Source organism: Reyranella soli (assembly GCF_007992495.1).
Classification (GTDB): Bacteria; Pseudomonadota; Alphaproteobacteria; order Reyranellales; family Reyranellaceae; genus Reyranella; species Reyranella soli.
In genome coordinates this window covers 1-55,296 of record NZ_BKAJ01000094.1, presented here as the reverse complement: position 1 = coordinate 55,296, position 55,296 = coordinate 1, and the positions used below count along the sequence as shown (strand labels likewise).

57 protein-coding genes and 1 pseudogene (1 of these 58 only partly in view) are annotated in these 55,296 nt (G+C 65.7%); 33 read left to right on the top strand and 25 right to left on the bottom strand.

Translation table 11 applies throughout. From position 1 onward, the window contains the following. From cobF to trmFO, 5 genes are all read right to left on the bottom strand, one after another. A protein-coding gene (cobF, locus tag RSO01_RS26460) for a precorrin-6A synthase (deacetylating) (protein ID WP_147153098.1) crosses the window boundary here: on the bottom strand, positions 1-94 show its 5' end (the start). It extends 686 nt beyond the left edge of the window; the window shows 94 of its 780 coding nt (coding positions 1-94); the start codon lies at positions 92-94; its stop codon lies off the left edge, out of view. A gap of 45 nt (positions 95-139) precedes the next feature. Further along, positions 140-1,489 (bottom strand): MATE family efflux transporter, encoded by a 1,350-nt coding sequence (locus RSO01_RS26455; protein ID WP_147153096.1) that lies wholly within the window; start codon positions 1,487-1,489, stop codon positions 140-142. Further along, the gene (locus tag RSO01_RS26450; RefSeq protein ID WP_147153094.1) at positions 1,486-2,835 is read right to left on the bottom strand and encodes an MATE family efflux transporter; all 1,350 of its coding nucleotides are present in this window, start codon (positions 2,833-2,835) and stop codon (positions 1,486-1,488) included. Before RSO01_RS26450 ends, RSO01_RS26455 begins: the two co-directional genes overlap by 4 nt. Positions 2,836-2,930: 95 nt before the next feature. Next, positions 2,931-3,179: an acyl carrier protein gene (locus RSO01_RS26445; protein ID WP_147153092.1), complete on the bottom strand. Its 249-nt coding sequence runs from the start codon at positions 3,177-3,179 to the stop codon at positions 2,931-2,933. 131 nt (positions 3,180-3,310) lie between these two features. Beyond that, positions 3,311-4,669, bottom strand: coding sequence for a methylenetetrahydrofolate--tRNA-(uracil(54)-C(5))-methyltransferase (FADH(2)-oxidizing) TrmFO (trmFO, locus tag RSO01_RS26440; RefSeq protein ID WP_147153091.1), 1,359 nt, complete (start codon positions 4,667-4,669; stop codon positions 3,311-3,313). A 120-nt stretch (positions 4,670-4,789) separates the two neighbouring features. Here trmFO and RSO01_RS26435 point away from each other — a divergent pair, with 120 nt between their 5' ends. The 3 genes from RSO01_RS26435 (at position 4,790) to RSO01_RS26425 (ending at position 7,508) form a co-directional block, all read left to right on the top strand. Next, positions 4,790-5,173, top strand: coding sequence for a RidA family protein (locus RSO01_RS26435; protein WP_170303375.1), 384 nt, complete (start codon positions 4,790-4,792; stop codon positions 5,171-5,173). Between the two features lie 101 nt (positions 5,174-5,274). After that, a complete protein-coding gene (locus RSO01_RS26430; protein WP_147153087.1) occupies positions 5,275-5,775 on the top strand; it encodes a DUF3455 domain-containing protein in 501 nt (166 codons plus the stop codon). Between the two features lie 77 nt (positions 5,776-5,852). Then, the gene (locus RSO01_RS26425; RefSeq protein ID WP_147153085.1) at positions 5,853-7,508 is read left to right on the top strand and encodes an NAD+ synthase; all 1,656 of its coding nucleotides are present in this window, start codon (positions 5,853-5,855) and stop codon (positions 7,506-7,508) included. Positions 7,509-7,549: 41 nt separating this feature from the next. Here the strand turns inward: RSO01_RS26425 and RSO01_RS26420 are convergent, their stop codons facing one another. The 3 genes from RSO01_RS26420 to mdoH all read right to left on the bottom strand — a co-directional run bounded on the left by RSO01_RS26420 (position 7,550) and on the right by mdoH (position 10,943). After that, positions 7,550-8,503 carry a hypothetical protein gene (locus RSO01_RS26420; RefSeq protein WP_147153084.1) on the bottom strand — a complete coding sequence of 318 codons (954 nt, stop codon included), beginning with the start codon at positions 8,501-8,503 and terminating at the stop codon, positions 7,550-7,552. Continuing rightward, positions 8,487-9,146 carry an FkbM family methyltransferase gene (locus tag RSO01_RS26415; protein WP_246158818.1) on the bottom strand — a complete coding sequence of 220 codons (660 nt, stop codon included), beginning with the start codon at positions 9,144-9,146 and terminating at the stop codon, positions 8,487-8,489. The genes RSO01_RS26420 and RSO01_RS26415 overlap by 17 nt, the downstream gene beginning before the upstream one ends. 84 nt (positions 9,147-9,230) lie before the next feature. After that, a complete protein-coding gene (mdoH, locus tag RSO01_RS26410; protein WP_246158820.1) occupies positions 9,231-10,943 on the bottom strand; it encodes a glucans biosynthesis glucosyltransferase MdoH in 1,713 nt (570 codons plus the stop codon). Positions 10,944-11,107: 164 nt separating this feature from the next. Here mdoH and RSO01_RS26405 point away from each other — a divergent pair, with 164 nt between their 5' ends. Genes RSO01_RS26405 through RSO01_RS26390 form a run of 4 tightly spaced genes read left to right on the top strand, consistent with a single transcriptional unit; the run spans position 11,108 to position 14,344 of the window. Next, the gene (locus RSO01_RS26405) at positions 11,108-12,097 is read left to right on the top strand and encodes a zinc-dependent alcohol dehydrogenase (protein ID WP_174825957.1); all 990 of its coding nucleotides are present in this window, start codon (positions 11,108-11,110) and stop codon (positions 12,095-12,097) included. Positions 12,098-12,108: 11 nt separating this feature from the next. Continuing rightward, the gene (locus RSO01_RS26400) at positions 12,109-12,519 is read left to right on the top strand and encodes a 6-pyruvoyl trahydropterin synthase family protein (protein WP_147153078.1); all 411 of its coding nucleotides are present in this window, start codon (positions 12,109-12,111) and stop codon (positions 12,517-12,519) included. Further along, positions 12,504-13,556: a glycosyltransferase family 4 protein gene (locus RSO01_RS26395; RefSeq protein ID WP_246158815.1), complete on the top strand. Its 1,053-nt coding sequence runs from the start codon at positions 12,504-12,506 to the stop codon at positions 13,554-13,556. The genes RSO01_RS26400 and RSO01_RS26395 overlap by 16 nt, the downstream gene beginning before the upstream one ends. Continuing rightward, on the top strand, positions 13,553-14,344 hold the full coding sequence (locus tag RSO01_RS26390; protein WP_147153074.1) for a class I SAM-dependent methyltransferase: 792 nt from the start codon (positions 13,553-13,555) through the stop codon (positions 14,342-14,344). Before RSO01_RS26395 ends, RSO01_RS26390 begins: the two co-directional genes overlap by 4 nt. Here RSO01_RS26390 and RSO01_RS26385 read toward each other — a convergent pair. After that, positions 14,308-15,096 (bottom strand): RibD family protein, encoded by a 789-nt coding sequence (locus RSO01_RS26385; protein ID WP_147153072.1) that lies wholly within the window; start codon positions 15,094-15,096, stop codon positions 14,308-14,310. The genes RSO01_RS26390 and RSO01_RS26385 overlap by 37 nt on opposite strands. A 179-nt stretch (positions 15,097-15,275) precedes the next feature. On the opposite strand from RSO01_RS26385, the gene RSO01_RS26380 reads away from it, so the two are divergent. From RSO01_RS26380 to RSO01_RS26365, 4 genes are all read left to right on the top strand, one after another. Next, the gene (locus RSO01_RS26380) at positions 15,276-15,827 is read left to right on the top strand and encodes a cytochrome b (RefSeq protein WP_147153070.1); all 552 of its coding nucleotides are present in this window, start codon (positions 15,276-15,278) and stop codon (positions 15,825-15,827) included. Positions 15,828-15,922: 95 nt separating this feature from the next. After that, complete coding sequence (locus RSO01_RS26375) at positions 15,923-16,726, top strand: phosphodiesterase (protein WP_147153068.1); 804 nt, start codon at positions 15,923-15,925, stop codon at positions 16,724-16,726. After that, positions 16,723-18,006, top strand: coding sequence for an NRAMP family divalent metal transporter (locus RSO01_RS26370; protein WP_147153066.1), 1,284 nt, complete (start codon positions 16,723-16,725; stop codon positions 18,004-18,006). Before RSO01_RS26375 ends, RSO01_RS26370 begins: the two co-directional genes overlap by 4 nt. Before the next feature lie 43 nt (positions 18,007-18,049). Next, the gene (locus RSO01_RS26365) at positions 18,050-18,544 is read left to right on the top strand and encodes a GNAT family N-acetyltransferase (RefSeq protein WP_147153064.1); all 495 of its coding nucleotides are present in this window, start codon (positions 18,050-18,052) and stop codon (positions 18,542-18,544) included. A gap of 124 nt (positions 18,545-18,668) precedes the next feature. On the opposite strand, the gene RSO01_RS26360 is transcribed toward RSO01_RS26365, so the two are convergent. After that, positions 18,669-19,517 carry a M91 family zinc metallopeptidase gene (locus RSO01_RS26360; protein WP_170303373.1) on the bottom strand — a complete coding sequence of 283 codons (849 nt, stop codon included), beginning with the start codon at positions 19,515-19,517 and terminating at the stop codon, positions 18,669-18,671. A gap of 447 nt (positions 19,518-19,964) precedes the next feature. Between RSO01_RS26360 and RSO01_RS26355 the strand changes: the two genes are divergently transcribed. Then, positions 19,965-20,639, top strand: coding sequence for a glutathione S-transferase family protein (locus RSO01_RS26355; RefSeq protein ID WP_147153060.1), 675 nt, complete (start codon positions 19,965-19,967; stop codon positions 20,637-20,639). Between the two features lie 109 nt (positions 20,640-20,748). Beyond that, the gene (locus tag RSO01_RS26350) at positions 20,749-21,345 is read left to right on the top strand and encodes an alpha/beta fold hydrolase (RefSeq protein ID WP_147153058.1); all 597 of its coding nucleotides are present in this window, start codon (positions 20,749-20,751) and stop codon (positions 21,343-21,345) included. Here RSO01_RS26350 and RSO01_RS26345 read toward each other — a convergent pair whose 3' ends face one another. From RSO01_RS26345 to RSO01_RS26335, 3 genes are read right to left on the bottom strand one after another with little or no spacing between them, the layout of a single operon-like run. Then, positions 21,346-21,921, bottom strand: a complete 576-nt coding sequence (locus RSO01_RS26345) for a histidine phosphatase family protein (RefSeq protein ID WP_147153056.1) — start codon at positions 21,919-21,921, stop codon at positions 21,346-21,348. It lies immediately after the preceding gene. 7 nt (positions 21,922-21,928) lie between these two features. Further along, positions 21,929-23,194, bottom strand: a complete 1,266-nt coding sequence (locus RSO01_RS26340; RefSeq protein ID WP_147153054.1) for a hypothetical protein — start codon at positions 23,192-23,194, stop codon at positions 21,929-21,931. Continuing rightward, the gene (locus RSO01_RS26335) at positions 23,191-24,078 is read right to left on the bottom strand and encodes an NAD(P)-dependent oxidoreductase (RefSeq protein WP_147153051.1); all 888 of its coding nucleotides are present in this window, start codon (positions 24,076-24,078) and stop codon (positions 23,191-23,193) included. Before RSO01_RS26335 ends, RSO01_RS26340 begins: the two co-directional genes overlap by 4 nt. 116 nt (positions 24,079-24,194) lie before the next feature. Here RSO01_RS26335 and RSO01_RS26330 point away from each other — a divergent pair, with 116 nt between their 5' ends. The 3 genes from RSO01_RS26330 to RSO01_RS26320 are packed head-to-tail and all read left to right on the top strand — an operon-like array spanning position 24,195 to position 29,079. Continuing rightward, positions 24,195-27,380 carry a bifunctional cytochrome P450/NADPH--P450 reductase gene (locus RSO01_RS26330; RefSeq protein ID WP_147153049.1) on the top strand — a complete coding sequence of 1,062 codons (3,186 nt, stop codon included), beginning with the start codon at positions 24,195-24,197 and terminating at the stop codon, positions 27,378-27,380. Further along, positions 27,365-28,636, top strand: coding sequence for a DUF445 domain-containing protein (locus tag RSO01_RS26325; RefSeq protein ID WP_147153047.1), 1,272 nt, complete (start codon positions 27,365-27,367; stop codon positions 28,634-28,636). Before RSO01_RS26330 ends, RSO01_RS26325 begins: the two co-directional genes overlap by 16 nt. A gap of 17 nt (positions 28,637-28,653) precedes the next feature. Continuing rightward, positions 28,654-29,079, top strand: a complete 426-nt coding sequence (locus RSO01_RS26320) for a phasin family protein (protein WP_147153046.1) — start codon at positions 28,654-28,656, stop codon at positions 29,077-29,079. 120 nt (positions 29,080-29,199) lie between these two features. Here RSO01_RS26320 and RSO01_RS26315 read toward each other — a convergent pair whose 3' ends face one another. Further along, complete coding sequence (locus tag RSO01_RS26315) at positions 29,200-29,973, bottom strand: esterase/lipase family protein (protein WP_147153044.1); 774 nt, start codon at positions 29,971-29,973, stop codon at positions 29,200-29,202. A gap of 58 nt (positions 29,974-30,031) precedes the next feature. Next, positions 30,032-31,489, bottom strand: coding sequence for a WS/DGAT/MGAT family O-acyltransferase (locus RSO01_RS26310; protein ID WP_147153041.1), 1,458 nt, complete (start codon positions 31,487-31,489; stop codon positions 30,032-30,034). A 200-nt stretch (positions 31,490-31,689) separates the two neighbouring features. Between RSO01_RS26310 and RSO01_RS26305 the strand changes: the two genes are divergently transcribed. Continuing rightward, the gene (locus RSO01_RS26305; RefSeq protein ID WP_170303372.1) at positions 31,690-32,133 is read left to right on the top strand and encodes a phasin family protein; all 444 of its coding nucleotides are present in this window, start codon (positions 31,690-31,692) and stop codon (positions 32,131-32,133) included. Positions 32,134-32,182: 49 nt separating this feature from the next. Here the strand turns inward: RSO01_RS26305 and RSO01_RS26300 are convergent, their stop codons facing one another. Next, on the bottom strand, positions 32,183-32,728 hold the full coding sequence (locus tag RSO01_RS26300) for an AAA family ATPase (protein WP_218037463.1): 546 nt from the start codon (positions 32,726-32,728) through the stop codon (positions 32,183-32,185). A gap of 34 nt (positions 32,729-32,762) precedes the next feature. On the opposite strand from RSO01_RS26300, the gene RSO01_RS26295 reads away from it, so the two are divergent. The 3 genes from RSO01_RS26295 to RSO01_RS26285 all read left to right on the top strand — a co-directional run bounded on the left by RSO01_RS26295 (position 32,763) and on the right by RSO01_RS26285 (position 35,584). Further along, positions 32,763-34,451 carry a long-chain-fatty-acid--CoA ligase gene (locus RSO01_RS26295; RefSeq protein WP_147153035.1) on the top strand — a complete coding sequence of 563 codons (1,689 nt, stop codon included), beginning with the start codon at positions 32,763-32,765 and terminating at the stop codon, positions 34,449-34,451. A 73-nt stretch (positions 34,452-34,524) separates the two neighbouring features. Next, positions 34,525-35,151 carry a hypothetical protein gene (locus RSO01_RS26290; protein WP_147153033.1) on the top strand — a complete coding sequence of 209 codons (627 nt, stop codon included), beginning with the start codon at positions 34,525-34,527 and terminating at the stop codon, positions 35,149-35,151. 13 nt (positions 35,152-35,164) lie between these two features. Beyond that, a complete protein-coding gene (locus RSO01_RS26285; RefSeq protein ID WP_147153031.1) occupies positions 35,165-35,584 on the top strand; it encodes a hypothetical protein in 420 nt (139 codons plus the stop codon). A 161-nt stretch (positions 35,585-35,745) separates the two neighbouring features. Here the strand turns inward: RSO01_RS26285 and RSO01_RS26280 are convergent, their stop codons facing one another. After that, on the bottom strand, positions 35,746-36,720 hold the full coding sequence (locus RSO01_RS26280) for a Bug family tripartite tricarboxylate transporter substrate binding protein (protein ID WP_147153029.1): 975 nt from the start codon (positions 36,718-36,720) through the stop codon (positions 35,746-35,748). Between the two features lie 111 nt (positions 36,721-36,831). Here RSO01_RS26280 and RSO01_RS26275 point away from each other — a divergent pair. Continuing rightward, positions 36,832-37,008, top strand: a pseudogene (locus RSO01_RS26275) (glutamate--tRNA ligase family protein); the annotation flags it as partial. A gap of 44 nt (positions 37,009-37,052) precedes the next feature. Then, positions 37,053-37,295 carry a hypothetical protein gene (locus RSO01_RS47540; RefSeq protein ID WP_170303368.1) on the top strand — a complete coding sequence of 81 codons (243 nt, stop codon included), beginning with the start codon at positions 37,053-37,055 and terminating at the stop codon, positions 37,293-37,295. Here RSO01_RS47540 and RSO01_RS26270 read toward each other — a convergent pair. After that, positions 37,276-37,842, bottom strand: coding sequence for a TMEM165/GDT1 family protein (locus tag RSO01_RS26270; RefSeq protein ID WP_147153027.1), 567 nt, complete (start codon positions 37,840-37,842; stop codon positions 37,276-37,278). The genes RSO01_RS47540 and RSO01_RS26270 overlap by 20 nt on opposite strands. Before the next feature lie 166 nt (positions 37,843-38,008). Here RSO01_RS26270 and cysS point away from each other — a divergent pair, with 166 nt between their 5' ends. Beyond that, the gene (gene cysS, locus RSO01_RS26265) at positions 38,009-39,340 is read left to right on the top strand and encodes a cysteine--tRNA ligase (RefSeq protein ID WP_147153024.1); all 1,332 of its coding nucleotides are present in this window, start codon (positions 38,009-38,011) and stop codon (positions 39,338-39,340) included. 69 nt (positions 39,341-39,409) lie between these two features. Here the strand turns inward: cysS and RSO01_RS26260 are convergent, their stop codons facing one another. Together RSO01_RS26260 and RSO01_RS26255 are read right to left on the bottom strand one after the other, a co-directional pair. Beyond that, entirely contained in the window at positions 39,410-39,724 is a 315-nt protein-coding gene (locus RSO01_RS26260) for a putative quinol monooxygenase (protein WP_147153022.1), read from the bottom strand. An 11-nt stretch (positions 39,725-39,735) separates the two neighbouring features. Then, a complete protein-coding gene (locus RSO01_RS26255; protein ID WP_147153020.1) occupies positions 39,736-40,512 on the bottom strand; it encodes a thioesterase family protein in 777 nt (258 codons plus the stop codon). A gap of 118 nt (positions 40,513-40,630) precedes the next feature. Between RSO01_RS26255 and RSO01_RS26250 the strand changes: the two genes are divergently transcribed. The 7 genes from RSO01_RS26250 (at position 40,631) to RSO01_RS26220 (ending at position 44,780) form a co-directional block, all read left to right on the top strand. Next, positions 40,631-40,987: an ArsR/SmtB family transcription factor gene (locus RSO01_RS26250; protein WP_147153018.1), complete on the top strand. Its 357-nt coding sequence runs from the start codon at positions 40,631-40,633 to the stop codon at positions 40,985-40,987. Next, positions 40,965-41,432: an SRPBCC family protein gene (locus RSO01_RS26245; RefSeq protein ID WP_147153016.1), complete on the top strand. Its 468-nt coding sequence runs from the start codon at positions 40,965-40,967 to the stop codon at positions 41,430-41,432. Before RSO01_RS26250 ends, RSO01_RS26245 begins: the two co-directional genes overlap by 23 nt. A gap of 17 nt (positions 41,433-41,449) precedes the next feature. Then, positions 41,450-42,151 (top strand): DUF899 domain-containing protein, encoded by a 702-nt coding sequence (locus RSO01_RS26240; protein ID WP_147153014.1) that lies wholly within the window; start codon positions 41,450-41,452, stop codon positions 42,149-42,151. 17 nt (positions 42,152-42,168) lie between these two features. Beyond that, positions 42,169-42,789: a glutathione S-transferase family protein gene (locus RSO01_RS26235; RefSeq protein WP_147153012.1), complete on the top strand. Its 621-nt coding sequence runs from the start codon at positions 42,169-42,171 to the stop codon at positions 42,787-42,789. Positions 42,790-42,903: 114 nt separating this feature from the next. After that, complete coding sequence (locus RSO01_RS26230) at positions 42,904-43,188, top strand: DUF427 domain-containing protein (protein ID WP_147153010.1); 285 nt, start codon at positions 42,904-42,906, stop codon at positions 43,186-43,188. Positions 43,189-43,241: 53 nt separating this feature from the next. After that, complete coding sequence (locus tag RSO01_RS26225) at positions 43,242-43,958, top strand: glutathione S-transferase family protein (RefSeq protein WP_218037462.1); 717 nt, start codon at positions 43,242-43,244, stop codon at positions 43,956-43,958. Positions 43,959-44,147: 189 nt separating this feature from the next. Then, positions 44,148-44,780, top strand: coding sequence for an MlaC/ttg2D family ABC transporter substrate-binding protein (locus RSO01_RS26220; RefSeq protein WP_170303371.1), 633 nt, complete (start codon positions 44,148-44,150; stop codon positions 44,778-44,780). Between the two features lie 3 nt (positions 44,781-44,783). Here RSO01_RS26220 and RSO01_RS26215 read toward each other — a convergent pair whose 3' ends face one another. Further along, positions 44,784-47,387: an MMPL family transporter gene (locus RSO01_RS26215; RefSeq protein ID WP_147153108.1), complete on the bottom strand. Its 2,604-nt coding sequence runs from the start codon at positions 47,385-47,387 to the stop codon at positions 44,784-44,786. 119 nt (positions 47,388-47,506) lie between these two features. On the opposite strand from RSO01_RS26215, the gene RSO01_RS26210 reads away from it, so the two are divergent. Then, positions 47,507-48,454: a DUF459 domain-containing protein gene (locus RSO01_RS26210; RefSeq protein WP_174825956.1), complete on the top strand. Its 948-nt coding sequence runs from the start codon at positions 47,507-47,509 to the stop codon at positions 48,452-48,454. A gap of 156 nt (positions 48,455-48,610) precedes the next feature. Here RSO01_RS26210 and RSO01_RS26205 read toward each other — a convergent pair whose 3' ends face one another. From RSO01_RS26205 to RSO01_RS26195, 3 genes are all read right to left on the bottom strand, one after another. Beyond that, positions 48,611-49,174 (bottom strand): hypothetical protein, encoded by a 564-nt coding sequence (locus RSO01_RS26205; protein WP_170303370.1) that lies wholly within the window; start codon positions 49,172-49,174, stop codon positions 48,611-48,613. A 106-nt stretch (positions 49,175-49,280) separates the two neighbouring features. After that, the gene (locus RSO01_RS26200) at positions 49,281-50,060 is read right to left on the bottom strand and encodes an alpha/beta fold hydrolase (protein ID WP_170303369.1); all 780 of its coding nucleotides are present in this window, start codon (positions 50,058-50,060) and stop codon (positions 49,281-49,283) included. Between the two features lie 5 nt (positions 50,061-50,065). After that, the gene (locus RSO01_RS26195) at positions 50,066-51,337 is read right to left on the bottom strand and encodes an LLM class flavin-dependent oxidoreductase (protein ID WP_147153001.1); all 1,272 of its coding nucleotides are present in this window, start codon (positions 51,335-51,337) and stop codon (positions 50,066-50,068) included. 213 nt (positions 51,338-51,550) lie between these two features. Here RSO01_RS26195 and ccrA point away from each other — a divergent pair, with 213 nt between their 5' ends. Then, the gene (gene ccrA / locus RSO01_RS26190) at positions 51,551-52,840 is read left to right on the top strand and encodes a crotonyl-CoA carboxylase/reductase (RefSeq protein ID WP_147152999.1); all 1,290 of its coding nucleotides are present in this window, start codon (positions 51,551-51,553) and stop codon (positions 52,838-52,840) included. Beyond that, entirely contained in the window at positions 52,840-54,474 is a 1,635-nt protein-coding gene (locus RSO01_RS26185; protein ID WP_147152997.1) for an acyl-CoA dehydrogenase family protein, read from the top strand. Before ccrA ends, RSO01_RS26185 begins: the two co-directional genes overlap by 1 nt. 87 nt (positions 54,475-54,561) lie before the next feature. Here the strand turns inward: RSO01_RS26185 and RSO01_RS26180 are convergent, their stop codons facing one another. Continuing rightward, positions 54,562-55,212, bottom strand: a complete 651-nt coding sequence (locus RSO01_RS26180) for a glutathione S-transferase family protein (RefSeq protein ID WP_147152995.1) — start codon at positions 55,210-55,212, stop codon at positions 54,562-54,564. Positions 55,213-55,296 lie beyond the last annotated feature (84 nt).

Sequence of the window (55,296 nt, the reverse complement as noted above, 5' to 3'; positions counted from 1 at the left end):
AGAAGACGTCGACGCGGTTCAGCGCCTGCACGGCCCGGACCGTGAGCTGGTCGGGATCGCCGACGCCGATGCCGATGACGAAGATTTTCCTCATGGCGGGCCTTGTCGCACGTCCAGCCGGTTGCGCGCGACCCCCGTCTCAGACGTGCCAGGCTCGGCGCGTCGTCGAGACGGCGAGCAGGAGCGCGTAGGCCACCACCCCCGCGGCGACACAGGCATAAAGCCCGGGCGCCGCCCATCCCAGGACGTCGAGAGCGAGCAAGCCGCCGCCGATCACGACCACGATGCGCGTGGCGGTGGCCAGCGTCGGCCAGATCATGTCGCCCGCGCCCATGGCGGCGAAGTTCAGCGCCATCGCCAGGCCGAACAGGCCATAGGTCGGCCCGACGATCCGGAAATAAAGGCGTCCGGCTTCGAGCGCCGCCGGGTCGTCGGTGAACAGCCGCAGCCACAGGTCGGGGAACAACGCCACGGTGAGGCCGATGGCCATCGTGACGGCACCGGCGATCAGCGCGCCGGTCCAGGCGGCTTGGCGGGCCCTCGCGAACTGGCGGGCGCCCTTGTTGGTGCCGACCATGGCGGTCAGCGCCGCGCCGATGCCGAAGGTCAGCGGGCTCAGGAGGTATTCCAGGCGGCTGCCGACGCCGTAACCGGCGATCGCCGCATCGCCGGCGCGACCGATCAGCCCGATGACGACCAGCACGGCGGCATTGATCAGGATGACCACGACGCAGGAGGTGGCGCCGATCTTCAGGATGTCGACGAAGATCGGCCAACGGAAACCGCGCGCCGGCCAGCGCAGGCGCACGGCGGCGCGGCCCTGGAGGATCGGCAGCAGAATCCAGACGGCAGCGACGGCGTAGGAGATCACGGCGGCGAGGGCGGGGCTGGCGACACCGAGCCGCGGCATGCCCAGCCAGCCCAGCGTGAGGGCGCCGCTCAGCGGGATCTGCAGGATGGCGAGGGTGATCAGCGCATAGCCCGGCGTCTTCATGTCGCCGCTGCCGCGCAGGATGGACGCGAGCGTGTTGGCCAGCCAATGCGCGCCGCAGCCCAGGAACATCACCGTCGAGAAGGCGATGGCGCCCTCGAGCGCCACACCGCTGCCGCCCAGCGCGCCGAACAACGGCCGGCCGAAGCCCACGAACACGACCGCAAACAGCAGGGTCATGACCGCGGCGATGACGAGCGCATGCGCGGCGGTGGCATCGGCGCGGTCGCGATCGCCGGAGCCCAGCGCGCGGGCCACGGATGAGGAGACGCCGCCGCCCATGGCGCCGGCTGACATCATCTGCAGCGTGGTCTGGGCGGGGAAGACCAGCGCCAGCGCGGCGAGCTCCGCCGTGCCGAGTCGGCCCACGAACCAGCCGTCGGCGATCAGCACCAGGCTCTGCACCGAGACATTGACGACATTGGGTGCGGCCAGCGTGAGGATGGTGGGAAGCAGCGGCCCCACCAGCATCGACTGACGGCGCTGCTCGGGACTCATCCCGTCCAGGCCCGCCGCGTCGTCGAGAAGGCGAGCAGAGCCGAGAAGGCGATGATGCCGACCGCGACGCAGGCGTAGAGGCCCGACACGCCCCAGCCGAACTGGTCGAGGGCGAGAAGGCTGCCGCCGCCGGCGATGGTGATGCGCGTGAGGTTGGCCGCCACCGGCCAGTACATCTCGCCGGTGCCCTGCGAGGCGAAGTAGAGCGCCATGGCGACGCCGAAGAAGCCGTAGGCCGGCCCGACGATGCTGAGATAGTGGCTACCCGAGGCCAGCGCCCTGGGGTCGGCGGTGAACAGGCCAAGCCAGAGTTCGGGCCAGATCGCCACGACGATGCCGATCACGGCGGCGATGCCGCCCGCCATTGCCGCACCCGTCCAGGCGAGTCGCTGGGCGCGGGCATACTGACGGGCGCCGATATTGGTGCCGACCAGGGCGGTCAGCGTGGCGCCGATGCCGAAGCTGATGGGGATCAGCATGTATTCCAGGCGGCTGCCGATGCCGTAGCCCGCGATGGCGCCGTCGCCTTCGCGACCGATCAGGCCGGTGACGACCAGCACCGTGCCGTTGGTCAGGATGACGACCAGGCAGGCGATCAGGCCGACCTTCAGGATGTCGCGGAAGGCCGCCCACTTGAAGCCGCCGGCCGGCCAGTGCAGGCGCAACGCGGCCTTGGGGCCCAGAAGCCTGCTCAGCATCCAGACGGCGGCGAGGGCGAAGGAGATCACGGCGGCCAGGGCCGGCCCGCGGATGCCGAGCGCCGGCAGGCCGAACCAGCCCAAGGTCAGCGCGCCGGTCAGCGGGATCTGCAGCAAGGCGGTAGCGACCAGGGCATAACCCGGAGTCTTCATATCGCCGGTGCCGCGCAGCACCGAGGCCATCGAGTTGGCGACCCAGTGGGCGGCGCAGCCCAGGAACAGGACGGTGGCGAAGGCCTCGGCGCGATCGAGCGCGGCGCCGCTGCCGCCCAGCGCGCCGTAGATCGCGCGGCCGAAGCCCACGAACAGGACGGCAAACAGCACCGACATGCCGAGCGCGATGACGAGGGCATGCGCGGCCGCTGCCTCGGCGGCGGCGCGGTTGCCGGCGCCGAGCGCGCGCGCCACCGAGGAGGAGATGCCGCCGCCCATTGCGCCGGCCGACATCATGCCGAGCGTCATCTGGGTCGGGAACACGAGCGCCAGCGCGGCGAGGTCGACGATGCCGAGCTGGCCCACGAACCAGCCGTCGGAAATGCTGACCAGGCTCTGCATGGCCACGTTCAGCACATTGGGCATGGCGAGGGCGAGAATGGTGGGCACGATCGGCCCAGCCAGCATCATCTGCCGGCGCTCGGCGGGACTCATGGATTACTCGTGTAGATACACCTACCGAGCAACATGCCCATGCCCGCGCGGTTCTGCGCGCGAGGTTATCTCATGGGGATATCAGATGGAGCCCGTCAGGCCCGGCCGCACAGCGTCAGGACCATGTCGGCGAGCTGGTCCACGGTGCGGACTTCGGCGATGAGATTGATGGGGAGGGAGACGTCGAACCGGTCCTCGAGCGCCATGATCATGTCCATGAGCGTCAGCGAATCGATGGTCGAACCATCGGAGATGACCGTGGCCCCCGTGATCGGTCTGTCGCCGACCTGGTAGGGCAGAAGCTGGTGGCGAATCTCGCGCATCACGTCAAGCTGAAGGGCCACGCGCTCCGCATTGTTGGCAATAAGGTCAACCGTGCTCTGCAAATCACTCTCCGCCGAATGACGCTGATGGCATCAAACAGCAATCGTGAGTCCCATGGAAATAACGTTTGGTTACCAAACGTTGCGAAGGTCTATTCGGCTGCGAGCGGAGTCGGCGACAGCCATCGATCGAAATCGCGCAGGGCGCGTGCACTAAGCGCCTGCTTGCGCTCCTTGCCGCGCAGAGTTCCCTCGATCGGCGGGAACAGGCCGAAGTTGACGTTCATCGGTTGGAAGGTCGTGGCGTCCGCACCACCCGTGATGTGGCCGAGCAAGGCGCCCATCGCCGTCGTTGCAGGCGGTGTGGTCGATGCCAGGCCAAGCCGCTCAGCGGCCGCGAACCGGCCGGTCATCAGCCCGACGGCCGCGCTTTCGACATAGCCCTCACAGCCCGTGATCTGGCCGGCGAAGCGCAGGCGCGGCATGGCCTTCAGCCTCAAAGAGGCGTCGAGCAGACGCGGGCTGTTGAGGAAGGTGTTGCGATGCAGGCCGCCCAGGCGCGCGAACTCGGCGTTTTGCAGGCCGGGGATGGTGCGGAACAGGCGCGTCTGCTCACCATGCTTCAGCTTGGTCTGGAAGCCCACGATGTTCCACAGCGTGCTAAGCGCATTGTCCTGGCGAAGCTGCACGACGGCCCAGGGGCGATGGCCGGTGCGCGGGTCGCGCAGGCCGACCGGCTTCATCGGCCCGAAGCGAAGCGTCTGCGGGCCGCTGGCGGCGATCACCTCGATCGGCTGGCAGCCGTTGAAGTAGGGCGTGTTGTGCTCCCACTCCTTGAATTCGGTCTTGTCGCCCGCCAGCAGGGCCGCGACGAAGGCCTCGTACTCCGGCTTGGTGAGCGGGCAGTTGAGATAGTCGGCGCCGTCGCCGGCCGGGCCGCCTTTGTCGTAGCGCGACTGCTTCCAGGCGATCGACAGATCGATGCTTTCGTGGTGCACGATGGGCGCGATGGCGTCGAAGAAGGCGAGCGCTTCCTCGCCGCTCAGCGAGCGAATTGCCTCGGCCAGCGCCGGCGAGGTGAGGGGGCCGGTGGCCACGATCACGCTGTCCCAGTCGGCGGGCGGCAGGCCGGCCACCTCCTCGCGTCGGAGGTCGACCAGCGGATGGGTGAGCAGCGCCTGCTGCACGGCGGCCGAGAAGCCATGGCGGTCGACCGCGAGCGCGCCGCCAGCCGGCAGCTTGTGGGCATCGGCCGCGCGCATGATCAGCGAGCCGGCGCGCCGCATTTCCTCGTGCAGCAGCCCGACGGCGTTGTTTGCGGCGTCGTCGGAGCGGAAGGAATTGGAACAGACAAGCTCGGCCAGGCTGTCGGTGAGATGCGCCTCGGTGCCACGCACCGGCCGCATCTCGTGCAGCACCACGGGCACGCCGGCCGACGCGATCTGCCACGCCGCCTCGGAGCCGGCGAGGCCGCCCCCGACGATATGTATTGGCTTGGCGCTTGACGTCATGCTGCCTGACCTGAAACTTTCTGTCGTCCTGAGCGCAGCGAAGGACCTCATCGCCGCTTGCTGAAGGCATGAGATCCTTCGCTTCGCTCAGGATGACTTATTTAGATGGGAGATCGCACGATGGCCAACAAGTTCCATAATCCCAAATCCGTTGCCCTTGCCGGCAAGTACAGTCTCGCAGCCGAGGTGCCGGCCGGTGCGCGGGTTGTCTTCGTCGCCGGCCAGGTCGGCCTCGACGGCAGCGGCAAGCTCGCGGACGGGATCGAGGCGCAGTGCGACCAGGTCTGGAAGAACATCGGCGAGGTGCTGAAAGCCGCCGACATGACCTTCAAGGACATCGTGAAGATCAATTCCTTCCTGACCGACGGCCGCTTCATCATGGCCAACCGCGCCGCGCGCGATAAGGTCATCGGCGAGCCGTATCCGTCCTCGACCCTGCTCATCGTTCAGGGGCTGGCCGACCCCGCCATGCTGGTCGAGATCGAGGTCATCGCCGCGAAGTAGCCGCATCCGTCCTCTACCCTTGCTCATCGTCCCGGGGCTGGCCGATCCCGCCATGCTGGCCGAGATCGAGCTCATCGCCGCGAAGCAAAGGAGCAAGTGCCATGCGTTGGATCGCCTGCAGCCTGATCGCATCTATCGTCGTGTCGGGTGTCGCCTACGCGGCCGATGAGCTGGTGCCGCCGCCAAAAGGCGCGCCGCTGCTGCTGCAGGTCGATGCGGACGGTGTGCAGATCTACACCTGCGAAGCCAAGGACCAGGGCTTTGCTTGGGTGTTCAAGGCGCCCGAGGCCAACCTGTTCGACAAGCAGGGCCGCCAGATCGGCACGCACTTCGCAGGACCTTCCTGGAAGTTCGCCGATGGCAGCGTGGTCGGTGAACTCGCCGCGCGCGCCGATGCGCCGGCAAGCGGCGCCATTCCCTGGCTGCTGCTCAAGCCCAAGAGCCATGAGGGCTCAGGCGTGCCGGCGAACACGGCCTTCATTCGTCGCGCCGACACCAAAGGCGGCGCGGCCCCGGCTGCGGGCTGCGATGCCGCGCACAAGGGCGAGCAGGCGCGCATTCGTTACTACGCGCTCTATCAGTTCTTTGGCGCCGCCAAGTAACGCCGTTGACATCCTTTATGCTCGTAAATAGCATAACCATATAATGCTCATATAGAGCAAAAAGGTGTTCGTTCGTCATGTCGGATTCCCTCAAGGTCGCGCTCGCCCAACTCAATCCCAAGGTGGGCGACGTTGCCGGCAACCTCGCCAAGGTGCGGGTCGCGCGCGCCGAGGCGACGAAGCAAGGCGCCGACCTCATGCTGACGGCCGAGCTGGTCCTCGCGGGCTATTTCCCCGAGGACCTGGTCCTGAAGCCTTCGTTCGTGAAGCGCTGCCACGAGGCGGTCGAAGAGCTGCGCGCCGACACCAACGATGGCGGGCCGGCGCTGTTCGTCGCCACGCCGTGGCATGAGGATGGCAAGCTCTACAACGCCATCATCTGCCTCGACAAAGGCGAGATCGTCGGCAAGCGCTACAAGGTCGATCTGCCGAACTACGGCGTGTTCGACGACAAGCGGGTCTTCGCCCCGGGTCCCATGCCGGGACCGCTGGTCGTCAGGGGCGTGCGCATCGGGGTGCCGATCTGCGAGGACGTCTGGACGCCTGACGTCGTCGAATGCATCTCCGAGACCGGCGGCGAGATCCTGCTGGTGCCCAACGCCTCGCCCTACGAGGTCGGCAAGACCGACGTGCGCGTGCAGCTCGCCGTCAGCCGCGTCGTCGAGAGCGGCCTGCCACTGGTCTATCTCAACCAGGTCGGCGGGCAGGACGAAGTCGTCTATGACGGCGGCTCGTTCGTTCTGGGCGCCGACCGGTCGCTGAAGGCCAAGTTCGCTTCTTTCCGCGAGCAGGTGGCGACCATCGAGTTCCGCCGCAATGGCGGTGGCTGGGAGTGTCAGCCCGGCCCCATCGCACCCGAGCTCAGCGACATCGAATCGATCTACCAGGCGATGATGCTGGGCCTGCGCGACTACGTGAACAAGACGGGCTTCCCGTCGGTCGTGATCGGCCTGTCGGGCGGCGTCGATTCGGCGCTGACCGCCGCCGTCGCCGCCGATGCGCTGGGGCCTGAGCGCGTGCACACGATCATGATGCCATCGCCCTACACCAGCACGCATTCGCTGGAGGACGCCAAGGCGTGTGCCGAGGCGATCGGCGTGCGCTACGACATCGTCGGCATCGAGCCCGCGATGGAGGCCTTCCGCACCATGACGGTGCCGCTGTTCGGCAACCGCAAGGAGGACGTCACCGAGGAGAACATCCAGAGCCGCGCCCGTGGCGTCGTGCTGATGGCGGTGTCCAACAAGCTCGGCGGCATGGTCGTGACGACGGGCAACAAGTCGGAGATGGCGGTAGGCTACGCCACGCTCTATGGCGACATGTGCGGCGGCTATAACGTCTTGAAGGACGTCTACAAGACCACGGTGTTCGAGCTCTGCCGCTGGCGCAATGCGCACCTGCCTGAGGGCGCGCTGGGCCGCCAGGGCAGGGTGATCCCCGAGCGCATCATCGACAAGCCGCCGTCGGCCGAGTTGCGGCCCGACCAGCGGGACTCCGATTCGCTGCCGCCTTATCCGGTGCTGGATGCCATCCTGAAGGGCCTGATCGAACGCGACCTGTCGGTCGAGGAGCTGGCCGCCGAGGGCCACGACCTTGCCATCGTCAACAAGGTGTGGCGCCTGCTCGAAGGCGCGGAGTACAAACGACGCCAGGCGCCGCCCGGCGTGAAGATCACCTCACGCCTCATCAGCCGCGAGCGGCGCTATCCGATCGTGAATGGGTTTCGGGGTTAGGACGGGCGCCCCGACGGTGGCCGGCGTGAGCCGGCTTCCCGTCATCGTTTGTCTTCCCGGAAATCGCGAAACGTGAAGTCCGGAGCGCTGGTGTTGTGGCGAGAGGGCACCCGCCGCCCGGACCACAGCTCGACTGCACGAGCCCGCTGGAACGACATGACGTCGGCTTCCTGCCAGGAAGGACTCGCCTGGGCGCGCCAGGCAACGCGGGCGACGTCGTTGTTGGTCTCGTTTACATGCATGGAGCGCAATGCGGCGAACGGTCGGTCATGGCCGACAGGCCGCTCCAATGTGATCTCAAGAGCGATGCGTTCCTGGTCCAGGGTATCAAGGCGTAGCGTCGCGCTGCCGCCGCGAGCGAAGTTCAGCGAAAAGGTGCGCGAGGATGGATCGAACGCGACGTCTTTCAGGTCGACCAAGGGCCGACCCTGCTCTTCCACGGGGCCGACGAGAAAGGAGGAGCCGTAGGCTGTTGCACGCAGGTTCTGAGGCGCCAAAGGACGCGCCCGCCAGTAGCCGTCGGTGGGATAGAGCACCAGGACTTCTTCGGCGCGTTCCTGGAAGCGAGTCCAGAGCTGCAGGAGATGGAAACCGGTTTCGACTCGTGTGCCGACCTGTACCGGAACGCTGTTCGGACGCCAGAAGCTCGGATAGGTAAGGCCCACGAGTTGCCAATCCTCGGTCTCGTAGATCGTGAGACGACGACGTTCGAACGGATAGGCGGCAGCCGCCGGCATGTTGCAATTGGTAAAATCGGGATCCCAACGGTCGGCAACAATGGTGCCGACATACGCGGGATGCCGGGCTTCGATCCTGAAGCGGCGCACCCGCTCGCCTTGCAGCTTGATGTAGACGTTGTCTTCCTCGGCACATCGCGTCGGCGTGCTGGCGTTGACTATCTCGACCGGCGCCTCGGCCTTCGCTGAAGCAGGAATGCCCGCCCACAAGATGAACATGACGAGGACGGCGAGGATTGCATCAGTCGCGTCGCGCATAGATGTCCCCGGAGTTCGCCGAATGGGGCAGGGTCATCAGCCAATTCGCGACGTCGGAGGCGTTCAGCCACTCGCCCAGTCTCTGGCTTTCCCCGAGGGCCGCGCAAAAGCGCGTGTAGCCGAGGGCCGTACAGCGCTCGAGTGAAGCCAATCCGACAGCGCGTTGGATCGTCGTGAATTCGAACGAAAGGGCGGTGACGCAATGCGACAACCCGGCGAGCGCCTCCGCCTCGAACCCCTCGACATCGAGCTTGATGAAGGATGGCGAGCCATGCTTGCTGATCAGTTCGTCGAGCGTCGTAACGTCGACCGGAAGCGACTGCGACCACGCTTGGCCCTCCCATCCTTCGGCGCCGCGGCTGGCTTCGATGAAATCTCTCGACAGCGTGGAAGTCGTTGGATTGTCGAGATTGATCATCATCGGTGCCGTGCCCGCCACCCGTCCAACCGCGGATGGCACCAGGGTGACGGCGTCGTCGCGCCCGAACAGGACCGTCAGCGTTCGAAACAAGGCCGGCTGCGGCTCCGCGGCGACGACATGCGCTCCAAGCCGGCGAAACGACCGAATTCGGTCGCCGACGTGTGCGCCGACATCGAAGACAAGGTCGCCCGGCTTGATGAACCGTGCATAGAGCGCGTCCATCGCGTGGGCGCGTCCGGCATGCCCGTGATAGGTGCGCAGAGATCGAAGGACACCGCGCGCGGCTCGAAGGCTTCGCAGCATGGCTTAGCCCGGCGCGACAGGCTGGGCGGCCCTCAGAGCCGGAAGCTCGAGATGCTCCAGTGCCGCCGGCGGATCTGTTTCCTCGGGAAGGCGACCAATGCCGATGCGCGAGTAAGCCAGTCCCACGGACGGGCGTGAGGTGATGACACAAAGCGGGATCGACAGCGCGAGACCGCCGGCCCACAGGACAAAGACGTAGGGCAGCGCCTCCGGTTGCTGCAGGCCAAGCAGCATCAGCGATGCTGCACCGAGCAGCGTTTGCGGCCAGAGGTGCCGCAAGGCCGTCGACCACGAAACCGAATGGTCGTTGCGGACCTGTCCGATCCAGCCGATGGCACGACCAAAGGGAAGCCCGGCCAGGAAAAGCGTGTGCGCCGTCCACATGATGGGCGAAAGCAGCAGGAAGAAAGCCGTCTCGATGGCGATGCTGCCAAGGAAGCGAAAGGCGCCGCCGAACCGGCGGCGCAGGATCGGCCGGCTCAGCACGTCGACGATCGTGGCTATCTTTGGCGCAAACCACATCACGAGGATTGTCACCAGCAACGCCATACCATAGTCAGCATCGACGACGGCGCCCGGCGAAGGCGTTGCCGCCAGGACCAATGTGGACACGAGCAGGAGGCCGATCCAGGCTGGCGAGCCCAGGAACATCAGCATGGCGAACAGAAGCTGAAAGCGACTGACGACCTCCAAGCCCGGGGTGCCTGCAAAGAAGACGTACTGAAGCGTTCCCTGGCACCAGCGCTGGTCGCGCCGAATGAACTCGATGAGGGTCGGCGGGTTTTCTTCCCAGCCCAGATCCTCCTCCGGGAGGACGCGAACATCATAGCCGGCACGCCGCATCAAGGCGGCCTCGATCTGATCGTGGCTGAGGACATGACCGCGCAGGAGACCATTTCCCGGAAGAACCGGGATCGCGCAGTGCTGCTTGAAGGGCGCAACCCGGATCACCGCGTTGTGCCCCCAGTAGGGGCCGCAGTCGGCCTGCCACCAGGCGCTGCCGATCGTCCACGAGCGCATGCCAAGGCGCATGCCGAACTGGAAGATGCGCGCAAATGCACTGGTCGAAGGCATGCCGACGACCAGCCCCTGCAGGATGCCGAGCTTCGGATTGGCCTGGACGATGCCGACCATCCTCAGGACAGCCGATGCGGTCATGTAACTGTCCGCGTCGAGCGTCACCATGAGCTCGTGGGCGTCTCCCCATCGCTCGAGAAAGTCGCGGATGTTGCCGGCCTTGTAGCCTGTGTTGGCCGTTCGCCGCCGATATGTCAGGGGAAGGCGGCCCGCCCATTGCCGCGCCAGCTCGCCGAACGCCTCCGCCTCGGCGGACAGGATGTCGGGCAGGCTGGTATCGCTCAAAACGTAGACGTGGAAGCGATCGGCGCATCCTGCGGCATCGATGTCGGCCATCATGGCGTTCAGGTTGCGAACCACCCGGTCGGGCGATTCGTTTCGCACGCACATCAGGATGGCCGTCGAGCCCGCGATCGCCGACGGCGGCACTGCCCTGGCGGCTTGCGGCACGACGTACGTGCTCGGATCGTCGGTGAACCGCATGATGAAAAAGCCGATGGCGGCGTTCCAGTAGCCGATGGCGAGCCACGGCGTCGTCGCGCCGAACAAGGCCAGCAGGAGGAGGTCGACCGCATCGAATCCGCCGGCCGACAAGGAAAGGGCGGCAAGCCCGATAAGCGCTGCAATGGACGTCGCCACCAGGACGCCGAACACGAGACGACGAACGAATACCCGCTGGTCATGTCGGGATTGGGCGCTCGATAGGCGGTTCAGCTCGTCAAGCGCGTGCGTCAAGTTGATGATCCCCGAAAGGACCTATGATAGCGTCGCGCATCGAGTTTGGGATCACATCGCCTTGAGCAATGAATGAGACTATCGCCGACGTGACAGCTCGAGCGCTCTGGTACATTGCCGCCGGTCAGGCAGAACTCCGTGACGAGCCGTTGGGCCTGCCAGTGCCCGGCATGGTGCGAGTGCGCGCATCGCATGGAGCGATCAGCCGCGGAACCGAAGCCCTCGTCGCCAACGGCCGCATTCCGCGTTCTGAATTCCAGCGGATGCGCGCTCCCTTCATGTCCGGCATGTTCCCTTTTCCCGTCAAGTATGGCTATTCGACAGTCGGTGTCGTCGAGGCCGGCTCGGCAGACCTTCGGGGGCGTACGGTCTTCACGCTGCATCCGCATCAGACCCTGTTCGACGTACCCGAGGCCGCCGCGATTCCTGTTCCGGCGAACGTCCCCGCGCGTCGGGCGGTGCTTGCGGCCAACATGGAAACGGCGCTGAACGCCGTCTGGGATGCGGGTCCGGGACCGCTTGGAAGGGTGGCTGTCGTGGGAGCAGGCGTGGTCGGCAGCTTGACCGGCCTGCTGCTCCGGCAACTGTCGTCCGCCAACGTCACCCTGGTCGACATCAATCCCGCGCGCGCGACCGTCGCATCTGCCTTCGGTCTGGACTTTGCGACACCGGAGCAGGCTCCGTCGGAGTGCGAGCTGGTCGTTCACGCCAGCGCCAGCAGTGTCGGCCTTGCGACGGCGCTCAGCCTGGCGAGAGACGAGGGAACGATCCTCGAGCTCAGCTGGTATGGCAACGCCGATGTTTCGGTGCCTCTCGGTGGAGCATTCCACAGCCGCCGTCTGAGGCTCGTGGCGAGCCAGGTCGGCATGATCGCGCCATCCCACCGCAAGACATGGACTCATCGCCGGCGTCTGGAGAAGGCGCTGAGCCTGCTTGCCGACGACCGCCTGGATGTGCTGCTCGAAGCACCGGTCGCGTTCGCGGATCTCCCCGCACGCCTGCCGGGCATCTTCGCTCCCGCAAGCGGCATCCTGTGCCAACCTATCGATTATCCCTGAGGAGGGCGCCTGTGTACGCTGTCGAGGTCCGCGACCACATCATGATCGCTCACTCGTTCAAGGGAGCGGTGTTCGGGCCAGCCCAGGCTCTGCACGGCGCGACCTTCGTGATCGACGCCGCGATCATGGCCGATACGCTCGACGCGAATGCCGTTGTGGTGGACATCGGCCGCGCCCACGAAGTCCTGAAAGGGGTGCTTGAGCCGTTGAACTACAAGAATCTTGATACGATTCCCGAGCTTGCTGGCAAGAACACCACGACCGAATTCCTGACGCGGCATGTCTACGATCGACTGGCCGAGGCTGCACGCGACGGCAAGCTGGGACGGGAGGGCAGGGACCTGAAGGCGATCCGGGTCACCATCTCCGAGTCGCATCTGGCCAGGGCATGGTACGAGGCGCCGTTGTGGCCCGGCGCATAGCATTCGCGATACCGGGCGACCTCGCGACATGGACCGGCGGCTACGTCTACGACCGTCGGGTCATCGCAGAGTTGCGGCGTCTGGATTGGGAGGTCGACGTCGTACCCCTGGGAGACGGCTTTCCAATGCCGAGCAAGGAGCAGATCGCCGAGGCGTCCCGGCGCCTCCTGGCGGACCCCTCGGATCGGCCGATTGTCATCGACGGATTGGCTCTTGGCGTTCTGCCCGAGCCTGCGGCCTCGTTGCATTCGGCCCGGCCTGTGGTGGCGCTGGTGCATCATCCGTTGGCATTCGAAACCGGCTTGACCCGTGAAATGGCCAAGCGGCTTCGAGATAGCGAGCGATCGGCTCTCGCCTCGACCCATATCGTCATCGCGACGAGCGACGCCACCGCCGACTTGCTGAGGGATCGCTACGACGTGCCCCGTGACCGTCTTCGCGTGATTCAGCCCGGAACCGATCGGGCGCCGTACTCGACCGGCATCGGAGGTCGCCGGCTTCAGCTCCTATCGGTCGGCGCCATCGTTCCTCGCAAAGGCTTCGATATCCTGGTCGAGGCACTGGCCGGACTGACGGACCTTTCCTGGCAGCTGACCATTGTCGGCGATCGCAGTCGCGATCCGCAGGCGGTCGAGCATCTGGAGGCGCTTGTCTCGCGGCACCAACTTGAAGATCGGATCCGGAGCACAGGGAAAGTTTCCTCCGACTGCCTTGCGACGCACTATGCGCGGGCGGATCTGTTCGTGCTGGCTTCTCATTTCGAAGGCTACGGCATGGCCTATGCCGAAGCGATTGCCCATGGCCTGCCGATCGTGGGCACCACGGGCGGGGCGATCCCGCAAACGGTGCCGTCAACGGCAAGCAGGCTCGTGCCGCCGGGCGACGTGGATGCACTTGCGAAAGCGCTGCGCGACGTCATGGAGAGCGAGGCCGCCCGGCACGCGTTGGCTGCCGGCGCCCGCGCTGCTGCCGCGGCGCTGCCCTCGTGGGCACAGTGCGGCGAGAAGTTCGCGCGTGTGCTGGAAGAGCTGAGATGAGCTTCTCCGCCGAATGGCTGGCGCTTCGCGAGCCCTTCGACTTGCGCGCGAGACATCGCGGCGTGCTCCGGCAAGCGGCAACGTCACTGGCGGGCCGGCGCGCCGTCACGATCGTCGATCTGGCGTGCGGTACGGGAGCGACGATGCGGGCGCTCGCGCCTCATCTGCGGATGCATCAATCATGGCGCTTGTTCGACAACGATCTCAGCCTGCTGGCGAAGGTTCCGCCTGAGGCGAACGTGCATGTCCACGCGCTCGATCTCGTGTGCGATCTCGAAGCTGCGCTCGACGGACCGGTCGATCTGGTCACGACGTCGGCCCTGCTCGATCTGGTCTCCGCCGGTTGGCTTGAGCGGCTGGTCGTGGAGGTGGCGGCGCGCAAGATGCCGTTGTACGCGGCCTTGAGCTACGATGGCCGCGTCGATTTCACCCCGGAGGACCCGCGCGACGCCGCGGTCATCGCCGCCGTCAACCTGCACCAGCAAGGTGACAAGGGCTTTGGCCCGGCGCTTGGACCGTCGGCCGCCCGTACGGCGGTCGAGTGCCTGCAAAGGGTCGGCTACGTGGTCGAACGAGGGGCGGCCGACTGGTTGCTGGGCGAGGCGGATCTGGCGATGCAGGAGGCGATGCTGACCGGCTGGGCTCTAGCCGCGAGTGAAACTGGCGAGATTTCACATGAAGACGCCGCCGAGTGGCTGGTGAGCCGCCGTTCGGCACTTGCGGCCAAGCGCTCGAGAATCACGGTCAGCCATCAGGACTTTTTTGCCACGCCGCCTGGCGTGCGCTGAGCCGACAAGTCGCAGTCGAACAGTACCTCATCGCGCACCAGGTGGGTGTGAGTTGGGACGCGCAGGCCGTCGGTCACGCGGGCCACCGGAGGCAAGGCGAGGCTGGGAAGTCCGGAGCCGAGGATAAGCGGCGCGACCATGACATGCAGCCGGTCGAGGCAGCCCGCGGCCAGGAAATACGAAATGGTCCGGGGCCCTCCCTCGATCAGCACACGGCGCAGGCCCCGCGCGGACAAGGCATCCAGGATTGCCGCTGGATCGATAAGAGTCCCTGTTCGGGGCAGAGCTATCCTTTCGACGTCGCTCGACGCCGGCTGGGGTGCCTGCTCGAGGGTGATCATGAGGCGGCGCGCGCCATCCGGAGCAAAGATGCGCGCGCCGGTGTCGAGCGTGGCTCTGGGATCGATCGCTACCCGTGCCGGATTTGGACCTGAAACCCGACGGACGGTAAGTTGCGGATCATCGGCGCGGACCGTGCCGGCGCCGACGACGACTGCGTCGACGACCGATCGCAGGCGGTGCAGATGATCGAGGCCGGCTGATCCGCTTATGTCGTGAGAATGGCCGGAAAGCGTGGCGATGCGCCCATCAAGCGATTGACCGATCTGTCCGACCACCATCGACCCGCAGGGTGAGGTTGCCCGCAGGGGGCCGAACAGGTTCTCCCACGGCTCCGGCAGGACCTCGCCGGCCCGAATTCTACGCGGGACTTCGCTCCACGACGATGTGGCTTCAACAGTCAAAGCCTCCATTGGTCTGTGCCCTTGAGTCATCTCATGATACTTGGAAGTAGCAGGCCGCCACCGACCAGTAAAATAAACGTGTAAGGCTCGGCGTCGGGCTGGCCAAACGCAAGGGGCTGGCTTACGCGGGATCAGCGTCGCGGTCGTATGGCCCTCGAGGTCGCATCAATGCCGACAACCGTCGCTACATGATCGTAAGAGTGTCCGACAGGGTTGAGCCGGGATATTCAGCCACCGCTCGCTTTTTTCATTGGCTCGTGGCGGCGCTGGTCCTGCTCATGATGCCCATCGGGATTGTCATGGCCAACGCCAACGTTGGGCCGGCGCAGGACGTGCTCTATCATCTGCATCGTTCAATCGGTGTGATCCTGCTGCCCCTCATGCTGGCGCGCCTGATCTATCGACTGACGCACCCTCCGCCGCCACTGCCTGTCACCGTTTCAGCAGCGCAACGCCGGGCGGCAGGCGTCGTCCATTGGGCGCTGTACGGGACCCTTTTGCTGCAGGCCATCGTGGGTTGGATCGCGACATCGGCCTATCGCGCTCCAATTTGGGTGTTCTGGATGTTCAAATTGCCGCCGATCTGGCCGGTCGACAGACCGTTCTCCGAGACGCTGTTCGGGGTCCATCGCGCCATGGGTTTCATCGTGCTCGTGCTGCTCGTCCTCCATGTCGGGGCAGCGCTGTTCCATCATTTCGTGCTGAAGGATGTCGTCCTTCGCCGGATGGTCAGGGGATGACTCACGTAGTATCCGGGCGCACCGTTGCGTGTCCGCTTTTTGCTCTCTAAATCGGACAGTCCCGAGTTTATGAGTACACCAGCTAGGCCACACCCATGCTCATTGCGCAAATCTCCGACATGCACGTCAAGCCGCCGGGCGAGCTTCTGTACGAGCGCATCGACACCACGGGCTTCCTCGAGCGGGCAGTGTCGCATGTGATGGCGCTCGATCCGAAGCCTGATGTCGTCCTCGCTACGGGCGACCTGGTCGACGGCGGCAAGCCCGAGGAGTACGCGGTACTGCGCCGCGTGCTGGCACCGCTGTCGATGCCGGTCTATCTCATCCCCGGCAACCACGATTCGCGCGACGCCATGCGCGAGGCCTTTCCCGATCACGCCTACCTACCCAAAAGCGGCTTCCTGCAGTACGTGATCGAGGACCTGCCGGTGCGGCTGATCGCGCTCGACACGCTGGTGCCGGGCAAGGGCCACGGCGCAATGTGCGAGGAGCGGCTCGGCTGGCTGGAGGCGCGGCTCGGCGAAAGCAATCGGCCGACGGTGCTGTTCATGCACCACCCGCCCTTCGACTGCGGCATCGATGCCTTCGACGGCATGAAGGTCAACGAGGGCGCCGACCGGATGGCGGCGATCGTCCGGCGCCATAGCCACGTCGAGCGGGTGATGTGCGGCCATGTCCACCGCCTGATCCAGGTGCTGTGGGCCGGCACGATGGCCTCGATTGCGCCCAGCACCGCCCACCAGGCGACCCTGGATCTGCACCGAGGGACGCCACATTCGTTGATGATGGAGCCGCCTGGTCTCGCGCTTCACCTGTGGCGGCCAGGCATGGGGCTCGTGACTCACGTCAGCTACATCGGAACCTACAAGGGACCGGAGCCGTTCCGAACACTGCAATGACGATCGCTCATCCCCAGCCCAGCTCGCGATGGAGTCTGGAAACTCTGTTCAAGCGGTTGGGCCCGGGGGTGATCACCGGCGCGGCCGACGACGATCCCAGCGGCATCGCAACCTATTCGCAGGCGGGCGCCCGGGCGGGCTTCGGGCTGTTGTGGACGGTGGTGCTGACCTGGCCGCTGATGGTGGCCGTCCAATCCGTCAGCGCCCGCATCGGCCGCGTCACCGGCCGCGGGCTGGCCGGCAACATGGTGAAGGTTTTTCCGAGCAGCGTCGTCAACCTGCTGGTGCTGCTGCTGTTCGTCGCCAACACCATCAATCTCGGCGCCGATCTCGCCGCCATGGGTGCGGCGGCAAAGCTGGTGCTGGGAGGCAGCGAGCGCCTGTACACGCTGGGCTTCGCGGTGTTCTCGCTGCTGGCCATCGTGTTCGTGCCCTATCACCGCTATGTCGGCCTGCTGAAGTGGTTCACCTTCTCGCTGCTGGCCTATGTCGGCGTGGCCTTCACGGTGAAGATCGACTGGTCGGCAGTGGCGGCCGGCGCCTTCGTGCCCAAGGTCGAGCTCTCGGGCGAGTCGCTCACTCTGGTCGTCGCGATCTTCGGCACCACCATCAGCCCCTATCTCTTCTTCTGGCAGAGCTCGCAGGAGGTCGAGGAGGAGGAAGCCGATCCCGACGGCGCCCCGCTGCGCGATCACCCGGAGCAGGCGGCGCGCGAGCTCAATCGCATCGGCTGGGAGACCTGGGTCGGCATGGCGATCTCCAACCTGATCGCCTTCTTCATCATGCTGACGACGGCGGTGACCCTGCATGCCAACGGCCAGACCGACATCCAGACCGCCGAGCAGGCCGCCGAGGCGCTGCGGCCGATCGCGGGCGATCTGGCGTTTCTGCTGTTCAGTCTGGGACTGATCGGCACCGGCCTGCTCGCTGTTCCCGTCCTCGCCGGCTCGGTCGCCTACGCGGTGGGCGAGGCGCGCGGCTGGCGCATCGGGCTGGAGCGACCACTCAACGAGGCGCGGCCGTTCTATGTCGTGATCGCGCTCGCCATCCTGCTCGGCGTCGGCCTGGGCTTCACGCCACTCGATCCCATCAGGGCGCTGCTGTGGAGCGCCGTCGTCAACGGCGTCATCGTCGTGCCGATCATGGTGGCGATGATGATCATGGCGAGCCGGCGCAGGCTGATGGGCCGGTTCGTTGCCGCGCGCTGGCAGGTCGTGCTCGGCTGGTTGGCGACGGCCGTGATGGCCGCCGCGGCGGTGGCCATGTTCGCGACGATGTGAGGCTGGAGCGCGGCTTCGTTGGCGCGTAGTAAGCAAGGTCATCATGACCTATGAAATCAAGCCGATTGCCGAAGATCACATTCCGGGTTTCCGCGCGACGCTGGATGCGGTCGCGCGCGAGCAGAAATTCCTTTCGTTCCTGGAAGCGCCGCCACTTGAGCAAATGCGGGCTTTCGTTCTGAACAACATCAACGAGAGATGGCCGCAATTCGTTGTTGTCGCCGAAGATGAGATTGCCGGCTGGTGCGATGTGCTTCCCAACCCCCGAAGGACCGTTTCGCTTCACTGCGCGACATTGGGCATGGGCCTTTTGCCCAAGTATCGAGGCCAGGGGATCGGTCGCAAGCTCATGCAGCGTACGATCGATGCCGCTCTTGCGCGTGGCTTCACCCGCATCGAGCTGACGGTACGAGAAACCAACGTCAACGCGATCGCCCTTTACAGGAGCTTCGGCTTCGAGACGGAAGGGCTGCATCGAAAGGCAGTTTGCATCGAGGGGCGTTATGAGAACACGCTTTCGATGGCTCTCACGTCTTGAAGCGCCTGACGATCACGTTTGGCAATCGTTCGCCAGCCAAGTGAAGTCGAGCACAAGCTATGCCACGCCTGCGAGGCCATTGCCGATGCGCGCGAATTTGCGGGCGGGTAGAGGGAGCGAGCAGCTACTTCGCAGACGGACTTGGGAAGGGAACCAGCCGTGTCCACATCCCCTTTTCATTCTGAAAATAATCCAACGGCGGCAAGTGCGCCCAGACGTGCTCGGAATCGCCGTTCGCTGCCATCTCGAATGCCTTTCGCCGATTCTTGTAATAGGCGGCGATCGGATTGAAGTGCGCGCGCACCTTGGACAGCATCTGCGTGAAGCCCGGGTTGTCGTCGCAGAACATCGAGATCAGATTGAACGCCTTGGTGCCCAGAGAAAAGAAACGGTACGACTCCGCCAACGCGGGATCGAGCGGCGAGTGGCTGACCCAGTCGTCGCGCAGGCCCGTCTTGTAGGCGTTGGTCACGTCGGAAATGAAGATGTTCGTCACCATGATGGCGATGAACTCTTCGTTGTTGCCCTGGCTCGATAGAGTCCCGCTTCCCCAGAGGTTGATGCGGTTCATCTTTCCGCTGACCCGGCGCAGCGAATGAACCAGTTCGTGGAATAGAACCTCGTGAGGCAAGCTCGCGGGCTGCTTCTTTCGGATCTCGGCGCCGCAGGGGCTGCGCCCCTTGGCCGGCGAAAAACGCACGATTGAGAGGTTGTCGTTAGGACTGTTCCCCCACCACCACTCCTGGGCGTTGCCGTCCTGGCCAGGATACGGAATCAGCACGATCTCTTTGCGGTGGTATCGCAGCGATGCCGCAAGATGCCGACCCACCTCGGTTCTCAGGATTCGTGATAGATCGTTACGGACTCCGAGAAGGTAGAGATCCTTGTTGAATGGGGCGCCCCCTGAGTTTTCGCCATCGGATGTCGTCTGCAAGTCGGTGTTGATCACGATATTGAACTGCTTCTCGATCATGCGGACGCCTCCGGAAACCAACTGGACACCGCGACGAAGTTCAGCGTCGATCATGTTCCGAGTCCAGGCCTCTCGCGATCACTCTTGCGCCATCGCTGCAGTGCTTATGATTCGACGGTGCTTCTTCGGCGCTTCATATGCTCATCGCAGGCTTTGACGTAAGATTCTTCATCGTCGGATAGAGCGTATTCGTACCAGATGATCTCTTCGCATATGTCGCGGACACCGAGCGAGTTCAGATTCGCGCCCAGTTTGGGCGGGCGGCGCACAACTGCTTTGCAGGATGTTCTGAGACTTGCACTTCAGGCGCGCTGCAGACTTTCGCGTCCTGCGCCGATGCCGGCAGAGCGAGTGCCAGCAGCGCCAAGGGCAGCATGAGAGACTTTGCCATCCCGGCCTAGCTTAGGTCGTGCACGAGACCCGGCAAGCTCGTGTTAGCGTTTTCCCATGAAGCTTTATTCCGGACCGCTCAGCATGTTCGGCGCCAAGGCCGAGATCGCAGCCCTTGAGAAGGGCCTCAACGTCGAGCTCATCATGGTGCCCTTCGAGATGAAGACGCTATACCAGCCCAAGCATCCCGACGTGCTGCGCATCAATCCCAAGCGCCAGGTGCCGGTGCTGATCGACGGCGATTTGGAGATCTTCGATTCGACGCAGATCTTCGAGTATTTCGAATCGATCAAGCCCGAGCCTGCGCTGTGGCCAGCCGAGCCCAAGGCGCGGGCGCGTGCGCGCCTGCTGGAGCACAAATCGGACGAGGTCTATTTCCCGCCGATCATCCGGTTGATGGGCTTGCAGGCGACGCCGGACGATCCCGCTGCCGTCGATGCGCGGGCCGCCGCCCTCGCTTTCTATGACGGAATGGAGAAGGAGATTGCCGACAAGGAGTGGCTGGCCGGCCGCTATTCCTACGCCGACATCGCCTTCTACATGGCGCAGATCTTCGGCGATCGCATGGGTGCGCCGATGACCGACGCCCATCCCAGGCTGCAGGCCTGGCGCGACCGCATGAGCGCGCGGCCCGCCGTGCGCAAGGTGGCGGGTGCGATGGGACGGTATCTACTGAGCCAGGGCCGCAAGCTGCCGGCCTTCCTGGCCAAACTCACTACCACCTCACCCTGAGGAGCGCCGCGCAGCGGCGCGTCTCGAAGGGCGGGCTACAGTATCGTTGGTGCCCACCCTTCGAGACGGCCGCTTCGCGTCCTCCTCAGGGTGAGGTATTGGGGTGGCCATGGCCAAGATCCTGTTCCTTCCCGGCGCCGGGGCATCGCCGGATTTCTGGAAGCCGGTCGGCGCGCTGCTGCCGGCCGATTGGTCGAAGGAATACTTCGGCTGGCCCGGTCTCGGCGATCAGCCGCACGATCCTGCCATCAAAGGAATCGACGATCTGGTGCGCATGGTCGCCGCGAAGATGGACGGTCCGGTCGACCTGGTGGCTCAATCCATGGGCGGCGGCATCGCCACGCGGCTCGCGATCGAGCAGCCACGGAACGTGCGCCGATTGGTGCTGACGGTAACGTCCGCGGGCATCGACATGGCAGGACTGGGCGCGTCGGACTGGCGCGAGAGCTATCGCAAGTCCTTTCCGCACGCCATGCCCTGGATCACCGAGTCGCGGGCGGCGGCCTTGCTGCCGGTTGAGCAGATCGCCGCGCCGACACTGCTGCTGTGGGGTGACGCCGATCCGATCAGCCCCGTCGCCGTCGGCCGGCATCTCGAACAGCGTATCTCCGGCGCACGTCTGCACGTCGTCCGGGGTGGGGATCACGATCTGGCACAGACCCACGCGGCCGAGATCGCGCCATTGATCGAGCGCCATCTCGCCTGATCAGGCGGTCGGCTGGCATCCCTGCACGGTGAGCTTGCCTCCGGCGTCGCGGCGCACCACGACAATCTCGCCGTCGTCGGCCGGCCCCTGGGCCACGGTCGCGATCACAAGCTGATGCGTCATCAGCAGCGTCGGTTGCGCAAGCTTGAGCCCGGTGATCCAGACCCGCAGGTCAGCGAGCTGCCTCAGAGTGCGATCCGGATCGCGGCCGAAGTAGTTGAGCAGTGGTTGCTGGCTGACATCGCCCAGTTTCATGAGCGTTGCCGTATCGAGACAGCGGCACCATTCGCTGGAATAGATACGGGCGGCCGTGATGCCGTTGGCGCGGAAAAGATCGCCCATGCGGATCGCCTGCGCGCGGCCGCCGTCCGACAGATTGCGTTGGGTCGAGCAGTCGTCGAGCCTGAAGCCCGATGGGTCGAGCGTGCCGGGGGCGGCGGCGTGACGGATCAAGGCGAAATGGCCAGGGCTGCGCAAGGCCGACCACAGGTCGGACGAGCGCACGGGGGTGAAGGCGAGCGGTATCCCGAGCAGGGCGCCGAGCGAACGGCGCGCCAGCAGGATGCCCTTGCTCATGGCCGCGTCAGGTCCGCCCGCAGGCGTCGGGTACCGGCGGCTGGCCGGTCAGGATCTGGGCGATGGTCTCACAGTATTCCGAGCCATCGTCGACGGTCTTGAAGCCCTCCAGCAGCCGTTCGCGGATCTTCTCCGGAGTCGGGCACCCGTTGGGCAGGGAAATGTCGTCACTCAGCCAGAAACGCTTGGCCTTGTCCCAGAAGCCGATGCGGTCGAGGAAGCGGACGCCATAGTAATAGCCGTCGATTGTCGTTTCCTTGCCGAAGTGATCATCCTGCAGCGATCGGGTGAGGCACCAGTCGAGCAGGGCCTGTATTTCGTGCCGAATCACCTCGCGCTGCTTCCACGACGCGGCCTTCCAGCCGCAGTCGAACAGGGTCACGACGTCATAGTTGTTGTGGTCGGAGAAGCTGCCGTCCTTTTCGAGCCAGCCGTTCGGATAGATCTCGTGCTTCATGGCGAGTGTGGTCGCCACCATCTTGTCGAGGTTGGGCGCGACCCTGGTCGTGTTGTCCATGTAGTAGTGGACGATATGGAAAGTGAACGAGAGGTCCGGCACGGTCATGATGCCGTCATCGAACTTGTAGGACGGGCCCCAGTAGCCGGTCCGCTTCTGCTGGAGGCCCCAGAGGTAGTCGGTGAACGTCTCCTCGAGTTCCGGCGAGACCGTGAACTTCAGGTGCTCTGGCCGGCAGAGCAGCAGCTTGCGCAGTCCGTTCTTGAAGATGAGCTGCCCGAGCGCCGTCAGCAGCGCATTCTGCTCGTCGCGCAGATTGCGTCCGGTCGCGACGATGTCGCTGATGCTGAGGGCCCGGAGCAGCCCGACGACGTTCGCCGGCTTCTGGAGGAAGCTCATGAAGGCCAGGGGTTCCAGGTGATCGGTCGCTGCTTCCCTTTCCTGCAGGGCATCGATGGTCGGCTCGAGCTTGCGATACCATTCGTGGCAGCAGGGTCCCCAGGAGCCGTCGGCGCCCTGCTTGATGCGCGGCTGGTCGACGTCCTGGAGGCTCGTTTCGCACTCGTCCAGCGCCGCAGAGGCGCGAGTCCAATCGTCGGTGTAGTTGATCAGCCACTTGGCCTCGTTGAAGTGCTGGAGAGCGCACTCCATCGGATGGCCCTTCTTCAGCAGCGCGGAGAGGATGTCGTTCAGGCCCTTTCGCCGGGCGTTCAGCGGCATCCAACGCGCATCGTAATAGGGGTCCCTCTGCCGGAACGCCTGCGCGATCCGGTCGAGGACCGAACCGCGCGAGCGTTCGAGGGCGACCTCGATCACGGCTTGACCGTACGCCCCAGCGCGGTCTCGTAGACCCGGAGGATCGATGAGCTGTCGCTCGAGCCGAGCTTCATGCCGCGCGCCAGGCGCTGTAGGTTGTGGGTCGAGGAACCCTGCGGCAGCGGCACGCCGAGCTCATCGCCGAGTTCGAGGGCGAGATGCAGGTCCTTGTAGGCGAGGTCGAGGGCGAAGCTCGCCTTGAAGTCGCCGCTCAGAGACCGCTCGGACAGGCTCTTGAAGGCATTGGAGTTGCCGCTGGAGCTGGACACGACCTGGATCAGCTTCTTGGGATCGAGGCCGGCCGTGACGCCCAGCATCAGTCCCTCGGCCGCGGCGGCGGCGTTGCAGAAGGCCAGCATGTTGTTGACCAGCTTGGCCACCGTGCCGGTGCCGAGCTCGCCCATGTGGATCACGTTGGCGCTGAACGACTGCAGCACGGGCAGGGCGTCGTCGAACACCTTCTTGTCGCCGCCGACCATGATGGCGATGGTCGCGGCCTCGGCGCCGACCGTGCCGCCGCTCACCGGCGCGTCGAGCATGGCGATGCCCTTGGCCGCCATGGCGGCGCCGATCTTCTTCACCATCGACGGCGCATTGGTGCTGAGGTCGATGTAGGTCTGACCCTTGTTGATCGTGGCTAGAATGCCGTTGTCGCCCAGGGTCACGGCCTCGACGTCCTTGGGCATGGGCAGCGAGGTCATGACCACGTCGGCGCCCTTGGTCACCTCGGCGATCGACTTGGCGGCGGTGGCGCCGAGATCGGTGCAGGTCTTCACGGCGGCCGCGTTCAGGTCGAACACCGTCACCTGGTGGTTACTGCGCTTGACGATATTGCGGCACATGGGGCCGCCCATGTTGCCGACGCCGATGAATCCGACCTTCACTGTTTCCTCCTGCAGGATGCGACGGCGAACTATACGCCAGAATGCCAACGGGAGTGTTTCGCCTCGCAACGCGGCGGGGCAATATGGCCGGCAAGACTGGGAGGACTGACCGGACAATGGCGCGTAACAAGCTGCATCCGATTCCCCATCCGCCGCGCACGCCGGTGCTGGGCAACATGCTCACCGTCGACGGCGATGCGCCGATCCAGGACCTGATGCGGATCAGCCGCGAGCAGGGGCCGATCTTCTGGCTCGACATGATGGGCACGCCCCTGGTCGTGGTGTCCGGCGCCGACCTGGTGGCCGAGCTGTGTGACGAGAAGCGCTTCGACAAGGCGGTGCGTGGCTCGCTGCGCCGCGTGCGCATGCTGGGCGGCGATGGGCTGTTCACGGCCGAGACCCAGGAGCCCAACTGGCAGAAGGCACACAACATCCTGCTGCCGACCTTCGCGCACCGCATGATGCAGACCTATCACGAGGGCATGCTCGACATCGCCGACCAGCTCGTGACCAAGTGGGAGCGGCTGAACGCCGACGAGGAGATCGACGTGGTGCGCGACATGACCGCGCTCACGCTCGACACGATCGGCCTCTGCGGCTTCAACTACCGCTTCAACTCGTTCTATCGCAGCGACAACCATCCCTACGTCGAATCGCTGGTCCGCGCGCTCGAAGCCGTGATGAAGATGCGCGGCCTGCCGCTCGAGGACATCACCCAGCGCAAGAGCCGCAAGAAGCTCGAGCAGGATGTCGGCTTCATGAACGGCATCGCCGACCGCATCATCCGCGAGCGGCGCGAGGTGCCGGCTGGTTTGGGAGATGGGGGCGATCAGGGCAAGCCGGATCTTCTCGGCTTCATGCTGAGCGGCATGGACAAGCAGAGCGGCGAGCGGCTGGACGACGTCAATATCCGCTATCAGATGAACACCTTCCTGATCGCGGGCCATGAGACCACGAGCGGGATGCTGTCCTTCGCCATCTATTTCCTGCTGAACAACCCGCACGTGATCCAGAAGGCCTATGAGGAGGTCGACCGCGTGCTGGGCCGCGACGTCAACGCCAAGCCCACGGCGCAGCAGGTCAACCAGCTCGTCTATATCGGCCAGATCCTGAAGGAGGCGCTGCGTCTGTGGCCGACCGCACCGGCCTTCGGACTCTACCCGTACCAGAACGAGACGATCGGCGGGAAATACAAGCTGCGCAAACGCACCTTCGTCACCGTGCTGACGGCGATGCTGCATCGCGATCAGTCGGTGTGGGGCCCGCGGGCGGAAGTCTTCGATCCCGAGAACTTCGCGCCCGAGCGCGAGGCCAAGATGCCGGCGCATGCCTTCAAGCCGTTCGGTAACGGTCAACGCGCCTGCATCGGCCGGCAGTTCGCCATGACCGAGGCGACCCTGGTGCTGGGCTTGATCCTGCAGCGCTTCCGCCTGGTCGACCACACGCGCTATCAGCTGAAGATCAAGGAATCGCTCACCATCAAGCCGGAAGGCCTGATGATGCGCGTGAAGCTGCGGCCCGACGTCGTGCGCGGGTCGGGCGTGAGCGTGGCCGCACGGCCGGCGCTCAAGAAGGCGGCGCCCAAGAAGAAAGCCGCCAAGAGCCACGGCACGAAGCTCACCGTCCTGTTCGGGTCGAACATGGGCACCGCCGAGGAGCTGGCGCGCTCGATTGCCGACGCGGGCGAGGCGCAAGGCTTCGAAACCACGCTGGCTGGCCTCGACGATCACGCGGGCAAGCTGCCGACCGACGGCGCCGTGGCCATCGTCTGTGCTTCCTACAATGGCGGGCCGCCGGACAATGCCGGCGCCTTCCTCAAGGGCCTGCGCGATGCGGCACCGGGCTCGCTGGCGGGCGTGCGCTACACCGTGTTCGGCTGCGGCAACCGCGACTGGGCCTCGACCTACCAGGCGATCCCGCGCCAGATCGACGAGCTTCTGGCCGCCAAGGGCGCCGAGCGGATCTATGTCCGCGGCGAAGGCGACGCCAAGGAAGACCTCGACGGCCATTTCCAGGCCTGGAACGATCCGCTGCTCCCGGCGCTGGCGGAAAAGCTCGGCGTCACCCTCGAAACCGACACCGGAGCCGCACAGGAGCCGCTCTACCAGGTGCAGGCGGTCGACAAGCCGCCGGTCAATCCCATCATCGGCGGCACCGGCGCGCTGCCCATGCGCGTGCTCGCCAATCGCGAACTGCAGAAGCCCGACGCTTCCGGCCGCAGCACGCGGCACATCGATGTGCTGCTGCCCGACGGCGTCAGCTACCGCGCCGGTGACCATCTCAGCATCGTGCCGCAGAACGCCGCCGCCCTGGTCGAGCGCGCGTTGCGCCGCTTCGCCTTCGCGCCCGGCGCGCATGTCATGCTGGAAGCAGCCGAAGGCCGGCGCGCCAATCTGCCAGTCGGCGAGGCGATTGCCGTCCACCGCCTCTTGTCGGACTTCGTCGAACTGCAGCATCCGGCGACGCGCAAGCAGATCCAGACCATGGCGCAGCACACGCGCTGTCCTTTTACCCGGCCAAAGCTCGAGGCATTGCTCGACGAGGAACGCTTCCGCGCCGAGATTCTAGGCAAGCGGAAGTCCGTGCTCGATCTCCTGGAGGAGCATCCGGCCTGCGAGCTGCCGTTCGCGGCGTTCCTGGAAATGCTGCCACTGATGGCGCCGCGCTACTATTCGATATCGTCCTCACCCATGGCCGACGGCAACCGTTGCGCGGTCACCGTGGCGGTGGTCGAAGGGCCGGCGCGCTCCGGCAACGGCGTCTATCATGGCGTCTGCTCCAACCATCTGCTGCGCCAGGCCGGCGGCGCCACGGTGCAGGCTTTCGTGAAGGAGACCAAGGTCGGCTTCCGCCTGCCTGTCGATCCGGCGGCGCCCATCGTCATGATCGGGCCGGGCACGGGCCTGGCGCCGTTCCGCGGGTTCCTGCGCGAGCGGGCCGCGCTCAAGGAGCAGGGTCGAACCTTGGGGCCGGCGATGCTGTTCTTCGGCTGCCGCCATCCCGAGCACGACTTCATCTATGCCGACGAGCTCAAGGAACAGGCCGCGGCCGGTATCGTTGACCTGCATGTCGCCTTCTCGCGCCATGATGGGCAGAAGACCTACGTGCAGGATCTGCTGAACCAACAGGCCGACCGTGTGCGCGCCCTGATCGACCAGGGCGCCATCGTCTATGTCTGCGGCGACGGCGGGCGCATGGAGCCCGACGTCAAGCGGACGCTGGTCGCGATGTACGACGAGGCCTTCGTCGCCCGGCTGGCGACCGACAATCGCTACGTGCTGGACGTGTGGGCGAGCAGCTGAACCGCGACCAGGAACGCGCCCGCGACCTGCGCCGCATAAAACTCGCGGCGACCGCGCTGCTGGTGTTCACGGCAGCGCTGTTCATCGTGGCGCGCCATTTCGAGCCGAGGCACTGGGCCTGGGGCTACGTCGCGGCCTTTGCCGCGGCGGCGACAGTCGGCGGCCTGGCCGACTGGTACGCCATCGTCGCGCTGTTCCGCCGCCCGCTCGGCCTGCCGATCCCGCACACGGCCATCATCCCGCGCAATCACCTGCGCATTGCCGACACGCTGGGCGAGTTCATCGAGACCAACTTCCTGGCGCCCGAGCCGGTCGAGGCGCGCCTGCGCGAGGTCGATTTCGCCGCCCTGGTGGCCGACTGGCTGTCGGATCGCGAGCGCAGCTCCGCGCTGGCGGGCTTCGTGCTGCGCCTGCTGCCGCAATCGCTGGGTGCCATCGAGCAATCGGGCCTGAAAGACTTCATCGGCAAGCGGATCATGACCGAGCTGGAGCGGATCGAGCTCGCGCCTCTGGCTGCGGGGCTGCTGAGTGCCGTCACCGAGAAGGGCCGCCACCAGCGTCTGCTCGACGAGCTACTGGCCGCGCTCGAGAAGGTGCTGACCAACGAGGAGACGCTGGAGGCATTGCGCGAGAAGATCCGCAAGGAGCTGCCGGCGCTGTTCAACCTCTACCGCGCCGATGCCTATCTGCTGCGCAAGATCGTCGCCTCGACCAGCGCCTTCATCCAGGATGCGCGAGCCGATGCCAAGCACCCGCTGCGTGTCGAATTCGACAGTTTCGTGACGAACTTCATCGATCGTCTGCGCAGTTCGGCGGCCTTTGCCCGCCGCGCCGAGAGCCTGAAGCGTGACATGCTGGCGCGGCCGGAGATCGTCACCGTCGCCGAGGGCGCCTGGGACAGCCTCCGAAGCTTCCTCGAGCAGGATGCCAAGGCGTCCGACAGCCAGGTGCGCCGCCAGCTCGAAGCCATGCTGGTCGACATCGGCGGCCAGCTCGCGCGCGACCCGGCGATCCGCGCCGAGATCAACCGCGGCATGGTGCGGGTTCTTGCCGACTTCGTGCAAAGCCAGAAGAGCGGCGTCGGCCGCTTCATCGCCGATCAGGTGAAGTCCTGGGACATCGACATGCTGATCGGCCGCATCGAGCTCACGGTCGGGCGCGACCTGCAATACATCCGCTTCAACGGTGCCATGATCGGCGGCCTAGCCGGTTTGGCCTTGCACGCGCTGGAGCAGGGGTTGAAGCTCCTGCCCTGATCCCCAAGGAGGTTCGCATGGCCCAAGCACCCCAGAACTTCACCGACATGTTCAAGAACCTGGGCGAGCAGCTGAAGCTGCCGCAGGTCGACGTCAGCAAGATCATGCAGCATCACCAGAAGAACCTCGACGCCATGACGCGCTCCTGGCAGGCGATGGCGAGCGGCGCCACCGAGATCGCCAACAAGCAGCGCGCGATCTTCGAGGCGGCGGTCAAGGACGTCACCGAGATGGCCAAGGAATACAAGCCCGGTGGCAGCCCGCAGGAGATCATGGCCAAGCAGACCGAGTTCGCGAAGAAGGCGATGGAAGCCGCCATCGCCAACACGCGCGACATTGCCGAGCTGGTTCAGAAGTCGAGCAGCGAAGCCTTCCAGATCGTCCAGGCGCGGATGAAGGAATCCTACGAGGAGATCAAGGCGAGCGTTGAGAAGAAGAGCTAGCGACGCACGACGTCGATCAAGCCAACGCTGTCATCCCGAGCGTAGCGAGGGACCTTTCCTGTGGCCTAAAGGCCCCTCGCTACGCTCGGGGTGACAGGGTGCGTGCCGGCTCGCTGTGCCTCAGCTACGCCGCCAGTCCGGATAGACCAGGCTCTTCCAGCCTGAGCGGTCGAACTTCATCCACCGGCCTTCGGGCTGAGCCAGACGATCGGCGACGGCGTACACCGCGGCGGGATGATGGCCGAGGCCGCAGTGGCTGCCGTAGACCTCGATGTTCTCGACCTGCGGGCCTTCCTCGTTGAGGCAGGTCTGCCAGGCGCAGATGCCGTCGGTGCGGCTGAAGACCGAGGTCGTCGGCACCGGCGGCGGATCCGACAGCGGCCCCGCGATGTGGCGGTCGCGATCGTCGACCTTCTGGCCCGAGGCGAACTCGTAGACCTTCCAGGCATTGGTCGCCCGCGGGCTGCCCGTGAAGGGGCTGCCCAGACTGATCACCGACCGCACCTTCTCGGGCACGCGCTTGGCGAGCTGGCGGGCGTAGATGCCGCCGAGACTCCAGCCGACCAGGCTGATCTTGCGCCGGCCGTGACGCTCGTAGAGCTCTTCTATGCGATCCAGCATGTCGCCCTCGACACCGGGCCGCAGGCCGAGATTGCGGCCCTGCTTCCAGCCATGCGCCGCATAGCCATGCTGCTTCAGGAACCCGCGCAACGGCTGCGTCGACAAATCGCTCGCCAGCAGCCCGGGGAACACCAGCACCGGATGCCCGTCGCCGCGCGGCGCCGCGGCCAACCACGGCCGCAAGAGCATGAACGCGCCCAGTTCCTGAACGGCGCGGCCTTCCAGCAGCAGCAGCGTTCGAGAGGGAGGACGCAACGCCTGGGCAACCGTCATCGGGACTCCTTCATCGTTCCTGCAAGAGTCTCACATATCGTAATGCGACAAAAGGGTTTCAATTGGGCACAACGGCTTTCTTCAGCTCGTTTGCCGCATCCACCAGATAGTCACCGAGCTTGCCGACATCGGGAACCGCCCGACGGTCGGCGGTCAGGCCGAAGTTCAGCGCATCCATGTAGCTCTGCACCGTGATGTTGAGCGCGGCGCCATGCGCGGGGATCGACACTGGGTGCAACGCCGTCACTTTTGCTCCCGCGCAGTAGAGCGGCATCGGCGGGCCGGGCACGTTGGAGATCGTGACGTTCATCGGCATGGGCAGCTTGTCGGCGAGACCGCTGCGGCCATAGACCAGCATGATGAGCTGCAGCAGGATCGGCGCGCCGACGAAGGCGAAGTCCTGCGGGACGGCGTCGCGGAACGTTCCGGCGATCTGCTTGGACTCCGACGACGACTTCAGGATCGCCTTCAACCGCTCCACCGGATCGGCGATGTCGGTGGCGATCGAGCACAGCATGCCCGAGACCTGGTTGTTCTGCCGCGTATCGCCGGGATCGCGCAGGCTGATCGGCACGCCGGCGATCAACGGCTTGTCGGGTAGTTCACCCTTCTCCTGCAGATAGCGACGCAACGCGCCGGCGCAGATCGCCATCACGACGTCGTTGAGCTTGGTGCCGCTTGCCTTGGCGATCGCCTTGGCGTCGGAGAGCGACACGGTGCGCGCGGCGTAGCTGCGCTCGCGCGTGATGGTGGCGTTGAACGGAGTCTTGGGCGCGTTGAGCGTCGGCAGCTGGTTGACCATGCTCTGCAAGGTCGCCAACGCCTTGGGCCCGGCCTCGCCGGGCTTGGCCAGGAAGGCGTTGGTCATGGCGGTGCCGATCTCCGACGCCGTCTGCCACATGCGCAGCTGCTGGCGCATCATGTTGCCCATGATGTCGGAGATGCCCTTCACCGGATCGACGGCCGTGGGTGAGCTGGGTGCGGCGTTCGTAGAGGCCGCTTTCGGCGCCGCCGGCGGCACCTCGCGCGGCGTCGCCGTGACATCATAGAGCGCCTTGTTGATCGCCATGCCGGCGCCGCCATCGATCGCGGCGTGGTGGACCTTGGAGTAGAGCACGCCCTGGCCATTCTCCAGGCCGGTGATGACGTAGAACTGCCAGAGCGGCCGGCTGCGATCGAGCGTGTTGGCGTGCAGGCGGCCGATCACCTCCTCGAGTTGTTCCTCGGTACCGGGCGAGGGCAGGGCCGTCTCGCGCAGATGGTAGTCGAGGTCGAGATCGTCGGCGTCGACCCAGCCGGGATGGTCGAGATCATAGAGCGAGGGCGCGAGCCGCTTGGAGAAGATCGGGATCGTGTGCAGCCGGCTTTCGAAGAAGCGGCGGAAGTGCTGATAGAAACTGCCCTCGAACCCCGGCGGCAATTCGAAGTAGGTCAGCCCCGCCACGTGCATGGGCGTCTCGGGCGTCTCCAGGTAAAGGAATGACGCGTCGATGCCCGACAGCTGCTGCTGTTCCATGGCGAACCTCCCGTTGCATCTCACGTTCGTTGGCCCAATTAGTCCCCCGGATTGGTAGTCTAATCAATTGAAATATATGGATTTTTGACATTTCTTCTCGCATCGCAACAATTTATGTTGCAATGCACCATTGGCCTCCCATATACGCTCCGTCACCGAGCAACAGTTTTCCAAGCACAACCCATCTGAGGAATCTATCCATGACCACCAGCACCCCGCTCGACAACGTCATCGAGCACGCCACCGAGACCACCAAGGCCGCCAACGAGCGCGTCCGCGAGTTCGCCCAGATCGGCGTGCGCAAGGCCGCCGAGGGCTTTGAGCAGATGAGCAAGGCCGCCCAGACCGCTTCGGCCGAGCTGAACACCCAGTTCGTGCAGGCGCGTGACGGCGCCACCAAGGCCAGCCTGAAGATGCTCGAGGTCGCCAAGGAAGACGCCGATGCCGGCTTCGCCGCCTGGCGCGACTTCCTGTCGGCCAAGTCGCCGGTCGAGGCCTTCGACATCAGTGCCAAGTACTGGCGCGGCCGCCTCGAGACCCGCATCGCGCAGGCCCAGGACCTCGGCGCCTTCGCCCGCAAGGTCGCGGACGACGCCGTCCGCCCCGTGCAGGAGCGCATCGAGAAGTTCACCAAGGCCGCCTAAGACGTCACCTTCGGTTCGATCAAGGCCCGTCCGCAAGGACGGGCCTTTTTCATGCGCCGATCGTGTCGAGGACGAATCGCACGCGCTCTTCGACGGACACCAGCGGCAGACTCACGACCTCGTAACCACACGTCGAATAGGCGGCGACGACGGCCTCGTAGGTGCGCACCGCTTCCTCGGGCGTCTGCTTGCGCTCGGCGCCCTGGGTATAGATCGCAGGCCAGGGCGGCGCGACGAAGACGCGACGATTGTAGCGGAAGCGCTCGGCCGCTCGCGCGATGTGCGCCGGCACCGGACGGCAGACGAGCGTCAGGTAGCCTACAAGTTCGGTCACGCCGCGGTCGAAGAAGACCGGACCGCTCATCGCCTCGGCCATGCGATAGGACCGCAATTCCCAGCTCAGCATCAATTCGGCAAAGGCCGATGGATCGCGCCATGGCAGGGCGGGGCCGTCGATCGCGAGCTGGTCCTGGATGATGGCGCGGCCGGCCTCGACGGTGCGCGCGTAACCGGCGCGCGCCAGGCCGTCGATCAGGCTGGTCTTGCCCGATCCCGGACCGCCGGTGATGACGTGAAAGCGCTCGCAGTCGGACATGGCTATAGTGGGCTCAACAGTTGCGGGGAAACGCATGGATCGGTTCTGGTTGAAAAGCTATCCGCCAGGAGTGCCGTCGGATATCGATCCGTCGGTCTATCCCAGCGTCGTGGCGCTGCTCGAGGAGAGCTTCACCAGGTTTCGCGACCAGCGCGCCTATGTCTGCATGGACAAGGCCATCACCTTCGGCGACGTCGACACGCTGTCCCTGGCGCTGGCGTCATGGCTGCAGGACAAGGGCCTGCGGAAGGGCACGCGCGTGGCGATCATGATGCCCAACGTGCTGCAGTATCCGGTGGCGCTGGCCGCCGTGCTGCGCGCCGGCCTGATCGCCGTCAACGTCAATCCGCTCTACACCGCGCGCGAGCTCGCGCACCAGCTGAAGGACTCCGGCGCCGAGGCCGTGATCGTGCTGGAGAATTTCGCCAGCACCTTGCAGAAGGCGCTGGACGGCACCGCCGTGAAGCACATCGTCGTCGCTTCGATGGGCGACCTTCTGGGCTTCCCCAAGGGCCTGATCGTGAACTTCGTCGTGCGCACCATGCGCAAGATGGTGCCGGCCTTCTCGCTGCCCGGTCACACCAAATTCAATGACGCCTTATCGGCCGGCCGTTCGATGGCCTTCGCGCGTCCCGACATCGGACCGGGCGACGTGGCGGTGCTGCAATACACCGGCGGCACCACCGGCATCGCCAAGGGTGCCACGCTGCTCCATCACACCATCGTCGCCAACCTGCTGGCATCGGAAGCGTGGATGCAGCCGGGGCTCAAGCGCAAGAACCTCACCGGCCAGTTCACCATCGTCTGCGCCCTGCCGCTCTATCACGTCTTCGCCTTCATCGCCTGCGGCCTGCTGGGCATGCGGACCGGGGCGCTCAACATCCTGATCCCCAACCCGCGCGACATGAAGGGCACGATCGCCGAGCTCGCCAAGTACAAGATCAACATCTTCCCGGGCGTGAACACGCTGTTCAACGGCCTCGCCAACCAACCCGACTTCGCCAAGCTCGACTTCTCGCAGCTCGCCATCTCCAACGGCGGCGGCATGGCGGTGCAGGAGGCGGTGGCGAAGAAATGGCTCGCCATCACCGGCTGCCCCATCGTCGAGGGCTACGGCCTCAGCGAAACCTCGGCCGGCGTCACCTGCAATCCCACGGACTCCGAGGAATACACCGGCACGATCGGCCTGCCGCTGCCCAACGTCGAGATCAAGATCCTCGACGACCACGGCAAGGAGGTAGCGTTGGGCGAGGCCGGCGAGATCGCGATCAAAGGTCCGCAGGTCATGCAAGGCTACTGGCAGCGCCCCGACGAGACGGCGCTGGTCATGACGCCCGACGGCTTCTTCAAGTCGGGCGACGTCGGCGCGATGGATGTGCGCGGCTACATCAAGATCGTGGATCGCAAGAAGGACATGATCGTGGTCTCGGGCTTCAAGGTCTTCCCCAACGAGATCGAAGGCGTGGTGGCAAGCCATCCCGGCGTGCTGGAGTGTGCGGCCATCGGCGTGCCCGACGCAGGCTCGGGCGAGGCCGTCATGCTGTTCGTGGTGAAAAAGGATGCAGCACTCACCAAGGATGCGCTGCAGGCGTGGTGCGCCCAGCAGTTCACCGGCTACAAGCGGCCCAAGTACATCGAGTTCCGTGACGAGCTGCCCAAGACCAATGTCGGCAAGATCCTGCGCCGTGAACTGCGCGACAGCATGCTGAAGAAAGCCGCCTGAATTAGGCACGGTCCCTGCAACCTCACATGTCTCGTCACGTTCCACGGGAGCGATTTTCCCCGAGGAGGGTGCGATGACGCCAATCAAGCTCATGGCCGTGGCTGCGATCGGCCTGTCGGCCGCCGCCTGCGGCTATTCCAGTACGACCACCGCGACCGCCCCACCGCCTGCGGCGGTGGTTGTGCCGGCCGGCACTGTGGTCGTGGCCAACAGCTCGCAACAGGCCTGCGTGGATTACGGCTTCACCCCGGGCACGGCGTCGTACGATCGCTGCGTGCGGCTGGAAGCGGATGCCCGTGCCCGCGGCCGCGCCTCGATGGCCTACAGCCAGGCGAACCTGGCCAGCGACGCCCAGATGGCCTGCTCGTCCTACGGCCTGTCGCGCGGCTCCATGAGCTACGACCGCTGCGTCGGCCGCGAGATCGACGCCCGCCGTTACCGCCAGGAGGCGACGGTGACCACCTATTCAACGGCGCCGGCCCCGGTGGCCGCGACCACGACCTACTACTCGCCGAGCCCCGGGACGACCGTCTATACGACCACGGCGCCGGTCTCGACGACCACCGTGGTGCCGGCTGCAACAACCCCGCCGGCCGGCGTTCAGGCCTTCCGCGACGAGTACGGTTTCCGGTATGATGGCCAGGGGAACCGGGTCGACGCCCGCGGTAACATTATTAGCCCGCAGTCGACCCAACCCTAAGTTAGGGGGCGCGATGGCTGCGAGATGGGTGATGGCGGCAACGCTGGGACTGGCGATTGCAGGATGTAATCCGCTGCCGCGGCCTGACTATGTCGACGTCCAACAGCCGGCTTCGTATCGCACGGAGGCGGGTGGGGTCCGGGTCGACAACGCCGACTACAAGCTCGACAACCAGGGCTACCGCGTCAACCAGGACGGCGAACGCATCGGCTTGATCGACGTGCCGGCGAAGACCGAGGGCGAGAGTTCCAACGCCGTCGCCGGCTACTACATCAGCACCACCGGTGCGGTGGCGCCGGGCCGCGTCGCCTCGACCAGCGACATCACGGCGATGCCCAACCCGTCCAACCTGCCGACGCCCAGCCAAATGCCGCAGCAGGCGCCGATCACGCCGTCGCCCGGCAACGTGCCGCCGCCGCCGGGCTATCGCTGATTTGGGAGCGCGGGCCCCTGCCTTCGCCGAAGCGAAGCCGCTTCGGCTTCGCGCAGGCAGGTCCGGCCCGCTCATGCTCTTGCCGGAGCGCGGACCTCCAGGTCCGCTCATGATCATGATGCGGACCTGGAGGTCTGCGCTCCCAGAAGACGCCCCCAGCGCTACTCCAGCTTGATGCCCGCGGCCTTGATCACCGGCGCCCATTTGTTGAGCTCGCCCTGGATGAACTTGGCCGTGCGCTCGGGCGTGGTGTCGGGCGTCGGGACGGCCGCGATGTCCTCCAGGAACTTGATGGTGGCGGGATCGGCCATGACCTTGCGCGTGGCCTGGTCGAGCGTGTCGACGACGTTCTTCGGCGTCCCGGCCGGCCCGAGGAACAGGTTGAAGGTATAGGCCTCGAAGCCCGGCACGCCGGCCTCGATCATGGTCGGGATCTCCGGCGCGATCGCCGCGCGCTTCTGGTGGGCGAAGGCCAGGATGCGCACCTTCCCGGCCTTGTGATGCTGCAGCATCGTGCTGAAGGTCTCGAACATCCACGCGACGTTGCCGGGAAGCAGGTCCTGGATCGCCGGGCCGGAGCCGCGATAGGGCACGTGCACGACGTCCATGCCGCCAACCTCGCGTTTGAAGTACTCGGAGGTGAGGTGAAGGATGCTGCCGGTGCCCGACGTCGCGTAGGAGTACTTGCCCGGGTTCTTCTTCATCAGCTCGACCAGGCCCTGGACAGTGTCCGGCATCGACGGATGCACGACCAGCACCAGCGGATTGACGCAGACCGACGAGATCGGCGTGAAGTCCTTGATCGGATCGTACGGCACCTTGGTCATCGCCGTCGGCAGGATGGCGTGGGTCGACGACGTCGCGAACAGCAGGTTGTAGCCGTCGGGCTTGGCGGTCTTGATCTCGTTGGCGCCGATGACGCCGGCGCCGCCCGCCTTGTTCTCGACGATCATCGTCTGGCCGATCACCGGGGTCATCTTGTCGGCGACCATGCGGCCGATGATGTCGGTCGGGCCGGCCGGCGCGAACGGCACGACCAGTCGCACGGTGCGCTCGGGGTACTTGTCCTGCGCGCGCGCGAGCGACGGCGCCGCAAGCGCGCCCGCGCCCACGGCCAACAGATGGCGACGTTTCATTTCTTGTTTCCTCCCTGATACGGCTTGTTCCGTTTTTCCCTGTTCTCCCGGCCCGGACACTAGCCGAGGCCGCTTGACCCGCCAACGCCCCCTCGCCACGAGTCGGCCCGCATGGCCTCACATCCCGTTGTCCGTTTTGCGCCCAGCCCGACCGGGCTTCTGCACGTGGGGAACGTGCGTACGGCGCTGTTCAATTGGCTCTCTGCGCGGCGCCACGGCGGCACCTTCATCCTGCGCCTCGACGACGCCGACCTGCAGCGCAGCAAGCCCGAGTACGAAGCCGCGATCGAGCGCAGACCTGGGCCGAGATCGTCGATGGCCCGCTGGCGCCGGTGCTCGAGGACCCGAGCTTCCTCGGCGAGGCCGCGTCGCGCCTGCCGCCCGAGCCGTGGGGCGAGACGACGTGGAAGGAGTGGACCGCGGCGGTCTCAGCGGCGACTCAGCGCAAGGGGCGGGCGCTGTTCCATCCGCTCAGGCTCGCCCTCACCGCGCGAGATCGGCCGGAGATGGCGAAGCTCCTGCCGCTGATCCGCCGCACCAAGGTGGCGGCGCGACTCAGCGGGCAGCAGGCATAAGGATCGCGGCCACACCCAACGCCACGAACAGCAGCGCCGCGACGATGCGCACGATGTGGAGTGGCAGGCGCTTGGCGATGGCATCTCCGAACAGCACGACCGGCGCGTTGGCGATCAGCATGCCGAAGGTGGTGCCGAGGGTGACGACGGCCAGCGACTGAAAGCGGGCGGCCAGCGCCACCGTGGCGATCTGCGTCTTGTCGCCGATCTCGACCAGGAAGAAGGCGACCAAGGTTGCGAGGAAGGCGCCGGCCTTGCGCGGCGCCTGCGGGCCCTCGTCGGCCTTGTCGGGGATCAGGCACCAGCCCGCCATGACGATGAAGGTGGCGGCCAGCACCCAGCGCATCGTGTCGGGCCCGACCCAGGCCGCGACCGCAGCGCCGATCCAGGCGGCGAGCGCGTGGTTGGCCAACGTGGCGCAGAGGATGCCGAGGATGATCGGCACCGGCCTGCGGTACCGTGCGGCCAGCATCAGGGCGAGGAGCTGCGTCTTGTCGCCGATCTCGGCGACGGCAACGAGAGCTGTGGATACGAAAAACGCTTCCATTGGCGCGCATTTGCACAGAAAGAACGGGTCGGATAAGCTACCGTAATGTCGCTGTTTCTATTCCCCGGCGCGGTATCTGCGCGATGTATCTGAAGTCTGGGCCCATCCCTTCATGAGGGGCGGGTGCATTTAGGCTTCGTACAAACTTGATCGGGGAGTAGGGACCATGTCCCTCGTCATCTACAACACGCTGTCGCGCGAAAAAGAACCTTTCGCACCCATCGATGCAGGGCATGTGCGGATGTATGTCTGCGGCCCGACGGTCTACGACTACGTTCATATCGGCAATGCGCGGCCCGTCGTGGCCTTCGACGTGCTCTATCGCCTGTTGAAGCGGCGCTATCCGCGCGTCACCTACGTGCGCAACATCACCGACATCGACGACCGCATCATGGTGCGCGCGGCCGACAACAAGGAAAGTATCGAGGCGCTGACCACGCGCACCGGCGACGCCTACAAGAGCGACATGCGCCGGCTGGGGGCGCTCGCCCCCGACTTCGAGCCGCGGGCGACCGAGTACGTCGAGCCGATGATCGACATGATCGAACGACTGATCGCCCGGGGCCATGCCTATGCCGCCGAGGGCCATGTGCTGTTCAGCGTGCCGAGCATGAGCGAGTACGGCCGCCTGTCGCGCCATACTCGCGACGAGCTGGTGGCGGGCGCTCGCGTCGACGTGGCGCCCTACAAGAAGGATCCCGCCGACTTCGTGCTGTGGAAGCCGTCGACGCCGCAGCAGCCGGGCTGGGACAGTCCGTGGGGCCGCGGCCGGCCGGGCTGGCACATCGAGTGCTCGGCCATGAGCGGCAAGCTTTTAGGCGAGACCTTCGACATCCATGCCGGCGGCCTCGACCTCATCTTCCCGCACCACGAGAACGAGATCGCGCAGAGCCGCTGTGCCTTCGGTCACGGCATCATGGCGACGTACTGGATGCACAACGGCTTCCTGAACATCTCCGGCGAGAAGATGAGCAAGTCGCTCGGCAACTTCTTCACCGTGCACGAGCTGTTGGACCAGTATCCCGGCGAGGTGATCCGCCTGCTGCTGCTGTCGGCGCACTATCGCCAGCCGCTCGACTTCACGCACGAGGGCTTGGTCCAGGCCAAGGCCACCCTCGATCGCTGGTACGGCGCGCTGCGCGGCAAGGATGTGCAGGCGGCGCCGGCCGTGCCGCAATCGGTCGAGGATGCCCTGTCCGACGACATCAACACGCCGCTTGCGATCAGCGCCATCCATCAACTCGGCGATCCCGCCGAGCTGCGCGCCGGTGCGAACGCGCTCGGCCTGCTGCAGCAGGACGCCGAGGCATGGTTCCGCTGGACGCCGGCCGGCTCGTCCGGCCCGACCGACGCCGAGATCGAGGCGGCGATCACGGCCCGTCAGGCCGCGCGCAAGGCGAAGGACTTCAAGGAGTCCGACCGCATCCGCGACGACCTCAAGGCCAAGGGCGTGATCCTCGAGGACGGGCCCAAGGGCACGACCTGGAAGCGAGGGTAAAGCTGTCGTCCTGAGCGTAGCGAAGGACCTCATCGCCGCTTGCTACCAGCATGAGATCCTTCGCTTCGCTCAGGATGACGAAGAAGGCATCTTTCGTTCGGGGCCGAGCTCGTAGCACTTCACCGTCACCGACACCGGCCTGAGCTCGCGCAGGCCCTTCAGGAACGCCGCCATGTGCGGCGTGGCGAAGTGATCTTTCAGCGCCTGCTCGTCATGCCACAGCTCGCGCACGCGCATCAGGTCGGGCTCGAGCATGTCGACGGCATAGTCGTAGCCCCCACAGCCGGCCTCGGCGCGCGATGCCTCGATCATCGGCCGCGCCACGGCACGCACCTTGTCCATCTGTGACGCATCGAACCTTGCCTCGGCGAGCACGACCAGCATGGCAACCTCCTTCAGCGTTTCTCGAACAGCACGCTCTGCACGGCGCGGCCGAAATAGCCGTCGCGGTCGGCCAGTCGCGCGGCGGCGATGCCGATCGAATCGGGTCCGGCCCAGGTCTCGGCGTCCAACAGGACCCATTCACCCACCGGCTCGCGCGCCAGGCTGAGCGTGAGGTCGCCGTTGATGAAGGTCCATTTGGTGAAGTCGAGCACGGCCGACGTGCCGTTGCAGAAATCGGCGGCGATGGCCGCGCGCATCAGGGGCGACAAGGGCGCGCCGTCGACGATCGGCCGCGTCGCGCGATACCACACTGCCGCCGGGCCAGGCGTGCGGAACGAGCCCTTGGCCACTCGCATCTCCAGCCCCGACAGGAAGGGCGTATGCGACAGGCCGCTCTCCGTCGGATCGTGGCTGTCCTCGGGACTCTTGATGTCGATCGGCGGCCACGGCGCCTCGACCGGCAGCACCTGCTCCAGCCGCCGCACGCGCAGCACCGTGGCGCGCACCACTTCTGTGCCGTTGGCCAGCAGCTTCACCGACACGAGCTGGATCTTGCGGCCCTCGCGCAGCAGCTCGGTCTCGATGGTGAGCGGCGCCACCGGCACCGGCCGCATCAGGTCGACGGTGAGCCGCGCCACGCGCATCGGCGCGGGCGCCGGCAGGCGCTCGACCGCCCAGCAGATCAGCGAGGAGGGCGCCGCACCGTGCTGCAGCTTGGGATCCCACGGCCCACCGGCGAAGGCGCTGGTATCGGCGGTCGCGCCATCGACGCGGTAGATCGGCTCCATTCCATCAACTCCGTACGGGCGGGGCGGCCTTCATAGGGTCCCGGCCGGCTGGCGGCAATGACATCGCGGGGAATGGGCTTGACGAAGGTTGGTTTTGTATTTAACAAGTATGTTAAATATGGATACGCTCTCCCAGACCTTCTCGGCGCTTGCCGATCCCACCCGCCGCGCCATCTTGGCCAGGCTCGCCATCGGTGCGGCCACGGTGGGCGAGCTCGCCGAGCCGTTCGACATGTCGCTGCCCGCGGTGTCGCGGCATCTCAGGGTGCTGACTGACGCCGGCCTGATCGAGCGCCACACCGAGGCGCAATGGCGGCGCTGCGAATTGCGCGCCGAGGGCCTGCGCGCCGCCGCCGACTGGATCGAGGAATACCGCCGCTTCTGGGAACAGCAGTTCGACAGGCTCGAGGCCTACCTCAAGCGCACGGCACCGCAACCGAAGGGAAAGAGCGATGGTCGCAAGCGCCGCTCCTGACGACCTCACGCTGGTCATGACCCACACGTTCGATGCTGCACCCGAGCGCGTCTTCGCGGCGTGGACCGATCCCGATCAGTTCATGCAGTGGTTCGGCCCGCACGGCATGACGAACACGCACTGCCGCTTCGACCTGCGCGTCGGCGGTCAATGGGAACTGACGGGCGAGGGGCTCGGCACCACGCGCGCGGTCTCGGGCAAGTATCTCGCCATCGATCCGCCTCGGCTCCTCTCCTTCACCTGGGCGTGGCACGAGACCGGCTCGCTGGACACGCCGCGCGAGCACGAGACGACGGTGACGCTGCAGTTCCGGCCGGTCGGCAAGCGCACGGAGCTCACGCTCACCCAGACCCGCTTCCGCGACGGCGGCGGCACCATGCGTCATCACTGGGGCTGGACCGGATCGTTCGAGAAGCTCGACGCCTTCCTGTCCCGCGCCGCCTGAACCAGAGGAGGAGTGCCATGTCCGATCCGCGCATCGTCTCCCATGAGGAATGGCTGAAGGCCCAGCGGGCCCATCTTGTGCGTGAAAAGGAGCTGACGCGTCTGCGCGACCAGCTCGCCGCGGAGCGTCGCGCGTTGCCCTGGGAGAGTGTCGAGAAAACCTACAGCTTCGAGGGGCCGGAAGGCCGGTGCAGCCTGGCCGACCTCTTCTGTGGCCTCGGCCAGCTCCTGGTCTATCACTTCATGCTCGGGCCCGACTGGAAGGAAGGGTGCCCGAGCTGCTCCTTCTGGGCCGACAACTACAACGGCGTCGACGTCCATCTGGCGCATCGCGACACCGCGCTGGTCGCGGTCTCGCGCGCGCCGGTCAGCCAGATCGAGGCCTACCGCAAGCGCATGGGCTGGACGTTCCGCTGGGTGTCGTCGCTCGGCAGCGACTTCAACTACGACTACGCCGTGTCGTTCGATCCGGCGAAGCGGGTCGAGGGAGCACCCAACTACAATTTCGGCACGTCGGCGTTCGGCGGCGAGGAAGCGCCAGGGGTCAGCGTGTTCCGCCGCGGCGCCGACGGCGCCGTCTATCACACCTATTCGACCTACGGCCGCGGCCTCGAGATGGTGAACGGCACCTATCACATGCTCGATCTCACCTCGAAGGGGCGGGACGAGCGCGGGCTGCCCTGGCCGATGGCCTGGGTTCGACGTCACGACCAGTACTGAGGAAGAAGGAGGGGACTATGGCTGACATCAAGGTCTACGGCGTACCGCCCAGCAGCTTCACCCGTACGGTGCGGCTGGCCTGTCACGAGAAGGGCATCGACTACGAGCTGGTGCCGACGTTCCCGGGACAGATGGGCGCGCTCAACCCGTTCCAGAAGATCCCGGCGATCACGCACGGCGATCTGACGCTTTTCGAATCGACCGCCATCCTGCGCTACTTCGACCGCACTTTCCCCGGCCCCAAGCTGTGGCCGACGGATTCTCGGCAGGCCGCCCTGTGCGACCAGTATGTGAGCGCGGTCTGCGATTCCCTGGTCAACTCGGCACTGCGCTACCTCGCCAACCATTTCGGCTTCCTGCCGGTGCCGCAGGAGATGGCCGACAAGTATCTCGCCAAGGCGAAAGAGGTCGTGCCGGTGTTCGACCGCCGGCTCGGCGAAAGCCGCTACTTGGCCGGCGACAGCCTGACCGCGGCCGACCTGTTCCTGGCGCCGATCGCGTTCAATTTCCCGGCCGTCCCCGGGTTGAAGGAGATCGGCGAGGCGTCGCCCAACATCGACCGCTGGATGCGCGAGATGAGCACCCGGCCGAGCATGCAGGCCACGGCGCCGGAGCCGATCGCTGCCCGAGCTGCCTGAATACCGGCGGCCTGAAACCGGCGGCCTCAAAACCAGCGGGCTCAAAACCGCTTGAAAGCCCGGCTCGCGTCCTCACCTAATAGCGGCAAATCTCACCAATAGAGGACGCGACCGATGACCAAGGCAACCTGGCGCGGCAAGACCATCGCCGAGAGCGACAGCACCGTGGAAGTAGGCGGCTACATCTACTTCCCGCGCGATACGGTGCGCATGGACCTGCTCAAGAGCACGCCCAAGACGCCGCGCGATCTCGAATGTCCGCACGGCGTGCAGTTCTATGACGTCGTCGATGGCGACACGAAGAGCCTACGCGCGGCGTGGTCTTACGAGGCGCCTCAGGCCAAGATGCAGCCGGTCGATCACTGGATCGGCTTCTGGGAAGACGTAGACGTCCGCTAGATGCCCTTCGAATATGTGAGTGTCGACGAGGCGATCGCGCGCAGGGATGGCGCATGGTCGTGGTCGGCGGCATCCCGAGCCCATGGGGCGAAGCCGCCAAGGGTATCCTGCACATCAAAGGCATCGATTGGACGGCAGTGCGGCTCGTCTACGACAGCGAGCCGCTCAAGGACTGGGCCGGCCAGCGCTCCGGCCCGGTCGCGATCTACGATGATGACAAGCCGCGCGCGGGGTGGGCCGAGATCCTGCTGCTGGCCGAGCGCCTGGCGCCGACGCCAGCGCTGCTGCCGAAGGATCCGGCCGAGCGCGCGCTCGTCTTCGGCCTCGCCCATGAGATCTGCGGCGAGGAAGGGCTCGGTTGGACGCGCCGCCTGCAGCTGATCCACGCAGGCTTGCAGGGTGCCGGCGGTTTTTTGCCGCGCGTCGCTGGGTATCTTGCCAAGAAATACGGCCACAGCCCTGAAACCGGCCGTGCTGCTGGCGCGCGCCTCATCGAGCTGCTCGGGATGCTGGCGGCGCGGCTCAAGGCGCAGAAGACGGCGGGCAGCCGCTACTATGTCGGCAATGCCTTGACGGCGGTCGACATCTACAGCGCGACCTTCATGGCGCTGTTCGCGCCTCTGCCGCACGAGCAGTGTGCGATGGACGCAGGCTCGCGCACCGCCTTGGAGACGCTCGACGCGGCGACCGCTGCGGCGCTCGACCCGATGCTGCTCGAGCATCGGGACATGATGTACAGGGAGCGGCTGGTGCTGCCGCTGTCGCTCTGACCAAAAAATGCCGGCAGCGATGTCTCGTCGGAGCCGCCTTTAAGCCCCAATTGCGGCACAGTTTTTGAGCAGTGTTGCTGACAGCGCACACCAGGGCGTAAAAGTGCCGCGCCTACTTGTCCCCATGCGGCGGTGAGCTAAATGATTCTGACCATGCCGCGGTCAGCAATTACTCGCAAGGAGAGATCAGTGTCGTCGTTCGTCCGCCGTCGAAGCGTACTGCGTTTGGCCACTGGCGCAGCCGCCATCGCGCTCACCGGCCCCGGCCTTGCCGTCATGGCGTCCAGGCAGGCGGCGGCCGAACAGGATCCTGCGGTCCAGCTCGTCCAAAGGGCGGCGGATCAGGGGATCGAAGTCGCCAGGGCCAACGCCGGCGCAGCACGCGAGGCCGGCATCCGGCGCGTGCTCGAGTCCTATTTTGATCTCGCCTACATGGGCCGCTCGACGCTCGGCAGCTATTGGGACAAGACCACTCCCGAGCAACGCCAGCGCTTCCTCAAGGCCTCGGCAAGCGTGGAGGCGCGCTCCTATGCCGAGCGCTTCGGTCAATACCGCGGCCAGACGATCGCGGTCGGCCGCATCACCCCCCGGGGAAACGGCGTGTCCGTCGTCGACAGCAAGCTCACCCAGAACAGCGGTGATCCGCTCAGTGTCCAATGGGAGGTACGCAACGAAGGCCAGGGCCCGCGCATCGTCGACGTCAGGACCGAGGGCGTCAGCATGACCATGACCAGGCGGGCGGATTTCGTTTCCTACATCCGCAATCACGGCGGCCAAGTCGAAGCGCTGATCGACGAACTGGAAGCCCGCGCGAAGCGCTGACCTCTAAGCTGTTGCCGCGATCGTCCGGACCGGCGGCTGCGCCAGCAGCGCCGGCCGGAACAGCAGAGTGACGAGCAGCTCCCAGCCCAACGAGATCATCAGCAGCCGGCCCATGCTGGCGGTGCCGGGATGGCTCGACAGCCAAAGCGCGCCAAAGGCCGTGGCCGTCGTCATTGCGCTGAACACGACGGCGCGCATCAGACTCGATTGCAGCATGGCCGTCTCGCCGGCGCGCCAGGCGAGCACGAAGTAGATGTTGAAGGCGACGCCGATGCCGAACAGCAGCGGCAAGGCAATGATGTTGGTGAAATTCAGCGGCAGGTCGAGGGCCGCGCAGGTGGCGAACGTCAGAAGGCCGCTCAGCATGACGGGTAGCATGGTGAGCACGACGTCGCGCGTTCGGCGCAGCATGACGACCAGCAGCAGCGTAATGGCCACGAACGAGTAGCCCCCGGCCTGCAGGAAGGCATGGACGACGCTCTCGCCCGATGCGGCGGTGGTTATCGGCCAACCGGTCGCATCTGGCACAACGGACTGGACTGCCTGCGCGAAGCGCCGAAGCGATGCGTCGTCGTGATCGTCCCTCGGCAGGACCAGCAGCCGGGCGCGCCCATCGACGGCGGCCCAGTCGCCAATGAGCTCCTTTGGCAGGGTCTCGATGGAGATCGGGCGGGCTTTCAACTCGGCGCGCACCTGGTCGAGCATGATCTTGAGCGGCGTCACCACGGCCGCCGCCGCGGCAGTGCGAACCTGCGGCGTGGCGGCCTTCAGTTGATCGAGCACGTCGGCCAGGCGGCGCGCCGCGGCGGCCGCGGCCGCGTCCGGGCTATGTTCCGCCGCTTGCCGCAGCGAGATTGCCGTCGCCCCGAGTCGCTGCTGCAGCTCTGCGTCCGTTGCCGGCTGGGCGGGCTCCACGTTGAGCACAGGCTCGACCACATCCACGGCATCGCCGATCAGCACCAGCTTTTCCTGCTGGTTCTCGGGCACGAAGCTGTTGAGGCTGACGACGCGGGACACTTCCGGCAGCTCGGCCAGGCGGCGCGCGAGCGGCACCGCGTCGGCAAGCGACGGCACCAGAATATTGATGGCGTCGATGCTCCAGTTGCGATCGTACTGCATGTCGTGCAGCGTCGCCATCGACTCGACCCTGGGACTCTTCATGTTGAGCGGGTTGTAGTCGAAACGCAGCAGCGGCAGCAGCGCCGCGGCTGCGACTGCGGCAACCAGCGCCACGACGAGCACGGCGCGGCGATGGCGATGCACGAGATCGTCGACCGGCGCCAGCATGGTGAAGCCGACCTCCTTCATCCCGGCTTGCGGTGCGCGCAGCAGGGTCAGGACTGTCGGCAGCAGGACAATGGTCAGCGTGAAGGCGACGATCATGCCGAGCCCGGCGATGGTCCCTAGCTCGGCCACGCCGAGGTAGCTGGTCGGCAGAAAGGCGAAGAAGCCCACGCCGATGGCTGCGGCCGACAAGGCCAGTGCCTTGCCGATGGCCGTGCCGGTCGCCGCGAGCGCGGCCTCCAGGCTCGGCCGGACGAGCCGCTCGGCAAGAGCTCGCACGCTGAACTGGATGCTGAAGTCGACGCCGAGCCCGACGAACAGCGGGATGAAGGCGACGGAGATCAGGTTGAAGCGACCGACGGCCAGCAGGCCGATCGCCGCCGTGATGATCAGGCCGATCACGGTGGTGCAGATGATCGCAATCGTGATGCGCGTCGAGCGGACCGCCAGCCAGAGGATGCCGATCAGCGCCGCGGCCATGGCGCCCGTGATCAGGCCGGCATCGTCGGCGAGCGAGGCGAACTCCTCGTCTGCCAACGGCACCTGCCCGGTGAGGCGCACGGTGACGCCATGAGCGGGATCCAGATTGAGCGATCGCGCCAGCGCGCGAATGGCGTCGCTCGCGCCCTGGCCCGGCTGCAGCTGACCATAGTCCATCTCGGGCTGGACGAGGATGAGCCGTCGCGTGTCGCCGAGATCGGGTGTGTCGCCGGTGACTAGCGTACGCCAGGAAAAGTAGGCCGGCTGTCCGGCCACAGCCTTCTCGAATGTTCCCGCCAGCGCCTTGAGCTGGGGCTCGATGTCCTTGAGCTTCACGTCGCCGGCATCAACGCCCAGCAGGGTGACGTTGAGCATCTTCATCGCCCCGGCCAGGCTGGGATCGGCGGCCAGCGCCGACAGCAGCGGCTGCACCTTGATCAGGGCGTCCGTCACCGACCGGACATCGTCCATGGACAACAGGAGCAGGCCGTTGCGCTCGAAGAACCGGCCGCCGTCCGGCTGGCGTACATTGTGGAAAAGATCGGGTCGCTGTTGCAGCGCCGATGCGAGCCGCTTGGCCCCGTCATCGGCAAGCTCCGGCGTCGCGCCGTCGACCACGATCATGGTCAGGTTCAGCAGTTGCGGGAAGGCCTTGTCGAACTCGATCACGCGCTTGCGCCATTCCAGCTTGGGCGAGATAAGCTGACCGGTCTCGGCCGTCATGGCGAAGTTCTGGGCGAGGTAGACGAGGGCCGCCGCCGTCGCCGCGAGCGTGGCAAGCAGAACGATCAGCGAATGCCGGATGCTGACCGCGACGATACGACCGACCAGCGAAGTGCCCATGGACAAGAAGCGCCTCGAGATTGATGCGAAGACTGGCAAAACACCACTAGGCATTCGCGCCGACTTTGCAACCCCATGCCTTTTGGTGGTTCCGACGCGATGGACAAAACAGGGGATTCGTGGCCATCAATACGCGCAGCGACGGGGGCTTGCCTGTTATGAAAATCGGATCCCTAGAGCATCGAGATGCTTTCTGCTCGCACTTTGCGAGAACCTATCTCGACTATGATCCAGAGACGCTGCCCTGGCCTGTCCTGGACGAGGCGGCATTGCACCGCCTCCGGCAGGTGCCCTTCTGGGAGGACGTTTATTATTTCGAGCGACGTGCCGGCGCGATCGTCGCGGCCTTCACCGAAACCGTCGCCGATCCGGTCCTGAAGGAGGCGCTGGCCCTGCAGGGCCGGGAGGAGACCCGGCATGCGAATCTGATCCGCGTGATGGTGGAGAAATACGGCCTCGACGCCCCGGAGCGGCCGATCGAGGACCTCGGCGCGGACATCGAAACCAGCTTCAAGGATTTCGGCTTCGGTGAATGTTTCGATTCGTTCGTGGGTTTCGGCCTGTTCAAGATCGCGTGGCAATCGGAATTCCTGCCGCGGGAGATCATGCAGATCTTCTCGATGTTGATGTACGAGGAGACGCGCCACATCGTCTTCTTCATCAACTGGATGGCCTATACGGAAGCCCACAAGGGCTGGCTCGCACGGACGGTCTCGCCGCTGGTGACCCTGCGCTACTACGTGCGGGCGGTGCACAACAAGATCAGCTTTGCGCGTCGTGGCCAGCAGGTCGACGACGGCAAGAGCCTGGCGGCCCTCCAGGTCAGCATGTTCCTCGACGGCTTCAATTTCCGGCGCTTCCTCGAAGATTGCTACGCCGAGAACAGCCGGCGCATGAACGTCTTCGATCCGGAATTGCTGCGTCCCAGCTTCCTGCCGCAACTGACGGCCGTCGCCCTCAAGGCGCTGCGCCTGTGGGGCCGACGGGCAGAGCTGGAAACCAAGCCAGGCCCGTTACCGCCCCTCTACGGCGCGCAGCCTGCGGCCACGCAGCGGCCGGAAGGCTGATAGTCTTCCAGCCCACACGCGTCTCACGCGAGATCGTCGAGCGATCCCTGACCTGTCACCCCGAGCGTAGCGCGGGGCCTTTGAGGCCACGGGAAAGGTCCCTCGCTACGCTCGGGATGACAGCCGAGGCGTAGCAGGCCCTTGTGATTCCAGGGACTAGTTGGCCGGCGAGACCGCCGTCACCATCAGCGGCGTCGTCAGGCCGATCACCACATCGCCGACCTTGATCTTCTTCAGCATGTCCTGCTTGGCGATGGTGTTGGCCTTGTAGGTACGCACCGCGCCGCCGTCGCCCTCGATCACCGACACGGTGTTGTTGGGCAGGTCGACCGCCGTCACCGTCAGCGTGAAGCGGCCAGCTTCGATATCGGTCTTGTTCGGCTTGACGTTCATCTGGTCGCGGCGCGCTTCCTTGGAACCCGGGCCCTTCTGGCGCAGGTTCAGCATGGTCACGATCTGGCTGTAGGTCACGTTGGCCGTCGAGCCGTCGGCGATGTTGGCAAGGTTGCCCGCATTCGGGCTGACCGGCAGGACAAGGACCTGGCCGTCGGGCGTGGTGAAGGCGATCGTCCGATCGTCGGGATCGACCGTCTCGACCTTGACGCGCTGGGTGACCGTATCGCTGAAGGCCACGCCCTCGCGCGGCACAGCCGTCACCTGGGCCGACGCAGGCAGGATCGTCCCCACCGCCAGCACCGCCGCAACCAGCGAAACGCTCATCGAACGGATTTTCATCGCCCTCTACCTCGCAAAACCCTAACGCGCCGGACAATAGCGATCCGAACCGCCGACGCAACCTCGAAGCCGCCCCTAAAAACGAACGTGATCAGGCAAAATGTGCAAGAACGGCGCGGGCGACGGCGTCGGGCTGGTCGAGGTAGGCGAGATGGCCGGCATCGGCCACCGTCTGCACCCGGGTCGAGCCGTTGATGCCGGTGGCGAACTTTTTCGCATAGCTCGGCGGCAGCACGGCGTCGCGCTCGCCCCACAGGATCAGGGTCGGCGCCGCGATCAGGCCAAGCCGCTTCTCCAGCCGCGTGTTGCCGAGCGGCCAGAAGGCGCGCGCGGCGGCCTCCGAGGCGCGTGTCATCTCGATCGGCCATTCGACCGAGTTGGCACCTTCGGGCGGCGCCACCAGCTCAGTCCACTTGGCGCCGTCGGCGCACATGAGGGCCGGCACGTTGTCCCGGCGCTGCGCCCAGGGATCGGCGGCCGGCTCCTTGTCGTCGAACAGCCCGAAGGGCGCGATCAGGCAGAGCTTGCGCACATGAGCGGGGAAAATCGCCGCCATCTCGGCCGCGAAGGCGCCGCCCACCGAGGCGCCTAGAAGGTCGGCGCCGGCCAGGCCGCTCTTGTCGATGAGCTGGCGCACCGCCAGAACCCAGTCGAGATGCGTGTCGAGCTCGGTATGGCCGGTCGCGCCGGGATAGCCCGGCAGCGATGGCGCGATCACGGTGCGCGTCTCGGCCAGCCGGTCGAGGAAGGGCAGCCAGCGCGGCAGGCCGCCCAGTCCGGCGAGGAAGCCGAGCTTGGGGCCGCTGCCCTTGGTCCAGACGCGGCAGGGGAAACCGTTGATCTCGACGGTGGTCGTCTTCAGCTCTGACACGACGGCTACTCCGCGGCGAGCTGTGGGGCGAAGGCGGGAACGGCCGCGCGCTGGCCCCTGGCCATCGGCTTCGGCCACCACTTGTCTTCCCATTCGCCGAACAGGTCCTTCACCTTTGGCATCACCTTCTCGGCGAACAAGCGCGTGTTGTACTTGGTGACGTCCTTGCTCATGTTGCCGTACTGCAGCAGCAGCATCAGGTGGCCGACATTGAGGCTGGTGCCGACATGGCGAATCTGCTCGACGACCTCGTCGGGCGATCCGATCAGCACGTAACCGCCGTCGACGATGTCCTTCATGTTGGTGGCCTTGAGCGCCGCCTTGGTCGAGGGATTGGCGAGGTTGGCGGCTTTGGTCATCATGCCTTCGATGCCGGCGCGCTGCGTCGCTTCCGTCGTGTAGCCCGGCGGCAATGCGAAGCGCGGATCGACGTGCAGGCAGCGGCCGTAAAAGTACTCGGCCGGCTCGGTGTAGAGATCGAGCGCCTGCTGGCGGCTTTCGGCGACACCGACGAACTGCAGGAAGCCCGCGCGGTACGGATTGCGATCCTTGCCGAGCTTGGACATCTCGTTCCAGAAGCCCTGCATTGTCGTGAGTCCGGCCTTGTAGCCGTAGTACGAGAGATAGCAGTAGACGTAGTCCATCTCCGCGCACCACCGCCACGTCTCGATCGAGCCGCCGCCCGGGATCCAGATCGGCGGATGCGGATCGTTCTGGATCGGCCGCGGCCAGATGTTGACGTAACGTTGCTGGTTGTAGCGGCCGGAGAAGGCGAAGGTCTCCTTCTCGGTCCATGCCTTCTTCACGAGGTCGTGCGCCTCGTAGTAGCGCTCGCGCAAGCTGCTCGGGTTCTGGCCATACGCGTAGCAGGTGTCCATCGGTGAGCCGACCGGGAAGCCCGCGATCAGCCGTCCGCCCGAGATGCAGTCGATCATCGCGAACTCTTCGGCGACGCGCGTCGGCGGATTGTAGAGCGCCAGCGAATTGCCCATGACGCAGAGCGCGGTGTCCGTCGTGCGGCGCGCCAGCGACGAGGCGATCAGGTTGGGCGAGGGCATCAACCCGTAGCCGTTGGAATGGTGCTCGTTCACGCAGACGGCGTCGAAGCCCACCTCAGCGGCGTATTCGAGCTCGTCCATGAAGTCGTTGTACATATGGTGCGCCCGGCGTGGGTCGAACAGCGACGAATGGATATCGACCCACACCGAGGGATGCTTCTTGTTGAAGTCGTCTGGAAGCTCCGTGTACGGCATCAGGTGGAACCACATGAGCTTCATTGGTTTCCTCCGCAGACTCGGGACCGTCAGGTGAATGACCGTTCACCTACCTCGAAAATGGGCCGAGTCGACGTCCTGCGCAATCTGTGACTTCCGCAGGATGGGGGTAATTTTATTGTTTTTCCCTGTGACTTTTTGGAACCTATCGTAATTTGTGCGTTGCACTCTCGCTATCGCAGCAATACCTTCGCCGCACTGCGAGAGGAGTCATCCATGTCCGTTGTCGCCTTCCCGACGCGTGAGCATCCGACGGCCAACCAGCCGAAGAAGGATCTCTACGAGATCGGCGAGATCCCGCCGCTCGGTCATGTGCCGAAGAACATGTACGCCTGGGTGATCCGGCGCGACCGGCACGGTCCGCCCGAGCAGTCCATGCAACTCGAGGTCGTACCGACGCACACGATCGGCGAGGACGAGGTGCTGGTTCTCGTGATGGCGGCGGGCGTCAACTACAACGGAGTCTGGGCCGGCCTCGGCCTGCCGATCTCTCCCTTCGATGTCCACAAGCAGCCCTTCCACATCGCGGGCTCGGATGCCTCGGGCATCGTCTGGGCGGTCGGCGCCAAGGTGAAGCGCTGGAAGGTCGGCGACGAGGTCGTCATCCACTGTAACCAGGACGACGGCGACGACGAGGAGTGCAACGGCGGCGATCCGATGTTCTCCACCAGCCAGCGTATCTGGGGCTACGAGACGCCGGACGGCTCGTTCGCGCAGTTCTGCAAGGTACAGGCGCGCCAGCTCATGAAGCGCGCGCAGCATCTCACCTGGGAGGAGAGCGCGTCGTACACGCTGACCCTCGCCACCGCGTACCGCATGCTGTTCGGCCATCGTCCGCACATCCTGCGGCCCGGCCACAATGTGCTGGTGTGGGGTGCGGCGGGCGGCATCGGCTCGATGGCCGTGCAGCTCATCGCCACGGCGGGCGCCAACGCGATCGGCGTGATCTCCGATCCGTCGAAGACCGACTTCGTGATGCAGCTCGGCGCCAAGGGCGTCATCAACCGCAACGACTTCGACTGCTGGGGCCAGCTGCCGGATGTCGACGACCAGAAGAACTACGCCGAGTACATGAAGAAGGTGCGCAAGTTCGGCGCGGCGATCTGGGAGATCACCGGCAAGGGCAACGACGTCGACTTCGTGTTCGAGCATCCCGGCGAGCAGACCTTCCCGGTGTCGTGCAACATCGTGAAGCGCGGCGGCATGGTGGTCTTCTGCGCCGGCACCACCGGCTACAACCTCACCATGGATGCCCGCTTCGTGTGGATGCGCCAGAAGCGCATCCAGGGCAGCCACTTCGCCAACCTGCTGCAGGCCAGCCAGGCCAACCAGCTGGTGATCGAGCGTCGCATCGATCCCTGCATGAGCGAGGTCTTCGAGTGGGCCGACATCCCCAAGGCCCACACCAAGATGTGGAAGAACCAGCACAAGCCCGGGAACATGGCCGTGCTGGTCTCGGCCAAGCGGCCGGGCCTGCGCACCCTCGAAGACGCGCTGGACGACTGATGCTGCTGGACAATCTGCTCGGCCTCGCCTCCGAAGCGGAGCGCGACGCCGAGGCGTACGAGGTCGCCGCGCGCGAAGCGGTGCGCGGCCTGGTGGCTCCCAAAGGCAAGGTCGATCCGAAGATCCTGGAGCGCGAGCAGTTCGCCGCGCACGGCTTCGCCTGGATCGCGACCTATGTCGCAGCCCTGCGCCAGATGCGGCACTGGGCGGAACAGGGCAGCAAGGGCGAGCTCGAGCTGCTGATGCTTCAGTCGGCGTTCGGCGAGTATCTCGCCCAGCTTTCCGGCGGCATCGCCATCAGCCAGGTCGAGATCGTGCGACCGGGCGATCTCGGTCTCGACGCGGCGCCGCTCGATACGCCCGCCGTCCGCAAGTTGATCGCAGGCAACACCGCCGCGGTCCGCATGCGCATCGCCGAGCTGATCACGGACGGCCTCGACACCGGCAACTTCGGCGCCCTGGAGCTGGGCGACGAGGCATTGGAAGAGGTGCGCCGCCAGTTCCGCCGCTTCGTCGACGGCGAGGTGGCGCCGCATGCCCACGACTGGCACCTGAAGGATGAGCTGATCCCGCTGCCGGTCGTCGAGAAGATGGCCGAGTTGGGCGTGTTCGGCCTGACCGTCCCGGAAGAGTGGGGCGGACTGGGCATGGGTAAGCTCGCCATGTGCGTCGTCACCGAGGAACTGTCGCGCGGCTATATCGGCGTCGGCTCGCTCGGCACGCGCTCGGAGATCGCGGCCGAGCTGATCCGTTCGGGCGGCACCGAGGCGCAGAAGAAGAAGTACCTCAGCCGCATCGCCTCGGGCGAGCTGCTGCCGACGGCAGTGTTCACCGAGCCCAACACCGGCTCGGACCTGGCGAGTCTCAGGACCCGCGCCGTGCTGGAGGGCGACGTCTACAGGATCCAGGGCAATAAAACCTGGATCACCCACGCCGCCCGCGCCGATATCATGACCTTGTTGGCGAGGAGCGACTCGTCAAAGCCCGGTTACCAGGGCCTGTCGATGTTTCTGGCGGAGAAGCCGCGCGGCACCGAGACCGATCCGTTTCCGGCCAAGGGCATGAGCGGCGGCGAGATCCGCGTGCTGGGCTATCGCGGCATGAAGGAATACGAGATCGGCTTCGACGGCTTCGAGGTCCCCGCCGCCAACCTTCTGGGCGAGAAGGAAGGTCAGGGTTTCAAGCAGCTCATGGCGACCTTCGAGAGCGCCCGCATCCAGACGGCGGCGCGCGCCGTCGGCGTGGCGCAGAACGCGCTCGAGCTGGGCCTGCGCTACGCCAAGGAGCGCATCCAGTTCGCCAAGCCGCTCTATGCCTTCCCGCGGGTCGCCGGCAAGATCGCCTGGATGGCCGTTGAGACCATGATCGCCCGCCAGCTGACCTACTTTGCCGCCCGCGAGAAGGACAGCGACCGCCGCTGCGACATCGAGGCCGGCATGGCGAAGCTGCTGGCCGCCCGCGTCGCCTGGAGCAACGCCGACAATGCGCTGCAGATCCACGGCGGCAACGGCTACGCCATGGAATACCCGGTGAGCCGTGTCCTCTGCGACGCCCGCATCCTCAACATCTTCGAGGGCGCGGCGGAGATCCAGGCGCAGGTCGTGTGCCGCGGGTTGATCGAAGGCAGGAACTAATCAAAGTCCTCCGGACCGCGAGCCTCCGGCTCGCTCATGAATCATGAGCGAGCCGGAGGCTCGCGGTCCGGAGGACGAAGACCATGATCAGCCGGTCGATGCGGCGGTGAATACCGCTAACTGAGCGGCGAAAGCACGCTTGTATGCGGGTCGCGCTTCGCCGCGGGCGACATAGGCGGTGAGGTTCGGATATTCGTCCAGCATGCCTGAGCCTTCCAGTCTGCGCAGCACTGTCACCATAAGGAGGTCGCCGGCGCTGAACCCGCCGTCGAGCCAGTCGGCATCACCAAGCCTACGAGAAAGCTGGTCGAGTCGGTTGCGGACGCGATCGTCGAGCATGGGCAGGTGCTCGCCGTACCAGCTCTTGTCGCGCTCCATGTACGCGGCCATTTCGCGATCGACGATCGGCTGCTCCATCGTGCTGAGCGCGGCAAATATCCAGGTGATCGCGCGCGCCCGGGCTTTCGCATCGTCCGGCAGCAGGCCCGGATGGTGCTCCGCGATGTGGAACACGATTGCCCCCGATTCGAACAGGGCGAGATCACCTTCTTCATAGGTCGGGATCTGCCCGAAAGGATGAAGCGCGAGATGCGCGGGTTCCTTCATCGCCTCGAACGAAAGAAGACGAACGTCGTAAGGCTGGCCGACTTCTTCGAGTGCCCAGCGTACGCCCATGTCACGCGCCAGACCCCTGCCGCGATCGGGCGACCGCTCAAAGGCGGTGATCGTAATGGTCATTGCTGTTCTCCATAGCTCGTCCGTCTTGAAGACGATTGGCCAAGCGAGATTCCGACACCGCGCCTAATCATTTTCTTCCGGTCC

Coding starts and splice junctions, on each gene's coding strand:
- RSO01_RS26235 (WP_147153012.1), top strand. CDS start 42,169: ATGGCTGACATCAAGGTCTACGGCGTACCGCCCAGCAGCTTCACCCGT.
- RSO01_RS26420 (WP_147153084.1), bottom strand. CDS start 8,503: ATGCGCGACGCGACTGATGCAATCCTCGCCGTCCTCGTCATGTTCATC.
- RSO01_RS26310 (WP_147153041.1), bottom strand. CDS start 31,489: ATGGAACAGCAGCAGCTGTCGGGCATCGACGCGTCATTCCTTTACCTG.
- RSO01_RS26185 (WP_147152997.1), top strand. CDS start 52,840: ATGCTGCTGGACAATCTGCTCGGCCTCGCCTCCGAAGCGGAGCGCGAC.
- RSO01_RS26390 (WP_147153074.1), top strand. CDS start 13,553: ATGAGCTTCTCCGCCGAATGGCTGGCGCTTCGCGAGCCCTTCGACTTG.
- RSO01_RS26375 (WP_147153068.1), top strand. CDS start 15,923: ATGCTCATTGCGCAAATCTCCGACATGCACGTCAAGCCGCCGGGCGAG.
- RSO01_RS26320 (WP_147153046.1), top strand. CDS start 28,654: ATGGCCCAAGCACCCCAGAACTTCACCGACATGTTCAAGAACCTGGGC.
- RSO01_RS26385 (WP_147153072.1), bottom strand. CDS start 15,096: ATGGAGGCTTTGACTGTTGAAGCCACATCGTCGTGGAGCGAAGTCCCG.
- RSO01_RS26355 (WP_147153060.1), top strand. CDS start 19,965: ATGAAGCTTTATTCCGGACCGCTCAGCATGTTCGGCGCCAAGGCCGAG.
- RSO01_RS26245 (WP_147153016.1), top strand. CDS start 40,965: ATGGTCGCAAGCGCCGCTCCTGACGACCTCACGCTGGTCATGACCCAC.
- RSO01_RS26260 (WP_147153022.1), bottom strand. CDS start 39,724: ATGCTGGTCGTGCTCGCCGAGGCAAGGTTCGATGCGTCACAGATGGAC.
- RSO01_RS26405 (WP_174825957.1), top strand. CDS start 11,108: ATGAATGAGACTATCGCCGACGTGACAGCTCGAGCGCTCTGGTACATT.
- RSO01_RS26215 (WP_147153108.1), bottom strand. CDS start 47,387: ATGGGCACTTCGCTGGTCGGTCGTATCGTCGCGGTCAGCATCCGGCAT.
- RSO01_RS26455 (WP_147153096.1), bottom strand. CDS start 1,489: ATGAGTCCCGAGCAGCGCCGTCAGTCGATGCTGGTGGGGCCGCTGCTT.
- RSO01_RS26435 (WP_170303375.1), top strand. CDS start 4,790: ATGGCCAACAAGTTCCATAATCCCAAATCCGTTGCCCTTGCCGGCAAG.
- RSO01_RS26280 (WP_147153029.1), bottom strand. CDS start 36,720: ATGAAACGTCGCCATCTGTTGGCCGTGGGCGCGGGCGCGCTTGCGGCG.
- ccrA (WP_147152999.1), top strand. CDS start 51,551: ATGTCCGTTGTCGCCTTCCCGACGCGTGAGCATCCGACGGCCAACCAG.
- RSO01_RS26285 (WP_147153031.1), top strand. CDS start 35,165: ATGGCTGCGAGATGGGTGATGGCGGCAACGCTGGGACTGGCGATTGCA.
- RSO01_RS26450 (WP_147153094.1), bottom strand. CDS start 2,835: ATGAGTCCCGCCGAGCGCCGGCAGATGATGCTGGCTGGGCCGATCGTG.
- RSO01_RS26330 (WP_147153049.1), top strand. CDS start 24,195: ATGGCGCGTAACAAGCTGCATCCGATTCCCCATCCGCCGCGCACGCCG.
- RSO01_RS26230 (WP_147153010.1), top strand. CDS start 42,904: ATGACCAAGGCAACCTGGCGCGGCAAGACCATCGCCGAGAGCGACAGC.
- RSO01_RS26345 (WP_147153056.1), bottom strand. CDS start 21,921: ATGAGCAAGGGCATCCTGCTGGCGCGCCGTTCGCTCGGCGCCCTGCTC.
- RSO01_RS26195 (WP_147153001.1), bottom strand. CDS start 51,337: ATGAAGCTCATGTGGTTCCACCTGATGCCGTACACGGAGCTTCCAGAC.
- RSO01_RS26255 (WP_147153020.1), bottom strand. CDS start 40,512: ATGGAGCCGATCTACCGCGTCGATGGCGCGACCGCCGATACCAGCGCC.
- RSO01_RS26180 (WP_147152995.1), bottom strand. CDS start 55,212: ATGACCATTACGATCACCGCCTTTGAGCGGTCGCCCGATCGCGGCAGG.
- RSO01_RS26365 (WP_147153064.1), top strand. CDS start 18,050: ATGACCTATGAAATCAAGCCGATTGCCGAAGATCACATTCCGGGTTTC.
- cysS (WP_147153024.1), top strand. CDS start 38,009: ATGTCCCTCGTCATCTACAACACGCTGTCGCGCGAAAAAGAACCTTTC.
- RSO01_RS26360 (WP_170303373.1), bottom strand. CDS start 19,517: ATGATCGAGAAGCAGTTCAATATCGTGATCAACACCGACTTGCAGACG.
- RSO01_RS26415 (WP_246158818.1), bottom strand. CDS start 9,146: ATGGACGCGCTCTATGCACGGTTCATCAAGCCGGGCGACCTTGTCTTC.
- RSO01_RS26290 (WP_147153033.1), top strand. CDS start 34,525: ATGACGCCAATCAAGCTCATGGCCGTGGCTGCGATCGGCCTGTCGGCC.
- RSO01_RS26305 (WP_170303372.1), top strand. CDS start 31,690: ATGACCACCAGCACCCCGCTCGACAACGTCATCGAGCACGCCACCGAG.
- RSO01_RS26225 (WP_218037462.1), top strand. CDS start 43,242: ATGGTCGTGGTCGGCGGCATCCCGAGCCCATGGGGCGAAGCCGCCAAG.
- RSO01_RS26350 (WP_147153058.1), top strand. CDS start 20,749: ATGGCCAAGATCCTGTTCCTTCCCGGCGCCGGGGCATCGCCGGATTTC.
- RSO01_RS26380 (WP_147153070.1), top strand. CDS start 15,276: ATGATCGTAAGAGTGTCCGACAGGGTTGAGCCGGGATATTCAGCCACC.
- trmFO (WP_147153091.1), bottom strand. CDS start 4,669: ATGACGTCAAGCGCCAAGCCAATACATATCGTCGGGGGCGGCCTCGCC.
- RSO01_RS26300 (WP_218037463.1), bottom strand. CDS start 32,728: ATGTCCGACTGCGAGCGCTTTCACGTCATCACCGGCGGTCCGGGATCG.
- RSO01_RS26295 (WP_147153035.1), top strand. CDS start 32,763: ATGGATCGGTTCTGGTTGAAAAGCTATCCGCCAGGAGTGCCGTCGGAT.
- RSO01_RS26270 (WP_147153027.1), bottom strand. CDS start 37,842: ATGGAAGCGTTTTTCGTATCCACAGCTCTCGTTGCCGTCGCCGAGATC.
- RSO01_RS26425 (WP_147153085.1), top strand. CDS start 5,853: ATGTCGGATTCCCTCAAGGTCGCGCTCGCCCAACTCAATCCCAAGGTG.
- RSO01_RS26430 (WP_147153087.1), top strand. CDS start 5,275: ATGCGTTGGATCGCCTGCAGCCTGATCGCATCTATCGTCGTGTCGGGT.
- RSO01_RS26315 (WP_147153044.1), bottom strand. CDS start 29,973: ATGACGGTTGCCCAGGCGTTGCGTCCTCCCTCTCGAACGCTGCTGCTG.
- RSO01_RS26205 (WP_170303370.1), bottom strand. CDS start 49,174: ATGAGCGTTTCGCTGGTTGCGGCGGTGCTGGCGGTGGGGACGATCCTG.
- RSO01_RS26370 (WP_147153066.1), top strand. CDS start 16,723: ATGACGATCGCTCATCCCCAGCCCAGCTCGCGATGGAGTCTGGAAACT.
- RSO01_RS26240 (WP_147153014.1), top strand. CDS start 41,450: ATGTCCGATCCGCGCATCGTCTCCCATGAGGAATGGCTGAAGGCCCAG.
- RSO01_RS26250 (WP_147153018.1), top strand. CDS start 40,631: ATGGATACGCTCTCCCAGACCTTCTCGGCGCTTGCCGATCCCACCCGC.